This is a genomic window from Psychrobacillus insolitus (genome assembly GCF_003254155.1).
GTDB classification, from domain to species: Bacteria; Bacillota; Bacilli; order Bacillales_A; family Planococcaceae; genus Psychrobacillus; species Psychrobacillus insolitus.
The window spans coordinates 1,384,111-1,441,781 of sequence record NZ_QKZI01000001.1 but is presented as its reverse complement, the minus strand read 5'-3'; the positions used below and the strand labels follow the sequence as shown (position 1 = coordinate 1,441,781).

Sequence of the window (57,671 nt, the reverse complement as noted above, 5' to 3'; positions counted from 1 at the left end):
AAAAAAATGCACGAATCACAACGGAAGATATAGCGAAAATGATTGGGATAAGTGTAGAAGAAACAGAGCAGTCTATCAAAAAACTGGAGTATAATAAAATAATTGTGCGATATATTTCGCTTATAGATTGGACAAAGATTGAAGATCATCCAGGAGTTCGAGCTATGATTGATGTGAAAGTAACGCCAAAACGTGGTGTTGGATTTGATGACATTGCTGAAAGAATTTATCGTTTTGACGAAGTAAGTTCTGTTTATTTAATGTCAGGTACGTATGATTTATCGATTATTATAGAAGGTAAATCTATGAATGAAGTTGCAAATTTTGTATCGCGAAAGCTTTCTATCTTGGATTCAGTTATCTCAACAACCACTCATTTTATATTGAAGAAATATAAACATGACGGAATCATTTTTGAACCTGATAACAAAGACAAAAGAATAGTGGTGTCACCTTAATGCATTCAACAAAAAGTACATATGTATCAAAAATGGTTAGTGAATTAAAACCATCAGGAATTCGCAAGTTTTTTGATTTGGCAGCAGGAATGGATGGGGTTATTTCACTAGGTGTAGGTGAACCAGACTTTGTAACGTCATGGCATGTAAGAGAAGCGGCAATTGCTTCGCTTGAGCAAGGCTATACATCTTATACTGCAAATGCTGGTTTACTGGAATTGCGTGAGGAAATAGCTAATTACATGAAAACTCAGTTTAAAGTTGAGTATTCACCGGATACAGAGATCATTGTAACTGTTGGTGCAAGTTCGGCAATTGATATTGCGATGAGAACAATTTTAGATCCAGGTGATGAAGTAATCGTGATAGAACCATGCTTTGTTTCCTATACTCCAATGGTCACACTAGCAGGTGGAGTGGCTGTGACAGTTCAAGCATTGAAAGAGAATGATTTTAAAATCCAGCCTAATCAATTAAAAGCAGTTATTACAGGGAAAACAAAGGCAATTATGCTATGTTCACCTAATAATCCTACTGGCACTATGTTAAATACAGAGGAATTACAAGCAATTGCTGACCTAGCAATAGAGTATGATTTACTCATTATTGCCGATGAAATCTATGCCGAGCTTGTTTATGATGAAGAGTATACAAGCATGGCTGCTATTGAGGGCATGCAAGAAAGAACGATTTTAGTTTCTGGATTCTCCAAAAGTTTTGCTATGACAGGATGGCGTCTGGGGTTTGTTTGTGCACCTCCTGAAATTTCAGAGGCGATGCTAAAAATTCATCAATATGCATTAATGTGTGCGTCAACAACTGCTCAATATGGAGCTCTTGAAGCTCTCAGAAATGGTCGTCCAGATGTAGACGAGATGGTAAAAAGTTATCGTCGTCGTCGAAACTATATTGTCCAATCTTTAAATGAAATCGGATTGACATGCCATGCTCCTGGTGGTGCTTTCTACGCGTTTCCTTCTATTGAATCAACAGGATTAACTTCACAAGAGTTTGCAGAACAACTGTTGCTTAAAGAAGGAGTAGCCGTTGTGCCGGGTGATGTATTCGGTGAGAGCGGAGAAGGTCATATCCGCTGTTCTTATGCTTCATCGTTGGAGCAGTTGCAAGAAGCGGTTAAAAGAATGAAATATTTTATTGATTCTTTGTAAAAATAAAGCATGCCAGTCACCCGCACAGAGATGTGCGGGTGACTGGCATGCCGAAAATATACATAAAGTTTAATAACTAAATATAAGCCCATTCGCAGTTGAAGTGATACTGTGGATGGGCTTATTTTTATTAAATACAAGAAACTCAAAATTGTGATTTAAATATCTAAAGAAAATTTAATAACTCGACTAATTGCGACATTTATCTATATTGCAATGTATTACAATATAAAAACAATAGAACAGGAAGAAGCAATATATCATAAAGAAGATCAGCACTTATTAAATGCTAGAGAAGTTGCAAATCAACTAGATAGAGTCTATTCACAGTTGATCAAGGTAAATCCGACTAATTCAGAATATCGATATTCTCTTGCTAAATTGAAATTTGAAAAAGGAAAGCTTTTTAAAGGGACAAGAGACGATGATGCCTATTTTCTATTTAAAAAGGTATTAATGTATGATCCTAATCACTTAGAAGCTGTTTTAAAAATAGCTAATATACATGTATTGAAATTTGAGTGGTTACAAGCCTCAAAATTATTATCAAGTTTAGTAGGGAAAATTGATAATGGTAGTGGAAAAGACATAGAGATTGAATTCTGTTTAATTTATGCAACTACTAAATGCATATATGAAGAAATTGGAAGAAGCAGAACATTGGTTAGAAAAAGGACGTAAATTAGATGTTAAAAGAAAATATGAAAAAGAATTGTTTTCTGTAAGGTTTCATATAAATATGTTAAGTAATACTAAAAATTTTGTTATTCATCAAATTGGAAAAGAAAAAATAATTGTAACTTCATCAGAAGTAGAAAAACTAGTGATCGATTATGAGGATACAAGACTAACTAGCCGTGATTCTAAGGGATCAGCGGTTTTACTGCATATTGGAAGATTGAAGAAGCTTGCTAACGATTTAAATATTCCAGACCCAAGACACAATGATAACAGAGGTTTTAATAAATATTGAACAGAAAAAGATGTTTAGGACTTTCTAGAAAAGGAGGTGATAATTGATGATTTACGTGAATGAATGTAATAATTGTCATCGCGTTTGGGAATATGATACAACCGACTCCATAGGTTCTCATAATCCTCAATCCTGTCCACAATGTAATACGGCTAATTCAACCCTACTTAGAATTGAGGAATAGATAACAAGTCGAGGTTGGATTATTCCTTCCCTGGCTTTTTCCTAACTATTTTTTTATGGGAGTAGGGTAACATGGGAAGAAACATATTATTGGTACTTCTTTGTAAGTTTATCCCTTTAATCAATTGATAAATATGAAAAATGAACATGCCAAATTAGTACTTATTAATGGTTCGTCATTAGATGAATGGCTAGGGATTGATTTTGCTGCTTACAGTGATATTTCTAGCATTTGTTGGATGTTAAAAAATTGTTAGAAGAAAAGGGGTGTTGTTCATTTGTTAGATAAAATAAAAGGTGGACTTTTTGGTTTGGCTATTGGTGATGCTTTGGGTGGAACAACAGAATTTATGACAAAAGAAGAAATTAAAGAAAAGTATGGCAGTGTTAATGAGATTATTGGAGGTGGTTATTGGGGATTAAAACCGGGGGAGACTACGGATGATACCGCAATGACTGTTGCTGTTGCTTTGGGGATTATGGCAAACTCTAATCATCCTATTGAAGAAATAGGTAAGCGATTTTTAAGATGGCAAAATTCGGATCCTAAAGATATTGGAGTAACCATTCGTACCGTGTTTGAAAACTACAATGGTGATTGGTTTAAAGCTGCAGAGGAAGCCCATCATAATTTGAACGGTTTAAGTGCTGGGAATGGAAGTCTAATGAGATGTTTGCCAGTAGTGTTGGCATATTCGGATAAGAAAAAAATAAATGAAATGGCTACTCTACAATCAAAGATGACGCATTTTGATGATTTAGCAGCAGAAGCATGTGTCATTTATAGTAATATCGCTTTAAGACTTCTTGAAGGTGAAGAGCTACGCACTGTGATACTAAAAGAAACAAAGAATACGAGATATGCATCAAGTCTATATGAAGAACCAGATTGCCCACCGGACGGATATGTCGTTCATACAATGAAATGGGTATTACATTGGTTATTCACAAGCAACACATTTGAAGAAGTAGTTGTAGGCGCTACTAATATGGGGAATGATAGCGACACAATTGCAGCAATAGCAGGTAGTCTAAAAGGTCTTGAAGTAGGATTTAATAGTCTACCATTAATATTAAAAAATAAACTATTGGGCAGAAATGAACTTAGAGAACTAGCGAATGTATTTATTGAAATTAGAGATAAAGATACCCTGCTTATACAAGGAAATACTCAAACTTATATTTCGGATTTGGAGGATCAAACAAATAAGTTAATTAAATTAAATGATCAAAGAGTATCATACAAGGAACTAGTTATGGTTATTGAATCCATCAAGAAAAATGTTTATTTATTAAGGATTACTCTTCAAGTAGATGACGAAGAATACGAGAAGAAATTAGTGACATGGATGATGATTGAAAATCGTTATAGACGTTCAAGAAGACTTTTTGATCTAGGAGCACCTCTAATAATTATTAAACATGAGTTAGATTGGCTTTTGACTATGATAGATCATATGAATAAAAGACTTCAAGGAATAGAGCCTCAATTCACAGAGGATCAACTGGAAGAATTTGAGATGGAGGCATCGATACCGGAAATATATTAAAATATTAGTCTCGAGAGGTAAAAACCCTTAAATTCTTGTTTCATAGTAGACGGGCACTATTAAAGAATATATTTTTTGTGCGAAATCTATTTAGTTGTTAAAACTTAACCTAAAGAGGAGAATTATAAATGGCTAACTGGACTGCAGAAAAGAATGCTATTTGTTTTTATGAGTTAAAGGACTATATTAAATATTTAAGTACACTTGATGCAGGAACAGTAACGAATGAGAAGATATCATATATTAATAGGTTAATTAATAACTATCCATTACTAAAAGAACATGGAAATGCGAGTACAATAGTTCAACATATGGATTATTTATATGCTCTTTCATTAGGAGAGAAAGGCACTAGAACAGAAAAAGATAAATGTTATTTTGGAATTCTTAATAATCCAAATAAATACGTAAGTGATGGAACTCTGGAAGAAGTCGGGGAAGATCTAGAGGAAATGAATGAGCAGACAGAAATAGATATTGCAGAACAAGAAACAGAGGATATTAGTTTATCTGATAACCAAGTAGATTCCTTATTGTCATTTATTGGCTATGGTAATCTTAGTGAAGCCAACATAGCGTTTTTTGGTAATGAGGGAGGATTAGGTGGGAAAACTCCTAAAGAAAATATTGATCTCTTAACAAACTTGTATAAAAAATATCCTAATCAGTATCTGGATGGCAAGTGGGAAGATGGTTATTGGAACGTTGAAAAATGGAATTCGGAGGAAAGTCAAGAACCCGTACCTAATAGCCCATTTCTTTATTTAAGCTCACGCATCATTTTAGCACTTGAAAATCAAGAAAAGCCAATTGATACATGGTTTAAAACGGGAGATAGTTATACAAGGTCTATAGTCAGAAACTTTATCGCAACAGGTGGACTATATTCAAATAGGCCTGGTATTAAGACTGCGCTATTTGATTGGAGACCGCTACCAAGAAGTAATCAAAGAAGTCCTATACCTTATTCAAATGTGGATAAGAAAAAATATCTTGATGCTTTTGCATTTAAAAACACTCCGAATAATCCTTATTCGGAGTGGGTACAAAAAAGAATCAAGGTTATCAAAAATACATTTAATAAATTCGATATTGATATCTTACTATCTTTTGGTGAAGTAGATACAAAAAAGCAACTATTTAAAAATATTTGGGAAAACGTTGAATTTGAACATATTGTATTGGAACCGAGTAATAAGGAAATTCATATTTCCAAAAGTAAAGTTGGAAAAAACACAACAATTATATTAGCAAAGTTTTTAAGCTATGAACATTTTGGTTATGCAGGAGCAAGAGATTTAACTAAATATATTCAAAATCATTTAATTAGTAAAAAAAATACATCTGTGTAAGAAAGTGATCTACGCAATTATGACAATCAACTAAATGGTATTCATAATAATAGCTACCTCAGGATTTCTGAGGTAGCTAATTGTTTACTTGATATTTATAAAATATCTACTTAAAAATTGATGGAAATTAAAGTATGGAAAACCTACTAGATTGCTTCCACGGTCCCCTGATTTCTAACGATGAAAAGTGTTAGCAAAAAGTCTATTCAAAAGCGAACTGGAATGCATATATGTGTTGGTTCCGAAAAATCACCACTCCAAAAACTCCGGATATTCTTTCGTGTACCTTACATTATTTACATGTATGCCATCTTCCCGAGCAACTTCCTCAATCTGTCTTTTTTGTTTGAGATACTGTTGGTCTTGTTCCGCTAGTCTTTTAGCAAAGATACTGAGGTTTTTTTCTCGCTTTTCTCGATCCATTTCGATGAATTTGATATTGAGCATGTCCAAGTATTGTGTTGCGTACCCTTCGTATTTATCGATAACCCAAGTGGTAGCGGGGGTCATATATCTTTTTAGTTGCACGAATTTATTGACAGGCAGTGTTTCTTCTAAGCATGTGGCCACGGCTGCTTGGAGTTTGCGGACGGTAGCAATTGTTGCATCCCATGCATGTGTTTTATGATGCTTTTCATGAAGACGAATGAAGTCGTTGAGTGCATACCAGACGAAAATCATCTCTGGCCAATATGTTTCGAATGATAGGTAAATATTCATCTCTGAACCCGTGATGGAAAGTCTTTTCATTTGTTCCCGTTCGAGCCCGTTTGGAACATAGTGTGCTCCACGATTCCCCATCATCGCGTGACGTATGTCATAACAAACCCCAAGGACACGCAATCGAACAGCGTCGTAATAAATATACTCGCCTTCCTCACCAACGATGGTATGTAGTACTTCATATAATTCTTCGAAATCATGAATATCCCCAGTAGCAGTGACTCCTAATAGATTTGGTGTGTTTTGGATGTGGATCATTGAAATTCTCCTTTCTGTTAAGTATATAATAACTGTAGCCCCACTTGGGTACTAGAATGAAACAAATACGTATGGATCAAAGTTTCACTTTCTATGAAAGCGTCTATTTTTCAGTTCTTTCGGTAAGAATACAAACAAAAGTAATCCAAAGTGCTTCAGAAGTAGAAAACTAAAAAAAGGAGGTATATGAATGAATGTATTGATTGAGTGGACTTATAAATCTCCAAAAGGGTCGGGAACTGTTTTTCGCTCGGAGGAGATGCCAGCAGAAAAGGCTTTGCTGATTGTGGAAGACTTGGAGAAGACCGGGCGTGTGAAGGATGTTGTTTTTATTGATCAGTTCGATACTTCATGGATGGTCAAAGAGTTAAAGGGTTATTTGAAAGGAATTGAAACGGAACCGCATAATGTGAAGGTCTATTTCGACGGAGGTTTTGATATTGCTACGAGTAAGGCGGGACTCGGGTGTGTCATTTATTATGAGCAAAGTGGGAAATCATATAGACTGCGGCGGAATGCAGTTTTGACCAATCTTGTGTCAAATAATGAGGCAGAGTATGCTGCACTTCATCTGGCCCTGCTGGAGCTAGAATTATTAGAAGTACATCATTTGCCGGTCCAGTTCATCGGAGATTCGCAAGTGGTCATCAATCATATGAGCGAGGAATGGCCAGTAATCGAAAAGGATTTGTCGGTTTGGGCCAACAAGATCGATGAGAAGTTAAAAGTTCTTGGCATCCAGGCAGCGTATAAATTAGTGCCGCGAAAATCGAATACAGAAGCGGACAGGTTGGCAACCCAGGCGTTGAATGATATAGAGATTACGGCGAAGAGTGAACAGATGGGGTAGTTACGTGCCAGTCACTTTACGAGAGTGACTGGCACTCTAATATCGGGCTCCTCAAACCAACCCACCAAAAAAATTCTAACAAACTTCATAAATGCGCAAAACTCACATACGACATATTTTAAAATAAGTACAAAAACAGGAGAAAAGTCCCTTTTTGCACTTATTTTCGGATAAGTCGTATATGCAAATTGCTCTATTTTATGAATCGTGAGTAATAATTTAAATAGAAATATTAAACGTGTAGTAATGGTATGTGCCAATCTAGTCACAGTACTTGGTTTTTTCTGTGAGCGCGCCGAGGAGTTAGCCACAAATTGGAGGAGCATTTGTGTCGAACTCCTCGGCGCTGTGCGTGTTTTTCTCGCTTGGTTTAGTAACCTGTCCCGGTGTCAGACTCAAATATTCTCCAATTTTTGGATAAAAAAAGAAAGCGTTCCTCAAACGAACTCTATTCAACTTCATAAATGCGCAAAAATAAAATACAACATATTCTAAAAGAGCTACGTGACTGTCACGTAGCTCTTCTATGTCCATATAGAAGAAGGGCGCTTTTGCTTTTCTTAACTACTTACATTATGGTTTGTATTTTCTTGTTTTGCAGGGGATTCATTATTTGCCGCTTGTAAGGACTCATGTTTTTGTGGAATTTTCTTTTGTTGAGATTTTGGAAAAGCTTGTTTTGCTGCTGATTTGGACGCAGTATCTTGCACTTTTTCATTATAGTATTGAACGCTTGTCATCGAACCTTCTTCCACCATGCGATTGTCATCCGGGTCATTTGGATCCGAGAAACCGGCTTTTGTCATTTGTGTTGGTTTATGGTTTTGTGAATCCATATAAGATGCAACTTTGGTTTTCGTATTTTTCATCGCTGTTTTCGCCTTTTCTTTATTGTCCTTTTTGTTCAAATACATCACTGCGAAGGCAGCAATTCCTCCGATTAGTAGAGAACGTCTATTTCCATTAGCCATTTTCATCACTCCCATTTCTATTTTTATTATGTTACCCATTTTTATGATGAAAAAATCAAAAGGGAAGATTTGGGTAAAGACAGGTGTCGGAAGAATCTGGTATGATAATCAGAAAAGGTGGGTTTTATATGAATGTTGGGCGTAATGACCCGTGTCCTTGCGGGAGTGGAAAAAAATATAAGAAGTGCCACGGAGGAAAAGAAGTTGTTTCGATTAATGAAGTAATCGATGAACACATTTTCCAGATATTGGAACAATTTTATTTGGAGAATCCAGAACAAAGGGATATGTTTGAGTTAAATATGCATTTGACGAAATGGCAAAATGAGTTAAAGGGATTTTTGCCTATTGATCAAGTGGACCACTTAGCGGTTGATCATTTCTTGTTTGTAAAAAGGCAAGACATTTGGATCAAGTATATTGAACGTCGGCTGCAAAAAGCGGTAAGGCCTTCTATTATTAAATTGTTGGAGCAGTGGAAGCATCCGCTTGTGATCATCGGTGAAGTGATAAAAATGGAAGATGGTTTTATTAAACTGAAAGATGTTGTCGATGGACATATTTATAATTTAGTAAAACTAGATGAAGTGAATCCGAGGATAGGCGAATACGCGATGTCGATGTTCCTTCCTGACAGTAGACAAGATGCAGATGCTATTATGGTTATTTCTGGTATTACCTTCTTGCCAAATCGGCTAGAGGATGCGATGAAGGACATTAAGGCGTTTGCAAAGAAAACTAAATTGAGCACACAAGAGTTCTACAATGAGCACTGGTTAGAGTGCTGTGTGTTATTAAATAAAAAGAGTCAACCCATTATGACGCTTAAACAAGTGGAAATGCTCACTATATTGGAAGATTTCATAGAAGAATATGAAATTGAGGAAGAAAACCTTTTAAACTTTTTCAAAGTATATCTCATGAAAGTCTCTCCAAATCCTAGAAAAGCAGAGTCAGTTGTTGCAGGATTAATTCGTTTTGGGCAAGAATATTTATCTATTGTTGAATTTCCATGGACGAACAAAAAAATTGCAGAAATCTTCGAAGTATCTACTTCTACAATTCAAAAATACTTCGAAGAAATGGAAGAGTTTTTTATTTCAATTAATGAAGACTTTGAAGAAGAACAAATCCCACGAAACGTCATTTTCGAGCTGGGCACATACCCAAGACTTATGGAATTTAAAAACTGGGAACTAATGAAACATCTGGATAACGACGAATTGGAAAATGAAGCAGATCTAAAGGCACATTTAAGTAAAGTTATGAACAAGCCTTACAAACCGAAGAATAAAGAAGAAGATGCGCAGTTAAATGTATATGAAGGTTATTTTGCTGAAACGGAAAAAATTCGGGCAAACCACTGGAGGATAGCAGAACTACTGAATCCAACTAATCCTGATGTGCTCCTTCATCAAGCAGAATTGACGGAAGATGTGAATAAGGCAAAGGAATTGTACATGCTTGCAATTTCAGAAGCAAAGAAGCAATTTGATGATTCGTATGAAATCGCATGGGCGTTTGCAGAAAATCGTCCATATTTACGAGCGCTATTCACTTACGGGGTGTGGCAATTCGAACAAGGCAACTTCAAGGAAGCGAACAGTTATTTCAGTAAATTACTAAAACTGAATCCAAATGATAACCAAGGGGTTCGCTATATAGCAGTGAGTACATTACTGCATCTCCAAAAATACAAAGAAGCACAACAAATTTTACATGATTATAAAGACCAGAATGACCCAATATTCATATATTTATTTGTCTATTTGCAAAAATTACAAAACCTAATACACGAAGAGATGAGAGAATTGCTAGCAGTGAATTATTTCGCAATGAAACTACTAGATGACAAACCTGTTCCCCAAGCTTTCCCTAAATCAGCAGCAGTAGCAGCAGGTAGCGAAGAAGAAGCACAGATCATCTACACGCTTTTGAGTGGCTTAGTGTAGGAATTCGATAAAAGAATAGAATAAACAAAAAGCAGCCAGCTATAATTGGCTGCTTTTTGTTTGGGTTTTAATTTAAATGGAGGAAGCGGGCTCAACGACTGTTTTTGCTCGAATTTCCCTTGGGTTTGTGACTAACACATGTGCGTGGTTCCATAAAGCACCTCTCAACTGGAGGAAACTGGATAAGTGAGACAATCCACGCCACGAACGCGACAATCCCACAGATGAACATGACAAAAACCCACCCGAACGCAACAATCCACCATCTCAACGCGACAAACCCCCCCACCAAAAAGCACATTTTGTCACAAAAACAAGAATAACCATATAAAACTAAACATTCTGTATTTTCTAACATTAAGTGATGGTTAAATAGGTTTTTACAAACACTTAGTGTCATTGTTAGCGCTTTCAATACGGGATATAGTAATAACAAATGTAAGGCCTACATTATCAAACAACGAAATGGAGTGGTTTCATGCTTACAGGTAAAGAGTATTTGGAAAGCTTAAATGACGGTCGAGTTGTATTTCTAAACGGTGAAAAAATTGATGATGTCACACAACATCCGGCTTATCGTAATTCAGCTCAATCATATGCACGCATGTATGACGCTTTGCATGATCCAGAAAAACAAGATGTGCTTACAACGATAAATGAGTATGGAGATCGCACACATAAGTTTTTCAAAACTCCACGTTCTGTTGAAGATTTGTTAGGGGCACGAGATGCCATCGTAGAATGGTCAAAATTGAATTTTGGTTTTATGGGAAGAACACCAGATTATAAAGCTTCCTTTTTAGGTCACTTGGAAGGATATTCAGATTATTATGTAGGGTTTGAAGATAATGCAAAGGCATGGTATCGCAAGGCTGCAAGAGATTTACCATTTGTTAATCATACGGTTATTAATCCTCAAATGGATCGTTCAAAATCACTCCATGAAAACAAGGATGTTTTTGTACGAGCAGTGAAAGAACTTGATAACGGAATAATTGTAAGTGGTGCCAAAATGGTCGGTACAGCAGCTGCATTAACTAATTATAATTTTGTTGCAAATTATGGTCCAAAAGAACTGGGTAATGGAGATATAAGCCATGCATTAATATTCTTAGTTCCGATGAATGCGCCAGGTCTAAAAATGATTAGTAGACAATCGTATGAACTTCAAGCATATACAAATGGTTCTCCATTCGATTATCCACTTTCTAGCAGATTTGATGAAAATGATGCAGTAATTGTTTTGGATAATGTATTTATTCCTTGGGAAGATGTTCTTGCGTATAACAACGTCGAAGTGTCGAATAATTTCGTTGCAGAAACACATTTTGTCAATCGCTTTAGTTTTCATGGATGTGCCCGTTTAGGGGTGAAGCTGGACTTTATGACTGGTCTATTGATGAAAGCTACAGAAGCATCTGGTACTAATGGTTTCCGAGGTGTTCAAGCGAATATCGGAGAAGTTGTAGCACTTCGCAATATGATTTGGAGTTTGTCAACAGCGATGGCGACGAATCCAGATGTAGGACGTAATGGTGTTCTAGTTCCTGGTGGAGTTGCAGCGACTGCATATCGTGTTCTTGCCCCAGAGGTGTGGGTAAAAGTTAAAAAGATTTTTGAACAAGTCGTTGCTGGTGGTTTAATTCAATTGCCATCTAGTGCATCTGATTTCTTAAATCCAGAAATTCGTCCTTATTTAGATCAATACTATAAGGGAACTGGCGTAACGGCAGTAGAACGCGTCAAATTGTTGAAAATGGTTTGGGATTCAATTGGAACTGAGTTTGGTGGTCGCCATGAGTTATATGAAGTGAACTATGCAGGAAATCATGAAAATATCCGCTTAGAAGCGATGTATCATTCGATTGGTAGCGGAAACGCAGCTTCACATAAAGCTTTAGTTGATGAAGCGATGAGTGATTACGATTTGAACGGTTGGACAAATGCAACGTGGAAAGAAAAAATTACTACTACTTGAGGAGTGGGTTTTTAATGGATAGTCGTGAATTTCGCAATGCGATGGGCAAGTTTGCCACTGGTGTGACAGTGATTTCAACGGATGTTGATGGTGACTATCATGGTATGACCGCAAATGGTTTTATGTCGATATCATTAGACCCTGCTCTAGTTGCTATTTCCATTGGAGAACGTGCACAAACTCTTAAACTAATACAAGAAAGCAAGCGGTTCGGAGTAAGTATTTTAGCAAAAGAACAACTAGATATTTCCAAACGTTTTGCTGGACAAGTGAATGTAGAAGAGTCATTTCAATTTGATGTTTCAAATGGATTTCCTGTAGTTGCAGGTGCGTTAGTTCAAATCATCTGTCGAGTAGAGCAAGAAATCCAAGCTGGTGATCATACTATTTTTCTAGGACATCCAGAACAGGTGTATGTGAAAGATGGAGAACCATTATTATTTGCAAGTGGACAGTATGCTTCGTTGAACCCGCAATATGTAACATCATAAAACCAAAAAATTGGAGGAATATAAAATGACAAAATTGCATATAGAACCAATCTTTGATGTAGCACAAATCGCACACGTAGAGGTATTATCGGATAAGCCAAAAGAAACAATTAAATTTTTTACGGATATGTTAGGGATGCAAGTAATCGAGCAATTAGGCAATCAAACGTATTTAAGAGCATATGAGGATAATTATAAATATTCGCTAATTGTCACAGAGGCTGATGAACCAGGACTAGGCCATGTAGCATGGAGAACAACTTCTCCTCAAGCACTTGAACGTAGAGTAAAAGCGTTGGAAGCAAGTGGAAACGGGATTGGTTGGTCAACGGATCAGCATGGACATGGACCAGCATATCAATTTACTACACCAGATGGTCATTTAATGGAAGTTTTGTGGGAAGTAGACTATTTCGATTGTCCAGTTGAAAATCGTTCAAAATTACTTTCTAGAAGTCAAAAACGACCTCTACAAGGAGTTCCAGTTCGCAGATTAGATCATCTAAACTTAATGTCTTCCAATCCAGCGGCAGATGCAAACTTTTTAATTGAAAATTTAGGATTCAAGCTGCGTGAACAAATCGTGGATGATGGATATGTATTAGGTGCTTGGATTAGCGTATCTAATTTAGTGCACGAATTAGCTATTATGCAAGAACCGACAGGCCAAAAAGGTAAGTTGCATCATGTTTGCTATTGGTACGGGGTTCCTCAAAACTTATACGATGCAGCAGATATTTTGAAAGACCATGGTTATTTCATTGAAATTCCACCGAACAAACACGGGATTAGTCAAGCTTTCTGTATGTATGCTTATGAGCCAAGTGGAAATCGTGTAGAGCTTTTCGGAGATGCAGGATATCTTATTTTAGACCCTGATTTCCAGCCAATTACTTGGGAAATGAAAGATGTGCCAGGAAACGGCGATACATGGATTGGAGCAGTATTCCCAGATTCATTTTGGAATTATGGGACACCTGTCACAGCACCGGTAGCTTTGAAAGCAGTAGCAGAGTAAAAGAGGAGGTCCAGCATGGAGAAAATTAAAGTAGCGATACTGGGTTCTGGAAATATTGGAACAGATTTAATGTATAAATTGTTAAAAACAGAAGGATCTATGGAACTGGCTTTAATGGCTGGTATCGATCCTGAATCTGAAGGGCTAAAGCGTGCAAACGAACTTCAGATTCCGATCACTGCGGAAGGAATACACGGTATTTTAGAACATGATGATATCAAAATAGTGTTTGATGCAACAAGTGCTAAAGCCCATATTACACATGCCTTGCTGTTAAAAGAAGCAGGCATTGTGGCGATTGATTTGACTCCAGCAGCTGTTGGACCTTATGTCGTGCCAGCTATTAATCTGAAAGATCATTTAGAGCTTGATAATGTCAATATGATTTCTTGTAGTGGTCAAGCAACAACGCCACTTGTATATGCTGTGAACCGAGTTGCTCCAGTCAAATATAGCGAAATTATAGCGACGATTTCGAGCGTATCAGTCGGACCTGGAACGAGACAAAATCTAGATGAATTTACGCTTACAACTGCAAATGCCTGCCAAGAGATTGGTGGAGCAAAAAGTGCCCGTGCAATTCCTGTCATTAACTCAGCGGAGCCACCAATTATGATGAACAACACTGTTTATGCTGTATTGGAAGAAAATGCAGATGAAAAAGCAGTAATTGAATCGATCGAACAGATTGTGCAAGAAGTTCAAAAGTATGTGCCCGGTTATCGCTTAAAGAGAGCACCTTATATTGATATTCGCCATACACCATGGGGTGATTTGCCAACTGTTATTATTCTAAATGAAGTGGAAGGTGCGGGAGACTTCTTCCCGACTTACGCAGGTAATTTAGATATTATGACAGCAGCTGCAGTGCAAGTAGGCGAACAATTTGCAGCGCATATATTGAAAAAGAAAGGAGTGATTGTATGAGTAAATTATTAGTGACAGACACAACACTTCGAGATGGATCTCATGCAGTCAGCCACTCTTTTTCACCTGAATTTGTTGGGGAAATTGTGAGCAAACTGGTAGCTGCGAATGTACCAATTATAGAAGTAAGTCATGGAGCTGGCCTGAGTGGTTCGACGATTCAACAAGGATTTTCGACACATGATGAATGGAAACTAATTGAGAGTGCAGTAGCCAATAAAAAAGATTCTAAAATAGCATCTCTTTTTGTTCCAGGAATCGGCACAAGACCAGAAATCATCACAGCAGCTAATATTGGGATTGATGTTCTACGAATTGCTGTCCATTGTACAGAGGCAGACGTGACACAGCAATACTTTGAACAAGCAAAGAAAAGTGGATTAGAAACAGTAGGATTTCTGATGATGAGTCATACTCAACCTGCGTCGGTATTAGCTGAACAAGCAAAACTTATGGAAAGTTACGGAGCTGACTGTGTCTATATAGTGGATTCCGCAGGTGCTCTTGTACCAGAAGGTGTAAGAGAACGTGTAGCAAAACTAAAAGAATCACTATCTATTAATGTTGGTTTCCATGCCCATAATAATCTAGGACTTGCTATTGGTAATACAATAGCTGCTTTAGAAGCTGGAGCTAACCAAGTAGATGGGACACTTCGTGGATTAGGAGCAGGAGCTGGTAATGCTCCGACAGAAGTATTAGTTGCTGTGCTCAATAAAATGAAAATCGAAACAGGCATTAATTTAACTATTTTAATGGATACTGCGGAAGAAATCATTGCTCCTGTTTTCCAATATCCATTAGTGATTGATCGTGATAATCTCGCAGCAGGGTATGCAGGTGTTTATAATAGCTTTTTATTACATGTTAGAGAAGCAGCAGCTAAGTTTAACATAAATCCAGTTTCTATCATTGAAGAATTAGGTCGCAGGCATGCAGTAGCAGGCCAAGAAGACTGGATCTTAGATGTAGCGATTGAGTTAGCACAAAAACAATTAGTGAGATAAATAAAGGTTAGCCGTTAATATAGTTTATTAGCGGCTTTTTTCTACAAAAAGAGGGGTGCTCATATGGTTTCTATCCGACAATTAGCGAGTGAATTAATAGAAGCGGAACAATCAAAAATTCCTGTAATACCGTTAACACAACGTTTTCCAGACATAACTTTATCTGATGCATATCATATTCAATTGCAATATGTAGAACAAAAAATAGAAGGTGGAGCTCGTGTAGTAGGGAAAAAAATCGGTGCTACAAGTAAAGCGATTCAATCGATGTTCGGAGTGGAACAACCTGACTATGGTCATTTGTTTGACACGATGATGTATATGGATGGCGATAAGGTTCCTCTTCAAAAACTAGTACAACCAAAAGTAGAATGTGAGATTGCTTTCGTCTTAAAAAAAGATTTAGTTGGGCCTAATATCACTCCGCTTGATGTAATTGAAGCGACTGATTATATCGTTCCGGCAATTGAAATTATTGATAGTAGGATTGAAAACTGGAACATAAAATTTGAAGATACGGTATCAGATAATGGATCTTCTGCTTTAGTTGTAATGGGAAGTAAACCTACTAAACTTGCAGGCTTAGATTTAACTAGTCTTGGCATGAATGTTTTAAAAAATGGGGAATATGTCGATTCAGCAACTGGAGCAGCGGTACTTGGTAATCCCATTTATGCAATTGCATGGCTTGCTAATGCTTTGTCTTCTTATAATGTATCGCTATTAGCAGGAGAAATTGTTTTATCTGGTGCTTTTACAGCTGCTTTAGAAATTCAAGATGGAGATACATTTACAGCAGAATTTGCTCATCTCGGCACAGTTACAGCTTCGTTTGAAAATGGGAGGGAAAGTTGATGAAGACAATCACAACTGAAGGCATTGTACAAAATTTATTTGACGCAGAAAAGAATGTACAGACACTACCTCAATTTGCAAATGAGTATGCAGGACTGGATGAAGATAAAGCATATGATCTGCAAGAACTTCTTGTTGAAAAGAAAATTGCGGAAGAAAATACGACCCTCTCTGGTTGGAAATTAGGTCTTACAAGCAAAGCGAAACAACAAATGATGGGGGTCCATGAACCTTCTTATGGTGTTTTGTTAAAAAACATGAGCTTAAATGAAGGAGAAACGCATTCTCTAGCTCCTTTTATTCATGCAAAATTAGAACCAGAACTTGCCTTTGTTTTTAAGAAAGATGTAGTAGGAACGTATATTACTCCAGCTCAAATAATCGATGCAACGGATTATATCATTCCAGCTTTCGAAGTGATTGATAGCCGTTTTGAAGCATTTAAATTTACGTTGTTGGATGCAATTGCAGATAATTCCTCTTCTTCTCGGTATATTTTAGGCAATCAGTTTATTTCACCAGATTCAATAGATTTACGCTTGACTGGAATTGTCTTTAGACAAAATGGGGAAGTAGTTGCGACTAGTACACTAGCAGCTGTGATGGGAAATCCTGCGGTAGCTATTGCTTGGATGGCCAACAAAATTGCGAAGAGAAATCAAATCATTCGAAAAGGTGAAGTAGTTTTAAGTGGTGCCATCACTCAAGCGATGCACATATCACCAGGAGATACTTTCTCCGCAACATTTGACGGACTTGGAACAATCAATGCCAACTTTGAGACAGGAGTGTGAAGAAAACTTATGCCATTCATACAAGTTACAATAGCAGAGGGTAGAGAAGCTGAAAAGAAAGAACGATTAATATATGAACTAACTGAAACTGTGTCCACTGTATTAGGAGCACCTAAAGAAGCAATTCGTGTATTAATAACGGAAGTTCCAACAACGCATTGGGGAATCGCTGGACAATCTATTTCAAAAAGAAAAGAGGAATCTATATGACGTCTGTAGAAGTAAAGGTAAAAAGAGTTCTGCATTTTATAAACGGGAATTATGAACAATCATCAGATGAACAAACATTTGAAGTGAAAAATCCCGCAACACAAGAAGTAATTGCAGTTGTTTCAGAAGCCACGGAAGAAGATGTACAAAAAGTTAGTCAAGTAGCAAGGGATGCTTTTGATCATGGCCCATGGCGGACGATGTCTCTTGCAGATCGTTGTGATAAGATCCGTCGTATGGCTGAAATCATTTTGGAACGCAGAGAAGAGATTGCTCGTTTAGAAGCACTAGATGTTGGAAAACCATATAGTCATGCATTTGCTGGAGAGATTCCACGTGCTGCTCATAATTTGAAATTCTTTGCTGACTTCATGGAGCAACAAGGCGGGGAAGCTTATCCGATGGAAGATGCTTATTTAAATTACACTCGCTATGAGCCAGTAGGTGTAGCAGGTTTGATTACCCCATGGAATGCACCTTTCATGTTGACTACATGGAAATTAGGTCCTTGCTTAGCTGCGGGAAATACTGCGGTGATCAAGCCTGCAGAAATGACACCGCTTTCAGTTTCTCTATTGGGTGAAATTGCAAAACAAGCGGGAATTCCAGACGGAGTAGTTAATATCATCCATGGCCAAGGGAGAGTTGTAGGGACAGCGATTACAGAAAATGAAAACGTGGATATTATTTCATTCACAGGTTCGACTGCTACTGGAAAAGCTATTATGCGTAACGGAGCAGATACGTTGAAAAAGTTTGCTTTTGAATTAGGTGGAAAAGCTGCCAATATTATTTTTGAAGATGCAGATTTAGAGAAGGCAATTCCTGTATCTATTAATGCAGCATTCCTGAACTCTGGTCAGGTTTGTTTAGCAGGTTCACGTATCCTCGTTCAGCGTTCCATATTAGACTCGTTTATAGAGAAATTTAAACTTGCTGCTGAAGCGCTTGTTGTCGGAGATCCACAAGACCCGGCTACTAAAATGGGCCCACTAGTTAGTGAAGAACATTATAACAAGGTAAGATCCTATTTAGATGTAGCGAAGGAAGAAGGCGCGACATTAATAACTGGAGGCGGAACTCCAAAACTTGCTGCACATTTAAAAGACGGCTATTACATAGAGCCGACTGTCTATTATCATGAAGATCACAAAGCAAGAATTTGCCAAGAAGAGATTTTCGGGCCTTTTGTTACCATTATTCCATTTGACACAGAAGAAGAAGCACTAACGATTGCAAATGATACGGACTATGGACTAAACGGAGTCGTTTGGACGGAGAACCTAAAGCGTGCACATCGAATTGCACATGGAGTTCGTGCAGGTACAATTTGGGTCAACTGCTGGTTTGTGCGTGATTTACGGGTTCCATTTGGAGGTTTTAAAAAGAGTGGTATCGGACGAGAAGGAGGACATCATAGCTTAGAATTTTTCTCAGAAGCTAAGAATATTTGTATAGCCTTGGAATAAAGGGTGGAGGGAACAGCATGAAACAATTGGTGTCATCTATTATAGAAACTTGGCCTATCTCAGAAAAACAGGAATACTCAATTTCACCTACTAACGATACAGTTTTATTTCCAAAAAAGGCCTTTTCTGCTTGGCAACAAGAACTGCTTAAGCATATGGGTCTGGAACATATGAAAAAAGCTTCCTTTCAATTCGGTTGGTCGCAAGGGAAAGAAATAGCTCAATCTGTTATGGATAATACTAATTTGGGGATAATTTCTCAATTATTAGAAGGTACAGATATTCATCAATCATTAGGTCAGGCTAAAGTAACGATGGAAATCAAACAAATTGAGATGGAAGAGGATGAAATTATATCAATTCTTTTTTCTGGGAAATGGCAAGGATCTTATGAGGTAGATGACTATTTACAATCAAACATGCGTTCCAGGGAAACTGTTTGTAACACATTATGTGGTTTTGCAAGTGGGTATACATCCACAATTATTGGGAAAAAAGTCTTTTTCAAAGAACATGCATGTGAAGCAAGAGGAGATGCAGCATGCCAGTGGGAAGGTAGGCTGCTTGAACATTGGAATAAAAAAGAATACGAAGTGTTTTTTGAGGAAAATGACGGAGAATTAAAGCAGACACAGAAAGCCTATGAAAAGATAGAAGAAGAACGAAATCTGCTTCAACGAGTAATAGACATTCAAAATGCATTAACGGAAGAACTGATTCGTTCCAATCAAATGGAAAATATTATGAACATCATAAAAGAATATATTTCGGTGCCGATTATTATCGAAAATAAATTATGCAATATTACTTTTTGTGAAAATATTACCAAAGAAGGTGCAATTAAATTGCAGCCTTCTTTTCATAAAGAATTAAAAAAATGGCCTGTTAAAAAGGTCGGATTTTTAGAATTTGAAGACCATTGTCGACTCGTGGCACCCATCTATTTGAGAAATCAGATAATAGGATATTGTTCTTTTATTTATGATATGAATACGGTTCAAGCAGATGAAATTGATCGTATGGTTTTAGGAAGGTTGGCGAATATTAGTGCATTGGTTTATTTGAATGACAAAAATATTATGGAAGCCAACTCTAGAACAAAAGGAATTCTTTTTGAAAAAATGTTGGCAGATGAATTTGAATCGAAGGAACAAATTATACGGGAGCTTAATTTGCTGAATATCGATGTAAGTAGTAAATATCATATAGCTTTTTTAGCATTAAAGTATAACGGTAATTCGGATGAAGACAATTTATCTAATTTCACAAGTATTTATGAAGAGGTTATTCAATTATTCCAAGAGATGGATTATGAAGTCCTCCAAGTTCAACGTGCGAATGGAATATTGTGTTTCATACCAGCGGACGGAAATCTTGAAATGATGCGAAATGGGCCCGGAGTATTCCGTAAGAGAGTTATGCGAAATTTCTCTAAGATAAATTGTCATATAGGCATCAGTTCCACGACGAATGATTTGAAAAATGTGAATAGCTTAATGAATGAAGCGATGACAGCAGCAAGATTTACAACAGAACATGAAACCGTTATTTATTTTGAAGAGTTAGGGATACTCGGTATGTTAATCCACTCCCAAGAAGAAAGTGCGATTAAAAAGATAGCGGAAATGGAACTAGGTGCAATCTACGGTGAAACAGATCAGCAAAAAGAATATATGCTGACACTTTATGAATTTCTCATAAATGGTGGAAATCTAGAGCTCACCTCAGCAAAACTGAGATTATCGGTCAGTGGTCTCCGCTACCGTATAAACAAAATTCGTGAAATTACGAATGCAGATTTAAAAGATTCCCAAAAACAGTTTGATCTATTATTATCGTTAAAAGCATTAAAGGTTATAGGGTATTTTTAATCGACATAGCATGTGTGATTTTTTTAGATCGCTTTAGACAATATATGACGTTGGTGAAATAAAATCCCCCTTCTCTATCAAACAAGAGAAAGGGATGGGATTTTACTAATGTCATTTTTTATAAATACCTATGAAGTTAAAAAATCCTGATCCGCGCTGATTTTCGTTGCGAGTGGACGCTTTCCGTGGGGCGTGCGGTGAGCCTCCTCGTCGCGAAAACCGCGCTCCTGTGGGGTCTCACCTGTCACGCTAATCCCACTGGAGTCGCCACTCGTAACGAAAATCAGCTAAGTGAATATAGGAAAAAAGTGACATCCCCTGTAGAATAAAAGTCGACCAAAACCATCATCCAGAAGGAAACTCACTTGTTACATTCTCATAGTCTTAAATCTTTAATCTATATTCAAGACTCAAACATTACTTTTGAAGAAAACTACATAAAAAAGACTGCCTTAAAAAATCAGTTTTACTGACTTTCTGGACAGTCCCACGATAAATAAATAAATCAATTATAGCCCACTAAAATACTTCCCCAACGTCATTTGACAAAGAACTTTTTTAGTAATCGAGTAGCTTATCTCTGTCTTTCTCGTTTATCCTATTACAATAAGTTTTGTCCAAAGTGAACTGAAACACTCATATTGAAAAAGACCACTTTAGCGTTTTTAGTGCAGGAAATTTATACATTTTGTGCATTAAAATCACTTGGACTATCTAAACTAGTTTGAGGTATTTCTTTCATATTGAAATACACATTTTCAAAGTCTTCTTGCGTTAAATAAGTAAAACCTCGCTCTTGAAGAATAACCTTTATACTTTTAACAAGTGTATTTCTTTCATCATTCAGCCTATTAAATGGAATAACAATTGCTGTATTCACGTGATCTATCAATTTTTTATATAGATATCTGCTAATTATAATAGGCGTAATGATGCAATAAATGATTCCGAATAGGAGTAGTAAAAGAGAACTCACATCATATGCATTGGATAGGTATAGGGAGAAACCCAAATATACAAGATATGCACTAAAAACTAATAACCATGTTGTGGCATTCTTTTCCCTACATTTTCCTTGTAAGTTATATCTAGTAACGCTACTAGGCAATACTTTCGTAATAACTTTTTCCATATGAATGCTTTTTAACGGATTGATGATATGGAATAAATCTTCATCACTTAATTGATCAGCATTCGTAACCTGTTGTTTTAGCGTAGCGATATCTTTCTGGATTGTCTCTTTTTCTTCTAGGAAACGCTGGTAACATAACTGGAACAATTGTTTAGGGTCATTATTAAATAGAAACGCCATGACAATAGTAGATAACCAAGTAACCGCTAGGACCATGTCATATAAACTGAAGGTAGAAAAAATGCTCATATTGCTCGTAAAAACTGTCAGCAAGGAAGCAATACCTAAGGATGAAATGGTATTGCTAATAAGAATAGAAAATCCATCTTCTACTTTGCTGCTCAAGATTACATATAAACAGGATACGATGACCGGATAGATTAATAGAAGGATATCCAGTAATTCATGATTTTTCATCAGCAATAACATAGTAGTAGGTGCCGAGGCTGCAAGTAAACTGTCTGATATAGTAGATAAATAATCTTCGTCTGCAAATAATAATGGCAAAAACGATAATAACAAAAATAAAGAAATCGCAACTGCGCTTAAGGCTAATAATGGTTGTAGTTGCATAAAATTAGATAAAAGGAAGCTTAGTACGCTTGTCATTTGCAAAGCTATTGCTAAGTTAAGAACGATATTGACAATAGTAGATTTGCCAACATAACAACAGACACTAATAACGACTGCAGTTCCAATAAAAAGAGGAACTAGAGAAAACTCTTCAAAGAAATAGTGAATGATATTGCTAATGGCGTAAGTGGCAAATAGTATAATGAATACTTGGTGTAAACTACTACGTTCATCCTTCATGGATTTACCTCAATTCTAGTTAGATTTTATAGTTGTATTAATTATTTGTCCTAGGTCATTTACTTGATTTAATTTTTGGAATTTTATAAGTATTACAAATATACTATAAAGTGTCCTTTTTATAAACAAAAATCCTTCGACATTAACTGATAGTAATAGACATCAGGCATTTTAAACTCTTAACAGGCTTTTGTATCAGTTTCTTTAGAACTATTAGAGGATATATTCTTATGCTTGGAAATTTTGGATGTTTGCATAGCATTAATTTATGGCGTATTTTGTTGTTTTATTTCCTAGGAAATAAATTACTGTATTGGAATGTCCTTTTTCATTTCTGTAACAGAACTCTAATCTCAGTAAATGAGAACACTTGTATTTATTTTTCAATGTCCATTCAATCATTCATTAAATTAGTGTAAAGTAGAATAGGTCCGAGTAATGTAATGTATCACGGAGAAAAATTGGCAATAAGGAGAATAGATAAGCATGACAGGGAACACACACATCATTGGCGGCATCGCGGCAAGTCTTGCTTTTGCACAAGTTTCAAATTACGATCCGGTCATTTTAGTAGGAGCTGGTGTCGTAGGGGCATTGCTTCCTGACATTTGTCACGGGGGCAGTAAAATTGGTCGCACGTTTAAGATTACATCGAAAATTGTTAATACATTATTTGGCCATCGATCATTCACACATAGTTTACTGTTTTTATTCCTAATGGCAGTACTGATGAATACATATGTACCAAACGAATCCATCACTGCAGGAATTTTAGTAGGAATGGCGAGCCATTATGTACTTGATATGGCGACAAAAAATGGCATTAAATTGTTATTTCCGCTAAAAATAACTGTTCGTTTTCCGATTACAACTAGAACCGGTGGAAAAGTAGAAGATGTAGTGTTTGGAATATTATCGCTTCTAACTGTTTACTTTGGTTATGGCACGTTTATTGGCTAATTTTACTTACAGAAACAAAAATAAAAAGCTAAGTTTAGGCTACACACCATGATATTTAGCTGTATAGTTTTCTGCTGTTTTCAAATTAGGATATTAAGTTAATTTGACAATAGATTTTCTTTTAGCAAAAGGAGAAAGTAATGCTGATATTTTGATCAGTCTTTTACCGGGAAAATTCGATGGTAAGATGCCAATAGGAGATGTAAATAGGTAAAACAGAAGGAAAAGGTACTATTGGAGATACAGGATTTAAGGTAAGCGTAATAGTGAACGTCGTTGAACAAGACTATATTTCAAATGTTAGTATAGGATATTTTGAAATGTTAGACTCACACGTTATAATGGTAGGTGTTAGTCGTGATGTTCATATCGATACAGTCAATGATATAAACGCACATTATGAAGGAGATAATCAGTTTAGTTTGAATACATCAGAAAAAATTAGTGGATCTAATGTGAAAATTCAAATATATGATAAGTATGGTAAATTACTTGAAACTAAAATGAATAAATTAGTAGTATATTAATAAAGTGCACAACTCCTAATTAATTAGGGGTTGTGCACTTTTTATTAATCTATTTATATTCTAATTATTAAATATTAGTAAATTATATTAAGAATATCTCCATTTATGGAGATATTAACTAAATCTATGTTAATTTGTTCTATGAAAACAAAATAGTTTTAGGAGGCTAGGAAATGAGTATTAGTAAAAAAAAGCAAAGACAAAGATCATATAAGACTTTATTGGCAGCTGTTATTGTTACTGGATCAATTGTTGCAGTAGCTCCAGCAAATGAAAGTCTAGCGGAAGCAGCAAGTATTTCTTTTCCAGATGTAAAAACAACACATCATTTTTATAATGCTGTAGAAGATTTAACAGCTAGAGGTGTTATTACAGGACATGCTGATGGATTATTTAAGCCGGTAGATGCAAACATTAGTAATTTAAACATAGGTTCAGTGGATACAATTGTCACACTAGCATCTAACTCAAGAATTTCGAACAGTATCCTTCCAAATGGCAAAGATTTAAAAGATATTATCAAAAACTATGATCAAGTAAAAAACAATGTTGAAAATGTCGGTGGAAAACCAAATCCACCTGCCAAAAGGAATTTCAATCTATCTATCATGCATACTAATGATACACATGCTAGCCTAGACAATGTGGCGAAACGTGTAACAGCTGTGAAAGAAGTAAGAGCAGAAAAACCAGATGCATTGTTATTAGATGCTGGGGATGTAATGTCCGGAACATTATATTTTAATGAGTATAAAGGATTAGCAGATTTAGAATTCATGAACTTAATGAAATACGATGCAATGACATTTGGTAATCATGAGTTTGATCTTGGTTCTTCCCCTGAAGGCCTTCAAGCGCTAAAAGACTTTGTGGAAGCAGCTAATTTCCCATTTGTATCTGCTAACGTAGATTTCTCAAAAGACGATAAGTTTACAGGGTTATTTAGCGATGTAATATCAAGTAAACCAGAAGAAGGAAAAATCTATCAAGGAATTATAAAAAAAATTGATGGAGAAAAAGTTGGTATATTCGGACTAACAACTGCTGAGACTGCATCCCTTTCAAGTCCAGGAGAAATTATATTTGAAGACTATAAAGTAGAAGCTGAAAAAGCAGTAAAAGCATTTGAAGGCCAAAAAGTAGACAAGATTATCGCGATTACACATATTGGTTATGATGATAATGAAGCAATTGACAATGACTTAAAATTGGCTGCTGAGGTTGAAGGCATTGACGTAATCGTTGGTGGGCATAGTCATACAGCATTAAATGAACCTAAAGTAATAGATGCAGAGGGTACACCTACATTAATCGTACAAACTGGAAATGCTAATAGTAACTTAGGTTTACTAGATGTTGAGTTTGATAATAAAGGAAATATTGTAGGACATGCAGGAGAACTCATAAAGATTGACAAACAAGTTCCAGATCCGGAAGCTGTAACTTTATCAGCACCATATAAAGAAAAAGTAGAAGCTACTTCTTTAACAGAAATTGGAGTAGAAGCGGAAGTTGCATTAACAAACCCTCGTACTGGTGATGTAGGTAATACAACTGGTGAAAGTGTCCGTAAAAATGAAACAATTCTTGGGAACTTAATCACGGACGGTATGCTTGCAAAAGCGAAATCAGTATCTGAAAAAGAAGTAATCATGGCATTCCAAAACGGTGGAGGAATCCGTGCAGCAATTGATGCAGGTCCTATCACGGTAGGCGAAGTTATGACGGTACTACCATTTGCTAATACTTTAGCAACAATGGACGTTACAGGTTCAGAGTTAAAGGCAGCTTTTGAAATAAGCTTTAAATCTTTACCAGGTGAAAGCGGCGGGTTCCTACACGTAGCTGGTGCAAAAGTAGAATATGATTCATCTAAACCAGTTGGCGAACGCGTAGTATCGATTTCATATAAAAACGCAGACGGCACGTACACTGCAATCGAAGACACTAAAACATACACAGTAGCAACAAACGCATTCACTGCAAAAGGTGGAGATGGCTATACGGTATTAGCTAACGCTTATGTAGAAGGCCGCGTAACAGATCTTGGACTTTCCGATTGGGAAAACCTTGCAGAACATTTGAAAACTTTAACAGCAATTCCTACTGAAATAGAAGGACGTATCGTAGACGTTAACGCTCCAAAAGAACCAGTAATCGATCCTGGAACAACTCCAGCATCAGTAACAACAACAGAGCCACCACTCGTTAACTTGAACCCTGAGAATCTATCAGTTTCTCAAATTGGACGTTACGACAGTGGACAAGGTGAAACTGGAACTGAAATCTTGGCTTATGATACAGAACGTAAACTTGCATTTGTAACAAATGGAGCAGTTGGCGGTTATGATATCCTATCATTCGCTGGGTTAGAATCAGGTAAATTCACGGCAGTTGATTCTGAAAAACGCGTAGTTTTAGCGGATTATGGAATTACTGGAGTGAAGGATATTACAAGTATCGCATCACACCCAACAGAAGATTTAATCGCAATCACAGCAGTAAATGACCCGAAAACAGATAACGGACACATCGTATTTGCTACAAAAGACGGTAAATATGTGAAACATGTGGAAGTTGGAGCACTACCAGACATGGTGACATTCACTCCAGATGGAACAAAAGCAATTGTTGCAAATGAAGGCGAACCAAGTGACGATTATTCTGCAGATCCAGAAGGTTCTATTTCAATCATTGACCTAAAAACATTCGAAGTGAAAACACTAACTTTCACAGAGGAAATGTTAGATAGCAAAGTGCGTGTCGATTCTCAAGGTACTAAACTGGAGCAACTAGAACCAGAATACATCACAGTTTCTGCGGATAGCACAACAGCTTACGTTTCTCTTCAAGAAAATAACGCAATTGCGACAGTAAATCTAGTAACAGGAACAATCCTAGATGTGAAAGGTCTTGGCGTAAAAGATCATTCAGTCGTAGGAAATGAATTGGATGCAATCGAAGACGGTAAAATTTTGATCGAAAAACAACCAATCCTTTCATTCTTTATGCCGGATGCGATCGATACATTCTCTGTAGCAGACCAAACATACATCGTTACACCGAACGAAGGAGATGCTCGTGACTACGATGCATACAGCGAAGAGAAAAAATTATCTAAAATAGGAAAAGCAGTTAAATTAAAAGCAGAACATTATGTAGGTTATACACAAGATGAGTTGGATGCATTTGATCTAACTACTTTAGCAGACTACAAAGTAACAATTGAAAATGGATTATCTGCAGATGGTACTTCATACGAAGCCTTATATGGTTACGGTGGACGTAGTTTCTCTATCTTCAAAGCCGATACAATGGAATTGGTATATGACAGCGGCAACGATTTTGAAACAATCATTGCAGAAAACATGCCAGAACAATTCAATATTAGTAATGATAAATTAACTGTAGATGCTCGTAGTAAAGCAAAAGGTCCAGAGCCTGAAACAGTTGTTACAGGACAAATTGGTGAAAAAACTTACGCATTCATCGCCCTAGAACGTTTCAGCGGAATCATGGTGTATGACCTTTCAAACCCAACTGCTCCTGAATTCGTAACACTCGTTTCAAGCCGTGACTTCTCTGCAGATGTTGCAGGTGACGTAGCTCCAGAAGGATTACAATTTATCCCTGCTGATAAGAGCCCAACTGGTAAAGCATTACTAGCTGCTACAAACGAAATGTCAGGAACAGTTGCAGTATATGAATTTGGAGCAGGTGTCGTAACAAATGAGCCTATGACTGCTGAAGCATTCTCAGGAACAGTTGATACACCAAAAGTTCATGAAGGCGACGTGACTGTATCCATTACAGATGCTACAAAACTAGAAAATGCAACAGTTAATGGAAACCTAATCATCAAAGGTACTCCTACAGAAACATTCTCTATGACAAACATAACAGTTGAGGGCAACCTAGATCTAACAGGCCTTGATGGGGAAGTTCTAAACATGGACGGTATCACAGTAACCGGCGAAACTACACTTTAAATTTTATTTGGGTGCCAGTCACTCTTGCAAGTGACTGGCACTTTATCTATGTAAATTCATAAACTAAAAGGAGAATTACTTAAATGAGTAAAAGGAATTGGAAGAAGCCTTTAAATGCTTTTTTATCAGCTGGTTTAATCGTAAGTTTAGTTATCCCTGCCATGCCAACAAGTGTTGCAGCTGCTACAAATGCAACTGATTTAATTATTTCTGAGTATATTGAAGGTACTTCTTATAATAAGGCTATTGAACTTTATAATGGTACAGGAGCTGAAATTGATTTAACTCAATATACGCTTGAACATTATAATAATAGTGGTAGTGCAACAGTAGGGACAACAACAACTGATAAATCTTTACCTTTAGTAGGAACACTTGCAACTGGTGAAACTTATGTTGTATCGCGTGCAGATGCAGATCCAGCTATTCTTGCAGCAGTTGAAGTAAATGGTTTATTAGATACTACGAAAAATGTAATCAATTTCAATGGGAACGATCAAGTTGTACTTAAGAAAAATGGAGTAGTTGTTGATTCAATTGGACAAGTTGGGTCAGTAGAAAATGCTCTTGCAGATGTTAGCTTAGTTAGAAATGGTAATGTTCTAACAGGAGATAAAACAGTTGATGATGCATTTGTAAAAACATTGGAATGGACTGATCAAGGTAAAAATATTTTTTCAGACCTTGGCAAACACACATTCGGAGATTCAACTCCGGTAGATCCAACAGAGCCAACAACAGTTCAAACAGTTAGTGCTTCACCAAATGCAGGTGCAGTTGAATCTGGTACAGAAGTGACACTTTCATCAGCAACTGAAGGTGCAACAATTTACTATACAACAGATAATACAGAACCAACTACAGCTAGCGCTACATTTACAACACCAATTATCATTAATGCTAATACAACGATTAAAGCAATTGCAGTAAAAGATGGCAAAACAAGTGAAGTAAAAGAGATAACTTATTCCATCCTTACTGCACTAGAATCTAAAACAATCCTAGAAGCTCGTACTAATCTAAATGAAACAGTTCAAATTGAAGGAATTGTTACAACAGAAGCAGGACCATGGGGCACTCAAGCATTCTACATGCAAGATGACACTGCAGGAATGTACATTTACACAGGTTCAGCAAATGTGCAACCAGGAAACAAAATTCGTGTAACTGGACAAGTCATTACGTATTCTTCAGAAATAGAAATTGAACCTACTAAAATAGAAGTAATTTCTACTGGAAATCCAGTACCAACAGCACTAGTAGTAACTCCAACAGGTGTCAATGATGATACGCAAGGAGAACTAGTAGCTTTAGAAAATGTGACGATCACAGACTTAGCACAAAGTGGCACATATGGAACTTTTGAATTCCAAGCACTAGCAGAAAATGGAGAAACAGTACTCGTTCGCCATGACAACCGCACAGGTTTGGAATACAGTGAATTCATTAAACACTTCAGTGAAGGCGATAAAGTAAATCTTACAGGTATCTCTGCAATCTTTAATAATGTGTACCAACTTAAAACATTAGGCCTTGAAAGTTTTGACCTTGTGAACAAACCAGCAGTTTACGCTTCCAAATATGCAGGAACAGTGACAGTTAATACTAAAATTGAACTTGCATCAGGAGTAGAAAACGCGACAATCTATTACACACTTGACGGTTCAACACCAACTACATCAAGTACAAGATATGTAGAACCAATCAGCCTTACAGAAACAACTACTATTAAAGCAATTGCAGTAACAAGCGAAACGACTAGTGAAGCATTTAGCTTTACGTACACAATTGTGAAAGCTGAAGGCGTAACAATCCGTGATATTCAAGGAAATGATCATACTTCATCATATGTGGGAGCATCAGTGAAAGATATTACAGGTGTTGTAACGCATAAAATTGATGGAACAAACTTTGTTATGCAAGACATCGATAATGCCGATGCAGATAACACAACATCAGAAGCGATTCAAGTAAACAAATCAACTCACGGTGTTAATGTAGGCGATAAAGTAACGGTAGCAGGAACTGTAGAAGAAAATGGCTCTGGTACAAACTTAACAACTACACGTATTAAAGCAACAACAGTAGCAATAAATGGAACAGCAGCACTACCTGCACCATTAGTTGTTGGGGTAGATGTTATTCCGCCAAACAAAATAATCGACAATGATAAACTAACATCATTTGACCCGTTAGAAGATGGAATTGACTTCTGGGAATCAGTAGAATTTATGCGAGTTTCATTCCCAAATGCAAAAGTAATTGGAACACCATACAGTGGAGATATTCCAATCGTTGCTGAAAACACAACAAACAATGAATTCAATGAACTGGGTGGATTGAACATTGCCAAAGATGATTACAACCCAGAAAAAGTATTTTTAGATATTAATAACAACAACTACATTACAAACTCAGGTGATTATTTCACTGGTGATACTGTCGGAGTTATTTCTTACGGAAACAGCAACTTCAAATTACTAGCAGAAGAAAGCAGTTTACCATTAATTACTCGTTTAGACAGAACGCCAGATGTAACAACGATTCAACCACTAGAAGACAAACTAACAGTAGCTGCATATAACGTAGAAAATTTCTCGACAAATACAGCGAACACATCAGATGAAAAAGTAGAAAAAATCGCTAAATCATTTGTGACAAATATGAAATCACCTGACATCATTACTTTAGTAGAAGTACAAGATACAGATGGCGAAACGGATTCTGGTAGCAGTGATGCAACAGGAAGCTATGAACGCCTTATTGCAGCAATCATTGCAGCTGATGGCCCAACATATGCATGGACAGATGTTGCACCAGTAAATAACACAAACGGCGGAGCACCAGGCGCTAATATCCGCGTAGGATACTTATACAACCCAGAACGCGTTAGCCTAGTAGAAGGAACTAAAGGAGCAGCAACAGCAGCAAACACTTGGAACGAATCAGGTAACTTAGTACTTAACCCTGGAGTAATCGAGCCAGCTAACTTTACGGATACACGTAAACCTGTAGTAGCTGAATTCGAATTCAAAGGAGAAAGAGTTGTCGTTATCGGAGCTCACTTAAATTCAAAAGGTGGAGATGAACCATTATTCGGTAAAAACCAACCTCCATTCTTAGGATCAGAAGCAGAACGCCTTGGACTAGCTACAACGATTAACAAATTCATCCAAGATGGATTAGCAAAAAATCCTAACTTAAATGTTGTCGTAGCTGGTGATATGAATGACTTCGAATTCACACCTGTTATGGATACACTTAAAGGCGACCAATTAACGAATATGGTAGATTTAGTACCAGCAGCAGACCGTTTCTCTTACTTCTACCAAGGAAATAACCAAGTACTAGACCATATTCTAGTAACAAATAACTTGAGTGATCACACAAGTGTAGACATGATTCACATCAACGCAAACTACTTAGCATCTCAAGGCCGTGCATCTGACCACGACCCAGTACTAGTACAAATTGATCTATTAGCTGAAGATGAAGTGGTAACACCAATTGAAGCTGAAAAAACATACAACATTAAAAAGCTTACAACGAAAAAATTAACACTTAGCAAACCAAGTGTTTCGATTACTCTAGATGATCAATCAGTAATCACAGAAGGAATTGTCTTTACTGGAGCAAAATATGCTGAGTTCTTAGGAGCAGGCTTCGAAACAACTACAGTAACACTGAAACCTTCTGAAGCAGATGCAATCATCGACTTCAAAGGAACAAACGTACAAAAAGTAATCATCGACGGCACGAACGTAAAAGAAATTAAAGGTGCCGAAAACATTCAAGTAATTGAATACATCAACGGAGTAAGTGCAGAAACAATAACATTAACAGACACGAAAGGGGCCCCTTTAGAGGGTCCTTCTTTCTTAGATGAAAACAACGAAGAACTAACTACTTATTACAAAGATGTGGTTGGTAAAGAAGGACAATCACTAAAAAAAGCGCTACATGAAATCATCGATGACCATACAGAACTAACATACAGCACAGCATGGGAAGCACTTCGTGAAACAGACGAAGACCCAAATAACCCAAACAACGTCATCCTATTCTACTCAGGCATATCACGCTCTGAAACACTAAACGGCGGCGATGTAGGAGACTGGAACCGCGAACACACATGGGCAAAATCCCACGGGAATTTTGGTGACAGCACAGGAACAGGAACAGATATCCACAACCTACGCCCAACAGACGTACAAGTAAACAACTCTAGAGGAAACTTAGACTTCGATTACGGCGGAAGCACAGTAACAAACTGCTCTGAATGTAAAAAAGACGGAGACTCATTCGAACCACCAACAAACGTAAAAGGCGACGTAGCAAGAATCCTTTTCTACATGGCAACACGCTACGAACAAGGAGATAGCATCGACCTAGAACTAAACGACCAAGTAAACAACGGCAGCAACCCATACCACGGAAAACTATCGGTCCTATTAGAATGGAACGAACTAGACCCAGTAGATGAATTCGAACAAAACAGAAACAACGTAATCCAAGAATGGCAAGGCAACCGAAACCCATTCATCGACAACCCACAATGGGCAAACGCTATTTGGAACTAAAAATTGATAAAAGCCACTTCTGCTGTTAAACCAGAAGCGGCTTTTATCATGCTAATTACTGCGAATTCCACTGAAACAGCCATGAGTTCCACAAAAGAACATGTGAGTTCCACTAAAACCTCCCTGAGTTCCACCAAAAGTCATTTGGGTTCCACCGAAACACTTCTGAGTTCCACAAAACCCCCGGTCGAACAAAACAAAATCCAAAAAAAAAGATTTTTCCGAAAACTAAACATATAATTTTATAAATGAAAATTTCCTGGAGGAAAGAGGAATCATATGAAACCAATTATCGGTATTTCGTCCAATATTAAAGAGAATCATCTTTCTGTGCCTTTGGAAAATATTTATTCAGTCACTAAGTTTGGTGGAGTTCCTCTCATATTACCTAATGTGGAAGAAGATGCAGCAAGTACGATGGCGGAGCTACTAGATGGCTTGCTTTTAACTGGTGGCGGAGATATTGATCCGACTCTATTTGGCGAAGAGCCTCATCCGAAGTTGGGAAATGTTATTCCTGAACGAGATGTGTTTGAGCTTGCCCTTATTCAAAAAATGCTTGAAATAAACAAGCCGATTTTAGGTATTTGCAGAGGCGCGCAGATTGTGAATATCGCAGTTGGTGGGGATATGTATCAGGATATTTACGCTCAAATAAATCATGAACTTTTGCAGCATGATCAAAAAGCTCATCGCTCCCACTTATCTCATTTTGTGCAGGTTAAGAAAGGCAGTCTTTTAGAAAAAATTGCACAAACCGATAAGTTTAAAGTGAACAGTTTTCACCATCAAGCGAACCGAAATGTTCCAAATGGATTCAGTATTTCAGCTACTGCAAGTGATGGAATTATCGAAGCAATTGAAAGCAACACACATAAATTTGTACTATGTTTACAATGGCATCCAGAGAGTTTAATCGCGAAGAATGATCGGGTGTCGGAGAATATTTTTAAGGCATTTATCGGAGCATCAAAAAAGTAATGAAGTATTTATCGACTGTTCATTGAGCAGTCATTTTTTTATATTGTTGAATTAAGTAGATTGTTTTGGAATATTGTAAGAGAGGAGTGGCTGAAATTTATTAGTCACTTGAATTATGTTTTAAAAGGGGGACAGTTATTGTTCTGTATTAAATGTGGTTCTGATTTAGAAGAGGGTGACAACTTTTGCAAAGCATGTGGGAAGAAGGTTACTGTAAAGAGTGAGCCGTCAGTTGAAAACATTACTCAGGAAAAAAACGAAGAGCATTTACTCAGATTATTTATTGGAGAAAAAAAGCAGGATTATTACTTACAAAAATGGACTAAAGGCAAAAACTCCTGGAATTGGGCTGCATTTTTTCTGGCATTTCTTTGGTTAGGCTATCGAAAAATGTACAAATATATCTTTCTATTTTTGGGGATATTTTTAATAATAGATCTAGCTGTTTCAATTTTGGGAATAGATGATACGGTACTTAATAATGTAATTGGAATTGCAGTTGCAGTTACTCTTGGGATTTCAGGTAATAATCTTTACAGGCAACATGCGCTAAAGAAAATTCGTGAAAGTATGGAAATGAACAATAATGATAATGACATATTGCAAGAAGAAATTAAAATACGTGGCGGTGGAAGCTGGCTAGGGGTTTTGGTGGCTGTTGGGTTATTGGTTGGATATGTGCTAATAGCATTGGGTATTTTTACTTTTATTCCTACGTTTAATGATCACTCCGAAACAAAAAATGTAGATTCTGCGATTCAACAAATTGCAACAACAGAAAAAAACAAACTGATATTGAAGTTGAAATTATTGATCTTATCGAAAAGAACGTGCAGGCACTTGAAGATGAAAATTTAGATGATTATATGTTAATGGTATATATAGATGATGACCAATCATCGTATATCCAAACAGAACAAATGGTAAGAGATCTAATAAATAGTTATGATTTATCCTATGAAATTAGTGTTGATGAATTTCTATCGATATCAGACCAAGAAGTAAAAGTTCGTGTAACCCAAACTACTACACTTATTGAAGGAGAGGACTTCCGCGATAATAAAGCAAGTGTAGTACATACACTGAGATGGCAAAATGATGGTTGGAAGTTTTTTGGAAGTGAAATTGATGAAGTAACATACGTAGAGGAAGAACAAATGCAACAAGCTTTTACCACAAATATATATAATTACATTACCCTAGAGGCACCAGAAATGTTTGATTTTTTAGTATCAGAAGAAATAGATATAAACAATGATGGAACTTTAGAAACAGTCAATTTAATAGGTGGTCCAGAAGAAAGTAACAGCAATATGAATGAAAATGTCGAGATTACCATTGATTTTGAAGAATTAAGCATTCCTATTACATTATTAGCAGAGAGCGCACCTATTCTATACATTTATGATATTGATCAAGACGGTTGGATGGAGTTATTCTATGAAACAGGTAATAGAGTAAAAACAATTGAAATGTATCGATTCAGTGATGAAGGATTGAATCATCATTCAACTATTAATGGAAAGTTAGTGGAACTAACGCCATTTGAAGTTGTTACAGACAAGGAAATATACACATTCAATGAAATAGCTGAGTAACTAGCATGCAGAATTTAAATGCTATTCCACTTCGGAATAGCATTTTTTCATGTTTGAATGACTGGCACGCATACATAAAAAACAAAATTTACAATTCATGATTCATAAAAAAGTGGGAAATCTAATGTTAGACTCAAAAAAAGGTGGTAATTGGCTTGAAATTAAAGCTTCATTTAATGGTTTTCACAAGTGTATGTTTCTTTCTTTTTGCCTCCGTTGTTTCGGCAGCAGAAGAGCCAACGAGAGAACAAGTTTTAGAAGAGCGAATGGATTATTATATTAACTATTCGAGTCATATTTTGCCCTGGTATTACTTGGCTGCTGTGGATCAGTATGAACGTAATATTGCCCAAGCTCGAGATGATATTCCCGAACGAGAGGGAACTATAGCTATTCAATTTACGGATGATTTTTGGACGGGAGCTTTGAATCCGATGAAGGATGATACCGATTTCACTTCCATCCTATTTTTTGATGGGAATGGCTCCGATGGAAATCTAGATGGCAAGGCTGACAGGGCTAATGATGATGATGTCATGTTAACGATGTCGGAATATTTAACGCGGTTTGGATCGACTGAAAAAGATTTTGAACGTGCATTAAAGAGTTATTACGATCGAGATGCTTCTGTTAAACAGATAATGACGATTGCAAAAATTTATAAAGAATTTGAAACGCTTAATTTAGATGAAAATGCTTTTCCACTGGCGCTTCAAGCTGATTTTAGTTATCGCAGTACTTGGGGTGTTAGTCGTGGCTGGGGTGGACGTCGAATGCATGAGGGCACGGATTTATTTGCTTCATATGGCGTGCCGGTTAAGTCGACAACTTATGGTTTAGTGGAAACGATGGGCTGGAATGACTTTGGCGGTTGGCGAGTTGGTATCCGAGACATTCATAATACGTACCATTATTATGCACATCTTTCCGGGTTTAATAAGGAAATTAAAGAAGGGGATATTATTGAAATGGGGACCGTAATTGGTTATGTGGGCAGCTCTGGATATGGTAAAGAAGGAACGTCAGGTAAGTTTGCCCCGCATCTTCACTACGGTATGTATAAATACAACGGCAGAATTGAGTGGGCATATAATCCCTATCCTTCATTAGTAAGGTGGGAGCAGGAAGAAAGAAATGCGAAGAAAAAATAGGCTGGAGCGGCTATTTGGCCGTTCTTTTTTTTACAAAATAATTGTCATCCAAAAAATGTGTTGGAAAAGAATAAGTACATACAGAGCAACGGTTCCGCCAATTAAAAGATTTAAATATTTTTTTACTTCTATTTTCGTGAGAATTAATATTAATAAAAGAGGAAGAGCAATTTTTATTAAATAAAACGCAGGAACACTTGTCCCGTACAAATAACGCATTAAAGGATTTGCTTCTGATATATGATTGTTTCTTATGCCAAAATCGGTAAACAGGGAGTCAAATATGGCAAGTAATAAAAGAAGTGAAACCGCATGAAAACGGTTAAAATTCACAAAGTATTTCTCCCTTCTCTCGCTTTTACAAATAGCTTGTGCGTGCAAGGAGATTTTTAAACTGGGGAAGAATAGGATATAAATTATGACTTGTACTAGAGAGGATGTTTTTTACCTAAGTTTCTATATGTTCTTGACTCTCATAAGGAAGATAACTTATGCTAAGTAGTTATATAAAAGGAGTGTGGTAATAGATGAAAGATGCATCTTTCGTAATGTCTTGGAGTGGTGGGAAGGATTCGGCGATGGCTTATTATCGTGCGATGAAATTAGGAATGATTCCTAAAAAGATTTTGACGATGTTTGAAGAAGGTGGCGAGATTTCCAAGTCACATGCTCTACCACGCGAAGTTGTACAAGCACAAGCGGAGCACCTTGGGATACCTTTACTAATAAAAGATGCAAGTTGGAATTCGTACGAGGGAGAGTTTATCCAAGCGATGGATGAATGCCGAAATGAAGGAATCACACACGGTGTATTTGGTGATATTGATCTGGAAGGACATTTGGAATGGGTACAGAAAACTTGTGCAAAATCAGATATTATTGCTGTACATCCTCTGTGGCAAGAACCTCGCCGAGCGGTAGTTGCCGAGTTGTTGGACGCTGGTTTTGAGGCTTGGATTGTAGTAGTGAACACAACGATGTTATCAGAAAAGTATGTTGGGAAAAAGTTTACGAAAGAGTTAGTCGAGGAGCTTGAAGCAGCGGGAATTGATTCGTGTGGAGAAAACGGAGAGTTTCATACAATTATAGTAGATGGGCCAATTTTTTCTGAACGAATACCTATTGAAATTGGTGAGACAGTAACTAATGGAGATTATATTTTTTCTCCTGTTTTTTTGAATAAAAAAGTGAAGTAATTCCGATTAGTTTTTTCATAAAAGGGTAACTAATAGATAAGGGTACATAAAAATTATTCGATGTTTTGGAGGGGAAAATATGCAAAAGATGAATAGAGGTATTGTAACTGCACTTTCTGCCATCGGTATTGCGCAAGGATTAAAGATATTAACACACAAAAAGCTCACTGGTGAATGGGATATTAAACAGGCATTTACGACAGGTGGTATGCCAAGTTCGCATTCAGCGGGTGTTTCAGCGCTTGCATCGTATGTAGCTGCGAATAAAGGTGCACGCCATACGGAAACTGCACTTGCTACAATGTTTGGCATAATTGTTATGTATGATGCGCAGGGAATCAGACGTCATACGGGAGAAATTGCGCAGCTGGTAAATGATTTGGAAGATAATATTGCTACCCTTTCAGGAAATTTTCCGAGTTTTGAGTATGTACAGCGTGAGGGAGAACTAAAAGAACTACTTGGACATCAGCCAGTAGAAGTGATTGCGGGTTCTATTTTAGGTGTTGTGTTAGGACTTATTTCAGCTAAGATTGAGAATGATGAAAGAAAACAGCCTAAGTATAAACATACGCGTAAATAAGTAAAATTCTCGTGATCCTGTTCTGGGATTACGGGGGTTTTTGTTTGTTTTATAAATATTTACATAGAAACTTTCAATCTATGTACTGATTCTGATAAAATGTAACTAATAGCATAAAAGTTCATAAATATTAGATGATTTTAGAATCAGTTAGGAGAAGTAACATGGAATTGATTAACACACCTATCCATGTAGTTTTAGGATTTGATCAGTATACTGAATATATGATACGTCGACTACAGAAAGACGGAGCGGTTAATATTTGTGTCCTCGATTATCATCGAACAGTTGGCGGGATGCAACATGATTCTGTTTTTTATTTTGCACCTGGTGAACTGAAAGAGTATATAGCTGTTTTTGATCAAGCTATTTTTCATAAGTATATTCGTTGATAGAAAGTAGTCGTTCCAGTTCATGATACGTGCATAAACGTTCCAGTTTCTTCATAATAAAAGAAACAGCTTTGGAAGGATGATAGAAATGACAAATTATACAGAGATAACATCAATGGATCAATGGAAAGAAGTTTTAGCTAATACTGAGCAGTCTGCATTAGTGCTTAAACATAGCACAACATGTCCAATAAGTGCAAAAGCATATGCAGAGTATGATAGCTTCGATTCGAGTGTCAAAAAATATTTAGTAAAAGTAATTGAAAGTCGACCAATCTCACTAGAAATTGCAGATGACATAGGCATTCAACATCAGTCACCACAAGCATTTTTATTAAAAGATGGAAAAGCAGTGTGGAATACTTCTCATCATCAAATTACTGTGGATAGTTTAGGTAAAGCTGTAGCATCTGTTTGATCTTGGTAAGCATGAACAGATGAACGTTGGTTAAATAAAAAGGAAGCACAGAGAAAGTGGCAAAGCCCCTTTTCCCTGTGCTTCTTTTTTTATATGGATGAAATTATGTTCGGATTGTCGCTTTCGCGAGCAAGATTGTCTCGCTTATCCACATATTCCCAATAACGAATAGATACAGACTATAATATCTCCTCAACAAACGATCTTTATCCATACAATGAAGAACAAACAGATGACGGAAAAGATAAATAATCAGATAGAATAAAAGGAAGCTGCTTCATCCACAATATAGGTGGATGAAGCAGTTTTAAAATGAGTCTGCATATATACTGTGCAAATTTTGGAGATTTACGTTAAATAGTATATACTAGTGGAATAGAGAAGAACGGATTTACATGAGTGACAGTAAAAAAAGAATCGATCATCTCAAGATAAAAAGACATAGAAGGAGTTTGGAATGCTTGAAAAAAACTATTACTAATGAGTTACCAGAAAATTATGAGGAACTTAAAAAAGCAGCAAATCGTAGCGGAAACTGGAGAGCGAGACTAAAAGCAGTAGAAGAGTTAGGGCAATATAATACTAGCCAAGTGATTGATATTTTAAAAACACGTCTGCAAAATGATCCTGTTTTTACTATTCAAGAAGAAGCTTATCGATCTCTCCTTTCATTTGGTGAAGAAGTTGAGTTACCGAAGCGTTCTAAGTTTGAAATGATTAAAGGTACTTCTAAAATATTATTGCGTGTGAAAAAGAGTTTACCAAAAGATCATACCTATGAAGAATTCGCTGCGAAGCTTAAAAGAATGCGCATTGATGTGTATGATGCATACGAAGGCGACAAAGGTGCAGAATTCAATACTTGGTTAGAAAATGAATGGAAAAATTTAGAAACTAAATAAATATGGCTAAATCCTCTCAAGTATTTATGCTTGAGGGGATTTTTTTGCTGTCAAGTTTTGTGAGAATTACGTCTGTGCCTGGCACGCATCCAATTCCATATAGAAAGAGTGCATTTTTATGCTAGTATTTAGAATTATATATTTTTAGGTTCAAAAATTAAATTCTGTTTTGTGTTATTCAATAACTACTTGAAACATATATATCATTAGTTAACCATTTTATTTAATTTTTAAACTTAGTTCAAAAAAGTATTTACTTTTTAAAATGATTGAGTATAATTAAAATTAATAAACAACATTCAGAAAATTATATGTATTCAATAAACGGGGGTTTTAGGGTGAAAGCATCTTTTTTAACAGAGGAGCATGGGTTATTTCGTAAGTCTTTACGCAAGATGTTAGATAAGGAAGCGTATCCTTTTTATAATGAGTGGGAAGAGAAAAGAGAGATTCCAAGAGATTTCTGGTTGAAAATGGGCGAGAATGGATTCCTTTTACCATGGGTGGATGAAGCATATGGTGGGTTAGGCTTGGACTTTACATATTCGAAAATTTTAGCTGAGGAGCTTGAACGCGTAGGTCAAGGACTTTCTAGTGGGATGTGTTTGCATTCCGATATTGTAAGCCCTTACATTTCTGAACTTGGTACAGAGGAACAGAAGCAAAAATGGTTACCTCTTTGTATTAGCGGCGAAATAATTACTGCGATTGCTATGACGGAACCGGGTGCAGGATCTGATTTGGCAGGGGTAACAACGAATGCTAGACGTGAAGGTGATTTCTACATATTAAATGGAGAGAAGACGTTCATTACAAATGGTTTGAATGCCGATCTTGCAATTGTCGTATGTAAAACGGACCCAAATGCGCAACCGGCACATCGAGGAATCAGCTTACTAGTTGTGGAAAAAGGGATGGCAGGTTTTTCTCGTGGGAAGAAGCTCGATAAAATCGGTATGAATTGTGGAGATACCGGCGAGTTAATTTTTGAAGATGTAAAGGTTCCAGTAGCTAATTTACTGGGAGAAGAAGGGAAAGGGTTTTATTATCTAATGCAGAACTTGCAGCAAGAACGCCTAATTGTAGCAATTCAATGTCAGGTTGCAGCAGAGGAAATGCTTCGAATTACGATTGATTATGTAAAAAATAGAAAAGCTTTTGGACAATCTATTAGCAAATTTCAAAATACCCAGTTCAAAATTGCTGAAATGGCAACGGAAATTGATATAGGTCGCACGTATGTGGATCAATTAAGCGAACGGCATGTAACGCATGAAGACATTGTGAAAGAAGTGTCCATGGCAAAATGGTGGATTAGTGAAATGGCAAAACGGGTGGCTGCCGAGTGCTTACATTTACATGGTGGCTATGGATATATGAATGAATACGAGATTGCTAGAAGGTATCGTGATATTCCAGTTACGAGTATTTTCGCAGGTACTACGGAAATCATGAAGACAATTATTGCGAAAAAATTAGATCTATAAAAGAGGGGAGGGATTTCGTAATGAAGCTCTCAGAGAAAAAAATACAGAAGAAAAAAGAAGATATTATTTTATCAGCAGTCAAGATTGTGAATGAAAAAGGGTACCAAAAAGCAACGATGGAAGAAATTGCTGCAGAGCTTCTCATGACGAAAGGCTCACTCTATTACTATTTTAAGAATAAGGAAGATTTGATATTTCAATGTCATGAGATGGTTTTAGTGCAAGCAATTGAGGAACTGCAACAACATATAAATGTAAAGCAATCAAATGAAGAAAAATTACGAGAAATGATTAAGACACATATTCAATATGCCATAGAAAAAAAAGAGATGTTTAATATGATCATCAAACCGGACCAAACATTTTCGGAAGATCAATTAAATCCCATTTTACTAAAACGAAACGAATATGCTGGATTGTTTGATCAAGTTATTCTAGCTGGTATTAAAACTGCTGAATTTACAATTGATGAACCAAAGATAGCCAGGATGATTTTACTTGGTTCAATGAACTGGATTCAACAATGGTACAACCCTTTTGGAAGTAAGACAATTGAAGAATTACAACAAATATATGCAGATTATATGTTGAAGGTTTTAAAATAAATCAAAAAAGGGGATTTGAGACATGCTCGTTACTGAAAAATTAGCAGTTCATGCAAAACAGCAACCAGAGAAGATTATCACATCTTTTCAAGGGAAAAACACTAGTTATTCCGAATTCTACGAGCAAGTTAAACGATTAGCGGGCTACTTTCAAGTAAAGGGCTATCAAAAAGAGGATATCATTGCGGTATATTTGCATAACTCAGATCTATTCTTAGTATGTTACTATGCATGTCAGCTTGGAGGATTTACGGTATTACCTGTAAATACAAAGTTAACTGCTCCTGAAATAGATTATATCCTTACACATTCTGAAGCAAAAGCGCTTATCTATGATGTACGTTTTAACGATGTTTTGAATGAAATACCAAACACGTTTGCAAAATTTCAGGATACGTTACTAGTTGGTGAAGAGGATACTTTAACTACTATTGTAAATGATGAATCGATTGTATTTAAGGAAACGCAAGTGGATCAGAATGATACAACGGTCATTTTCTATACTTCTGGTACAACTGGAAAGCCAAAAGGGGTCATGTTGTCTGCAGGAAATGTAGAAGCGGCCGCAGAAATTTGGGGAGAGGCAGTTGGATATGAATCTACTGATCGTATTCATATTGTTACGCCTTTATTTCACTGTGCTGCCAGTCATGTATTCTGCATACCGGGTATATATGCTGGAGGTACAATCGTTATAGAAGAAGCGTTCTCTCCTGAAAAGGCACTTGAAACAATGGAAAAAGAAGATGTCACTATTTTCTTTGGAGTTCCGGCAATGTATATGATCTTATTGAACACACCTAAAATGGCTGAACTAAAACTAAATCATTTACGATTGTTTGCTTACGGAGCAGCACCAATGCCATTTGAACTGGTAAGAAAAGTAAAATCACTTTACCCGAGTGTGAAGGTTCAAAATTTATACGGCCAAACTGAAAATTCACCTGCGGCAACGACGTTGAAGGATCATCATGCACTTGAAAAAGTAGGGTCAGTTGGTGAAGCTTTACCACATACGGAAGTTCGAGTTGTCGATGAGTTCGGTGATTCCCTCCCAGTAGGACAAGTAGGTGAAATCGTCGTGAAGGGCCCACAAGTAATGAAAGGTTATTTGAAGAATGAAGAAGCAACCCATCAAGCCATTCAAAATGGTTGGCTATATAGTGGGGACTTAGGTCGATTTGATAAAGACGGACTGCTTTATATCGTAGATCGCAAAAAAGACATGATTATCCGCGGGGGTGAAAATGTCTATCCAGTGGAAGTGGAAGAAGTACTTTATGAGATCCCGGAAGTGCTAGAAGCTGCAGTCATTGGTGTACCACATCCAGTGTACGGCGAAGTCCCAAAAGCCTATGTTGTCATAAAAAAGGGGCAATCACTTTCAGAGGAAGACGTTTTAGCATTTAGTTCCAAGCGTTTAGCCAAATATAAATTGCCAGCTGAAGTGGAAATAATCGATACCTTACCTAGAAATGCAAGTGGAAAAGTATTGAAAAATGCGCTACGAGTTTAACTGCATACTAAAAATTGAGTAGGAGGAAATCCATATATGTTTGAAAATTTATCTATCCCAGTGATAGTAGCTCCGATGTTTTTGGTATCCAGTCCTGAATCAGTCATTGCATCTTGTAAAAGTGGGGTTGTTGGGTCGATTCCCCTTCTGAATGCTCGGTCGGCAGAAGCATGTGAAGTGTGGTTGCAACAATTGAAAGAGGCATTGCCTACTGAACCTTGGGCTGTAAATTTTATCGCACATAAAACAAATAAACGTCATGATGTAGATTTAGAGTTAATACGCAAATATGAGCCCCCAATTGTCATTGCGTCACTTGGTCATCCAGGAGCAGTAACGGAAGTCGTACATGCATACGGGGGGTTAGTATTTTCGGATGTTACCACGGTAAAACATGCGAAAAAAGCTGCTGAAGCTTGCGTCGATGGACTGATTTTAGTATGTACCGGAGCTGGTGGACATGCAGGAACGTTAAATCCATTTGCGTTTTTAGATGCTGTTCGAGAGTTTTGGAAAGGTTATACGGCATTAGCTGGAGGTATTTCTACCGGAAAAGATATACTAGCAGCACAAATTATGGGCGCTGATTTTGCTTATATGGGTACAAAATTTATCCCGGCGGAGGAAAGCGTGGCTTTTCCGGAATATAAAGAGATGCTTGTAGAGTCAACAATAGAAGACATCCTCTATACCGATTCTTTTAGTGGCGTACATGCAAATTATTTAGTGCCAAGTTTATTGAAAAATAATATAGACCCTACCAGTTTAAAACCTCGTGAAACGGTAGATTTGTCTCATATGGTAGATGTGAAGGCTTGGAAAGATATTTGGTCAGCAGGCCATGGTGTGACTACGATCAAGTCGATTGATAGTACGGCAGAAATCGTTGGAAAACTTGTAACAGAATACGAAAATGCGAAAAATGGAGTGGTGGTGAAAGTCTGAAAAAGGCTTTGAAATTAGCGGAGACAATCTTAGGAAAGCAAAATTTATCGGGAGGTGACACGGGTGAAAATCGGAGTTATAGGTTCTGGGACAATGGGAAATGGGATCGCGCAGGTGATGGCGGATGCAGGTTACGACGTTGTGTTATGTGACGTAAACAAAGAAGCGCTGGAAAGAGCAGCAAAAACAATCAATACGAATGTAGGTCGATTATATAAGAAGCAAGGAAAAGAATTAGCTGAAGCTACGAAGGTATTAGCAAGAATTGAGTTTACAACTGAACTAAGCCCGCTTAAAGATGCCGACGTAGTAATTGAGGCAATTATCGAAAAAATGGATGTGAAAAAGAAAGTTTTCCAAGAGCTAGATGGGTTATGTGAAGGCAAGACCATTTTTGCCTCGAATACTTCAGGACTTAGTATTACGGAGTTAGGAGCATCAACAGATAGAGCAGACCGAGTAGTAGGGATGCATTTCTTTAACCCAGTACCCGTGATGAAACTTGTTGAAGTGATTCGAGGTTCAGACACTTCAGATGACACATACGAAGTGATTATAGAACTAGTTCGTTCGATTGGAAAAGAAAGTATTTCCATCGTAGATGCTCCGTTGTTTGTCGTGAATCGAATACTTGTACCCTTTATAAATGAAGCGATATTTGTATTAGGAGAAGGAATTGCTTCAGTTGAAGATATCGACAAAGGAATGATGCTCGGTGCAAATCACCCAATAGGCCCACTAGCCTTAGCAGATATGGTTGGCTTAGATACGCTGCTATTTGTTGCAGAAACATTATTGGAGGAAACTGGAGATTCTAAATACCGAGTCCCACCACTTTTACGCAAGCATGTCCGAGCAGGTCATCTAGGTAGGAAAAGTGGACGAGGATTTTATCAATACTAAAAAGGTGTCCAATTGGGCACCTTTTTACATAATTAAGAAAGTACAAACCTTTTATCTACTTGGAACATAGTGGGTGTGATTTTTTCTAGATTGCTTTGGACAGTACTTTCGCTACCGCTTTCTCAGCTATTTCTATCTTTAGCATTTATCAGTCATTTCAATATAGTTCAATCAGAAGGATATGGTATACTTAAGCTCTTAGCATTTTTTTACAGTTAATTGATAAAAAAGTAAATTGAAAAATAAGGAATACCTAACGGAATCTGCTCGAATTGATTAATAATACACGCTTCTTTTTGAACAAATTATGAATATTCATAAGATAAAATTAATATTTATGAGTGAGAAGTAATATTAATGTTGAAAATAGAATGGATTTTTGTAATAATGTCAATAGCGATACGTAAAAAGGAACGTAAGAAAAATTTCTTGAATATATCTTACATGATAGGGGAATGGGTAAATTGAAAGTAATGAGCGAACTTGAAAATAATAATAAAACTAGAGCAAATGATTATGTACATAATGTATATGAACAGTTAAAAAAGAGAAATATGCATGAAACAGAATTCCTTCAAGCAGCAAGAGAAGTTTTAGACTCCCTTCGCCCTGTATTCTTTAAACATCCAGAATACTTGGATGAAGGTATTTTAGAAAGAATCACGGAACCAGATAGAGTATTTACTTTTCGTGTAACTTGGGAAGATGACGCAGGACGTGTCCGTGTAAACCGTGGTTTCCGTGTTCAGTTCAACAACTCAATCGGACCTTATAAAGGTGGAATTCGATTCCATCCATCGGTAAATATTAGTATTATGAAATTCCTTGGATTTGAACAGATTTTCAAAAATGCATTAACTGGCATGCCAATAGGTGGCGGTAAAGGTGGTTCCGATTTTGATCCAAAAGGGAAGTCTGATCGCGAAATTATGCGTTTTGTGCAAAGTTTTATAACTGAATTAAGTAAATATATTGGACCGGATACGGATGTGCCAGCTGGAGATATTGGTGTTGGTAAACGTGAAATCGGCTATATGTTTGGTCAATATAAGCGTCTAAAAAGTAAATTTGATGCTGGAGTATTGACAGGAAAAGATCCTGAGCAGGGTGGTAGTTTAGGTCGTAAAGAAGCTACTGGTTACGGATTAGTTTATTTCGTAGATGAAATGCTGAAGGGAAAAGGAGATTCATTTGCAGGGAAAAAAGTAGTCGTTTCTGGTTCTGGTAATGTTGCCATTTATGCGATGGAAAAAGCAATTCAATTAGGTGCAACCGTAATTGGATGTAGTGATTCTAGTGGCTATATCTATGACCCATCTGGTATTGATTTAGAAGTCGTGAAACAATTAAAAGAGTATAGTAATAAGCGTATTAAAGATTATACAATGGACCATCCAAGAGCAGTGTATAAAGAAGGCTGCATAGGTATTTGGACAATTCCATGTGATATTGCTTTGCCATGTGCAACGCAAAATGAATTGGATGAAGAAAGTGCAAAAATATTACTAGAAAATGGTGTAACTGCAGTTGCTGAAGGTGCAAACATGCCTTCAACGGAAGAAGCGGTTCATGTATTCCATACTGGTGGTGTACTATTCGGTCCTGGAAAGGCAGCAAATGCTGGTGGTGTGGCAGTTTCTGCAATGGAAATGTCACAAAATAGCATGCGTTTATCATGGACTGCAGAAGAAGTGGATGAAAAACTTAAACTTGTCATGAAAAATATTTATACAAGTGCAAATGAAGCTGCAATAAACTATGATTACCCAGGAAATCTAGTAGTTGGAGCAAATATTGCAGGTTTCCTAAAAGTAGCAGATGCAATGGTAGCACACGGAATCCATTAATATATTCGATTCTTAAGAACGAAAATATTGGAAATCACCCACTTTTCTTTATAAAGTGGGTGATTTTTTTGTAGAATCTCCAATAAAATGATAGTTTCTGTAATGTATCTGTAACATAATCGTAAAAAAAGTCATGTATATTTCATGGTATCATGAATATAGAGGAATTTTCAGAAAGTTTATGCCGGATTGCTCGAATGCTATGCCAATGGAGGAACTAATCTTGACTTCTTTGTTTAAAAAAATCATTACTATTTTTAGTTTAATCTTAGTTTTAACAGCAGGAACATTTGCAGGAAATACCGAAGCCGCAAGCAGAGTATCATCCGCAGAAATAGTAGCTGATGCAAAAAGCTTAATGGGAATTAAATATCGTTATGGTGGAACAACAAAAGCAGGATTCGATTGTTCAGGATTTCTAGGTTATATATACAAGCAAAATGGAGTTTCACTTTCGAGAACAGCAGCTGGTATGTACAGCACTGGAAAGTCCGTTAGTAAAGCAAATTTATCAGTGGGAGACTTAGTATTCTTCAACACAACAGGTAGAGGCGTATCCCATGTCGGTATGTACATAGGAAATGGTAGTTTCATACATTCTGCATCATCAAAAGGTGTAAGTATAGCTAAATTAAATGACCCATATTACTGGGGAAATAAATATGTTGGAGCTAAACGTGTTGCAACTGTATCAACTGTAGCTAGTAAATAATATACTAAATATAGCCGTTTTAGCTTAAATGCTGGAGCGGTTTTTTTGCGCAATTTTGATCTTGCGCAAAACGAAGTGGATCTTGCGACTAAAGAGAGCGACCTTGCGTTAAACGATTTCAATCTTGCGCAAACAGCCCTAGACCTTGCGCCAAACCGAAATCCGCGTGTGATCTTGCGCAAAACGGAGTGGATCTTGCGACTAAAGAGAGCGACCTTGCGAGAAACAAGTTTAATCTTGCGCAAACAGCCCCAGACCTTGCGTCAAACCGAAATCCGCCCGTGATCTTGCGCAAAACGAAGTGGATCTTGCGACTAAAGAGAGCGACCTTGCGAGAAACAAGTTTAATCTTGCGCAAACAGCCCCAGACCTTGCGCCAAACCGAAATCCGCGTGTGATCTTGCGCAAAACGGAGTGGATCTTGCGACTAAAGAGAGCGACCTTGCGTTAAACGATTTTAATCTTGCGCAAACAGCCCCAGACCTTGCGCCAAACCGAAATCCGCGTGTGATCTTGCGCAAAACGGAGTGGATCTTGCGACTAAAGAGAGCGACCTTGCGTTAAATGATTTCAATCTTGCGCAAACAGCCCCAGACCTTGCGTCAAACCGAAATCCGCCCGTGATCTTGCGCAAAACGGAGTGGATCTTGCGACTAAAGAGAGCGACCTTGCGAGAAACAAGTTTAAATTTGCGCAAAAAACTGCCACCTTATTAAAAGGCGTAACAAAGATTTTCGTTAACATAATTATTTGATTCATATTATTTTATTAAAAAGAGATAAAAAATGGGTATTTAACTAGACTTTGTACTTGTTTTGAAGCAAATAACTAATTCAACTAAATTTTTTGAAAATTATTTTTAAAAAGGTATTTCTAATTCTCTGAAAAGTAGTATAATTGCATATAATATATTGCAAGCTCAACACAGTTGCAATTACATAATATTAATTAGATTGGGGAAAACCTACGATATGAGTAATCTTAATATCCAAATAACATTAAGCGAGAAAAAGAAAGATAAATTACCAACAGATCAATTGGTATTTGGTACAACATTTACAGATCATATGTTTATTGCTGATTATATTGAAGGAAAGGGTTGGCATAATCATCGAGTAGTGCCATATGCTCCGATCACATTAGAACCATCTGCAACAATCTTCCATTATGGGCAAACTATTTTTGAAGGAATGAAAGCATATTTATCTGAAGATGGAGTAGTTCGCTTATTCCGTCCTGATCAAAATATGAAACGTATGAATCATTCGGCGGATCGCTTAAGCATGCCTCAAATTGATGAAAATCATGCATTAGAAGCGCTAGTTGAATTGATCAAAGTTGATAAAGAATGGATTCCGAAAGACCCGGGAACTTCTTTATACATTCGTCCATTCATGATTGCGACAGAACCTCATCTAGGTGTTTCCGCATCTAAATCGTATACGTATATGATTATCATGTCACCGGTCGGTTCTTATTATGAAGAAGGAATTCATCCAGTTAAGATTTTAGTAGAGAGCGAATATGTTCGCGCTGTTGCTGGTGGTACTGGTAATGCAAAAACTGCTGGAAACTATGCTTCAAGTTTAAAAGCGCAAGAAGTTGCTGACCGAGAAGGTTATTCACAAGTTCTTTGGTTAGACGGCATTGAACGTAAGTATATTGAAGAAGTAGGAAGCATGAATGTATTCTTCAAAATTGACGGAGAAGTAGTAACTCCAGCTTTAAACGGTAGTATTTTAGATGGGATTACACGTAAATCAATTATTGATCTCTTAAAACATTGGTCAGTTCCGGTTGTTGAGCGTCGCGTGTCCATTGATGAAATTCGTGAAGCGCACCGCACAGGTAAACTAGATGAAGCATTCGGAACTGGTACGGCAGCTGTTATTTCGCCAATCGGAGAATTCCGCTATCAAGGCGAGTTATTCTACGTAAATAATGGTGAAACTGGTGAACTATCAGCGAAATTATACGATGCTTTAACTGGCATTCAAAAAGGTACACAAGAAGATCCATTTGGTTGGGTTGTTGAGTTAAATAAAAAGTAATAAGTAAATTGTCGCCCTTTATTTGGGGCGACAGTTTTTTGTAATATAAGAATTTAATCGAATTCGAACACAGTAGGTACGATTTTTCTGGATCTCTATTCCTCGTTTATCCTAGTTCTGTCCGTAGTGAAGCAACTACGTTAATATACAAAAACTGGCCCCCTCATTCAAGGAAGCCAGTCGTATGAATGAATTATTTTGGTGTACGCTTTGACAAACGGCCAATTACAAAGGCAGTAACTGCTATACCAATCGCAGTATTCGTCTTCTTGTTAAACACTTGTTTTACAACTAGATTCATATTCGCCGGACGCTCTGCTAAACGACGCATGAAATAGCCATACCAGTCTTTACCAAACGGCACATATGTGCAGAAATTATAACCTTCATTAGCAAGTTGTTGCTGCATATCTGTGCGGAAACCATATAACATTTGGAATTCGAATTTATCATTCGGAATATTGTTGTCATTAATAAATTGTTTCATATGATTAATAACATGATGATCATGTGTAGCGATTGATGTGAACTTACCATTTAATAGATGATATTCAATCAATTCCATATAGTTTTGGTCGATTTCTTCTGTTGTTTGATATGCATATTCTTCAGGCTCTTTGTAAGCTCCTTTTACGATGCGAAGACGAAAGTTTTTATACTTCTGAATGTCTTCTGAAGCACGATAGAAGTATGCTTGAATTACTGTGCCAACATTATCAAATTCTTTCGAAAGCTCGTCCAATATGTCAAAGGAAGGTTGTAGATGTTTGGTAGATTCCATATCGATGTTGATGAACGTACCATACTTATGAGCGATTCCAACAATTTCTTTTAAGTTGTCTAAAGTGAAATCATAGTCAATATCTAATCCTAATTGCGTTGGTTTTAAAGAAATATGTGCGTCAACTTGATGCGTATCAATTGCTTCGATGACTTCAATAATTTGGTTTTTTGCTTCTACAGCTTCTGCTTTTTCGAAAACAAATTCACCTAAATTATCGACGGTACAGGAGATTCCTAAGGCATTAAGTTTTTTTATGCTTTCGATTGTTTCTTCAATAGTTGTTCCAGCTACTACATGTTGAGCACCCATTTTTAAACCATATCTTTTTGCTGCCACATTTAAAACGCGGTTCTCCGACAATTTCAAAAAAATATTCTTTAACATAGTATCACTCCTGTCCCTGTATAGTAGAAAAACATACCCACGTAAAAAGAGAAAAGCTTCTAAAATATTAGTCTAAGACTTAAAGTGGAATTGAGCTACTGTGTACCGCTCCACTGTTTCTTTGTAATACCAAGGTGATTTCATGGTCATACTCATTTTGCGTATTAAAACTTCTTTAATAATCATATGATTTCTCCTTTTCTTTTAGTCGACATGTTTACTTTATTTTTTTATAAGTTTCTATGATGGTACGAGCAAGAATTTCGATTCCGGTTAATAGACAATCATGATTAAATGTCATACTTGGATGATGTAAGCCGGGAGTTAAATCACAACCTAGACCGAGCATCGTAGCTTTAATAGTAGGTCTTTTTAAAGTATAAAAATGAAAATCTTCTCCTCCAGGTGTAATAATTGGAGGGGCGAAATAGGTTTCACCAACTGTATCGACAATGGCTTGTTTCATCATGTTAACGGCTGATGGGTCAACCTCTGCAGCGACGATTTCAGTTTCAATCTGATAATCAATAGAAATATTATTTAAAATGGCGATAGTTTCAATGGCTTGTTTCACTTTAAGCGTAAGTGCTTCAATAGCAGTATTCGTCTGTGCCCTCACATCGATACTAAATAATGCTTTACCAGGAATAACATTACTAGAATCTCCTCCAGCTTGAAATTTTGTAAGCTTAGCGGAATAAGACAGCATCGGATCCAGATGAATAGCTTGAATAGCTTGCACAATTTGGGCTCCAACTTCAATGGCATTAACTCCGAGATGAGGCCTTGCAGCATGGGCATCTTCACCGTGAATAACTCCGGTAATTAGTTTAGCAGCCCCGTGCATTATGGCAGGGGAAGCATAGCCATCTCTCAATTCTTGAATAGGACGGAGGTGCACCCCGTATAAATAATCGATGTCATCTACGAGGCCTTTGTTGATAAATGAAAGTGCTCCCGTTCCTTTTTCCTCTGCAGGTTGAAAAAATACTTTTAGTGTACCGTACTGTGGAAAACCGAGTTTCTTAAGCACGAGTAAAGCTCCCAACACCATCGTCATATGTGCATCATGACCACAAGAGTGTGTAGCTTTGAAAACGCCATTAATCTCTTGCCAAAGTGCATCCATGTCTGAACGAATGCCAACGCATGGTTTTCCACTTCCTATTGTAACAACTAGTCCTGTGGAATCATCAAAAGTAGTTACAGTAAATCCTTTTTTTGTTAAGAAATCTTTCAAAAAATGAGTTGTTTCTATTTCATGCCAGCTAGTCTCAGGGTGACTATGAAGATAGTTAAAAACTTCCTCTATAATTGGTTTTATTTCTGATATTGCGTGAATCATTTTGTTTCTCCTTCTTCCTCATTTAGAAAATTACCTGAATATTTTTGTTTATCTCTATAACATCGATTGCTGATGTGTTTGGAGAATAACCAAAAAATATAATATATTATGTATGAATTGGAACAGAGGCAGAATAGTAAATGCCTTTCCCTATTTTTGAAGTTTCAAAGTATTGCGTTTGTATAAGTTCTTGTAATACTAGTATATTCACTGCTTTTTGAAGGAGTTACTTAAAGGGGATTAAAAAAGTCTTGCTTAGCGTTACATATTTTTTTAGAAAACGAATGTGTTGGGAGTTGTGGAAGGGGATTCCCCCCATATGGAGTGGGGGGAAATAGGACTTAGTGGAAGTCTTTTGGTGATATTTTCTCGGAATCGGCTAGCTGTTCTTTCTCTTTATCAAGTGAGACAGGCACTGGACCACCTTCTCCAATCATGTTGAGAGAAGCGATTACATCCAAATCCTCGCGCATGGCCATTTCTTCCGGATTCACATTGTTCGGATACATGAAACTCCCTCCTTTCTCTATTTATATTATTATACTAATTATTCAGTTAATTGTATAATCATATGATGAAAATAATTATTTTGTCGAAAAAGGGGGTCAAAATAGTAAATTGGCTTCATTTTAGGCTTCAATTCTATATTATGTCAAAAAACACTATATTCTGACAATTGAAATAATTGAAAAGTTATTTATAATGAAAATTAAGATATAGAGGAGGCGTGTAAATGAATGTTGATCATTTAGTAGAAGTGATGGGGGAGAGTCTACAGAGAGTCGAGGAGTCAGTTGTGCTAATGGGGTATCATTCTAGTATTACTAAAGTCGAACAAGTGCAAATGATGCAAGCTGTTTTAGAATTAAGTGAGCGTGTGAAAAGAATTGAAGCTCTAGTAGAAATGTCTTTATAAAAAAATTGTTTCCTCACACCCTTCCCACCAAAGCAAACCGCAAAAATGCAGTATAAATAGATACTCGAGGCACCGTGCGCACATATGTCCTGATTCATTCCCGCTTTGATGTTTTGATTATGGTATAAATGAATACTTCTTTTTTTCGAACCATTAGGAGTAATTCTTTGACTTCATAATGTTTATGATGTAAATTATCCAATGGGCGAACAATTAAGTCCTTATTCATTATAAATATTCGTATTTGGGAGTGTAAACATGGAAAAAGTATTTGATTATGAAGATATTCAGTTGATTCCGGCAAAATGTGTTGTGAATAGCCGTTCAGAATGTGATACAACGATAAAATTAGGTAAACATGCTTTTAAGTTACCGGTCGTACCTGCAAATATGCAAACAATTATAGATGAAAAGATTTCCATCTATTTAGCGGAAAATAATTACTTCTATATAATGCATCGTTTTGAGCCGCAGAAAAGAGTGGCATTCATAAAAGATATGAATGCACGTGGATTAATCACTTCTATTAGTGTTGGTATTAAAGAGGAAGAATATAAATTTGTAGAAGAACTAGCGAGTGAAAAGTTGTCACCTGATTATATTACAATCGATATAGCTCATGGTCATTCAAATGCAGTAATCGAAATGATTCATCATATAAAAAAATTCTTACCAGAAAGCTTTGTGATCGCTGGTAATGTAGGGACTCCAGAAGCAGTGAGAGAATTAGAAAATGCAGGAGCAGATGCAACAAAAGTTGGAATTGGACCTGGTAAAGTTTGTATTACGAAGATTAAAACAGGCTTTGGAACAGGTGGTTGGCAATTATCAGCGGTAGCATGGTGTGCAAAAGCTGCAAGTAAACCAATTATTGCTGACGGTGGAATTCGTACACATGGAGACATAGCAAAATCGATTCGATTTGGTGCTTCTATGGTGATGATTGGTTCATTGTTTGCTGGTCATGAAGAATCTCCAGGTGAAACAATTGAGAAAGATGGTAAAAGCTACAAAGAATATTTCGGTTCAGCTTCTGAATTTCAAAAAGGTGAAAAGAAAAATGTAGAAGGCAAAAAAATGTTTGTTGATTACAAAGGTCCTTTGAAGGATACATTGGTCGAAATGGAGCAAGATCTTCAATCCTCTATTTCATATGCTGGCGGAAACAAGCTAGAAGCGATTCGTAAAGTAGATTATGTAGTAGTGAAAAACTCCATCTTTAATGGAGACAAAGTATACTAAAAACCATATGCGTGCCTGTCACCGAGCGATTCTAAAAAAGTGTCTGAATTGCTCGGCTGACGGGTACTTTTTTATGCTGTTTTTCGATAAGGAAAGTCATTGACTTGTTTCTTTTAAAAGGGCTATTATGGGGTTAGACGCACACCATGGAGCAGTCACCTTAAATCATAATACAAAGCTGAAGGGCGGAACTTGTTAATGTTTAAGAACGAATTTTATTTGCAGGACAATGAAGGGTCTTTCGAGACTTATAATTTAGGTGATTTTGAATTGGAAGATGGCGGGGTCATTTCTGATTTAAAAATAACCTTTTCCACGTATGGAGAGTTAAATAACTCTAAAAATAACGTGATTGTTGTTCCAGCGTGGTTTTCAGGTACAAGAGAAGATTATGAGTCGTATATTGCTAAAGAAAGAGCCCTAAATCCAAGTGAATACTTTTTTATCGTGATTAATCAATTTGGGACGGGACTTTTAAGTTCATCTCATAATAGCCCAGAACCAGCTACAATGGAGAATTCGCCTAAGGTACGTATGATTGACTATGTACGAGCACAACACCAATTTATTTCCAAGAAACTTGGAATTGGAGAAATTGCTTTAACAGTCGGAAAATTTAAGCGCGTTCTGCAGACAGTTTAATTACAAGTGCCAGTACTAGTGACTGGCACTTTTTTTATTGTCTAGCGTAAGCCGCCTTGCCCCGACAGGCAAATGGGTAATCACTGCGGTGGCTGAGGAGCTGCCTCCTCGCGATTCCCCATTTGCCTGTCGGGGCAGAGATAGACGCTTGCGCATTTCTTATTTCCTCTAATCCTTACTAAATGATAAAATGAGCTTGTCTTTCGTTAATGAATGACAATTCGAATAAGAGGAGTGTGTCAAATGGCTGTTGATGTATATCTTAATTTTAATGGAAATTGTCGAGAAGCTGCAGAGTTTTACGCAGAAGTATTTAACACAGAAAAACCTGACATTATGACTTTCGGGGAATCTCCACAGAGCCCGGAGTACAAACTACCTGAGGAAGCAAAAGACTTAGTAATGCATACTCGACTAAATATCAGTGGTAGCAATGTAATGTTTTCTGATACTTTCCCTGGATCTCCTTTTATTCAAGGAAATAATATTAGTTTAGCATTCGTAGGAAAAAATGAAGAAGAGATTAGATCAGCTTTTGATAAGTTAAAAGAAGGCGGCAGTGTTGGCATGGAGCTTCAAGAAACATTTTGGAGTAAATGCTACGGATCTTTAAAAGATAAATTCGGTATCGAATGGCAATTTAGCCACGAAAGCGCAGAATTACAATAATAGAAAAAAAGGCCGAGAAAGTGATCTAGTCACTTTCTCGGCTTTTTTTCTTTTCGGTAATATATGTTGTTCTTTCGAAAAACCGGATCCCTCGACCCTGAGTTTGACTCAAAAGCTCCAAATAGCACACCGCAACTGGAAGAAACTGGTCAATCGAGACAATCCAGCTCCAGAACGCGACAAAATTCCACCCGAAAGCGACCAAACCCAAAAAAGCGATGGGCTACAGTTACGCAGCTCATCGCTAAACTTTCTCAATAAAACATTTTCTCAGGATTCAAAATACCCTTCGGATCAAACAATACTTTCATCGATTTCATCCACTCTACAGCTTTCCCATGTTCAGCCACTTGATATTTCATTTTTCCTAAACCAACACCATGTTCACCCGTACAAGTTCCACCAAGTGCAATTGCTTTCAAGGCAAGTTTTCCATTGATTTCTTCTGTTTTTTCGTATTCTAGTTGATTCGTTGGATCATACATGATTAGTGTGTGGAAATTGCCATCTCCGACATGACCAAAGACGCCTCCAATTAACCCGCATTCCTCGACTAATTCGCGGCCAAATACGACCATTTCCGCTAACTTTGAGATTGGTACACAAACGTCTGAACCTGAAGAAACTTTCCCTTTTATATGTTTATATGCATATGCTAATTCATGTCGAGCTTTCCATAAGTCCGAACGCTCTTTAGAAGAATTCGCGCGTTCCCAGTTTTGGCAACCTAACTCATGCATTAGCTCTTCGACAACAGATGCTTCTTCTTCTACGATATTTGGAGATCCAGCAAACTCAAAGAATAGGGAGTGTGCTTCTGGAAATGAATAATTTCCGTATTCATTGACTTGTTTAATACTTTCCGCATCGACTAATTCCATCCGCATTAATTGGATTCCACTAGCTAAAACAACATGTGCAGCTTCTGCGCATTCTCCAGGAGTCGGAAATGTGCAACGTGCTGCTAACACTTTTTCCGGAATTCCGTGTAATTTGACAGTCACTTTCGTAATAACACCCAGTGTTCCTTCAGAGCCAGTGAATATACCGTTTAAATGATAGCCCGATGAAGATTTCTTCGCTTTAGATCCTGTATGGATGACATCTCCATTTGCAAGTACTACTTCTAAGTCTAATACTTGATCTCTCATGGAACCGTAACGAACGGCAGTAGTTCCACTCGCATTTGTTGCAACCATCCCGCCAATCGATGCATCTGCACCAGGATCGATTGGGAAATACAAACCATGTCGATTCACGAAATCATTTAATTGAAGTCTAGTCATTCCTGGTTCTACTGTAATCATCAAATCTTCTGGAGCAAATTCAACCACATTATTCA

The 57,671-nt window shown here is 37.0% G+C and carries 52 protein-coding genes (2 of these 52 only partly in view); 44 read left to right on the top strand and 8 right to left on the bottom strand.

The genetic code is table 11. From position 1 onward, the window contains the following. From C7437_RS07140 to C7437_RS07115, 6 genes are all read left to right on the top strand, one after another. On the top strand, positions 1-458 hold the 3' portion of the coding sequence (locus tag C7437_RS07140) for an Lrp/AsnC family transcriptional regulator (RefSeq protein ID WP_111438925.1). The gene continues 43 nt to the left of window position 1, outside the view; only the last 458 of its 501 coding nucleotides appear in the window; the start codon falls outside the window, past its left edge; its stop codon occupies positions 456-458. After that, complete coding sequence (locus C7437_RS07135; RefSeq protein WP_111438924.1) at positions 458-1,627, top strand: aminotransferase; 1,170 nt, start codon at positions 458-460, stop codon at positions 1,625-1,627. The genes C7437_RS07140 and C7437_RS07135 overlap by 1 nt, the downstream gene beginning before the upstream one ends. Before the next feature lie 216 nt (positions 1,628-1,843). Then, the gene (locus C7437_RS07130; RefSeq protein ID WP_111438923.1) at positions 1,844-2,308 is read left to right on the top strand and encodes a tetratricopeptide repeat protein; all 465 of its coding nucleotides are present in this window, start codon (positions 1,844-1,846) and stop codon (positions 2,306-2,308) included. Next, entirely contained in the window at positions 2,271-2,600 is a 330-nt protein-coding gene (locus C7437_RS07125; protein WP_111438922.1) for a hypothetical protein, read from the top strand. Before C7437_RS07130 ends, C7437_RS07125 begins: the two co-directional genes overlap by 38 nt. Positions 2,601-3,061: 461 nt before the next feature. After that, a complete protein-coding gene (locus tag C7437_RS07120; RefSeq protein ID WP_111438921.1) occupies positions 3,062-4,333 on the top strand; it encodes an ADP-ribosylglycohydrolase family protein in 1,272 nt (423 codons plus the stop codon). A gap of 128 nt (positions 4,334-4,461) precedes the next feature. Next, entirely contained in the window at positions 4,462-5,685 is a 1,224-nt protein-coding gene (locus C7437_RS07115) for a hypothetical protein (RefSeq protein WP_111438920.1), read from the top strand. A gap of 249 nt (positions 5,686-5,934) precedes the next feature. On the opposite strand, the gene C7437_RS07110 is transcribed toward C7437_RS07115, so the two are convergent. Then, positions 5,935-6,666, bottom strand: coding sequence for a DUF6904 family protein (locus C7437_RS07110; protein WP_111438919.1), 732 nt, complete (start codon positions 6,664-6,666; stop codon positions 5,935-5,937). Between the two features lie 190 nt (positions 6,667-6,856). Between C7437_RS07110 and C7437_RS07105 the strand changes: the two genes are divergently transcribed. Next, positions 6,857-7,516 carry a reverse transcriptase-like protein gene (locus tag C7437_RS07105; RefSeq protein WP_111438918.1) on the top strand — a complete coding sequence of 220 codons (660 nt, stop codon included), beginning with the start codon at positions 6,857-6,859 and terminating at the stop codon, positions 7,514-7,516. A 560-nt stretch (positions 7,517-8,076) separates the two neighbouring features. On the opposite strand, the gene C7437_RS07095 is transcribed toward C7437_RS07105, so the two are convergent. Then, positions 8,077-8,487 carry a hypothetical protein gene (locus C7437_RS07095; RefSeq protein WP_111438916.1) on the bottom strand — a complete coding sequence of 137 codons (411 nt, stop codon included), beginning with the start codon at positions 8,485-8,487 and terminating at the stop codon, positions 8,077-8,079. Positions 8,488-8,615: 128 nt separating this feature from the next. Here C7437_RS07095 and C7437_RS07090 point away from each other — a divergent pair, with 128 nt between their 5' ends. From C7437_RS07090 to C7437_RS07040, 11 genes are all read left to right on the top strand, one after another. Then, on the top strand, positions 8,616-10,439 hold the full coding sequence (locus C7437_RS07090; protein WP_170122333.1) for an SEC-C domain-containing protein: 1,824 nt from the start codon (positions 8,616-8,618) through the stop codon (positions 10,437-10,439). A gap of 478 nt (positions 10,440-10,917) precedes the next feature. Continuing rightward, positions 10,918-12,417, top strand: coding sequence for a 4-hydroxyphenylacetate 3-hydroxylase family protein (locus C7437_RS07085; RefSeq protein ID WP_111438914.1), 1,500 nt, complete (start codon positions 10,918-10,920; stop codon positions 12,415-12,417). Positions 12,418-12,431: 14 nt separating this feature from the next. Further along, the gene (locus C7437_RS07080) at positions 12,432-12,908 is read left to right on the top strand and encodes a flavin reductase family protein (protein ID WP_111438913.1); all 477 of its coding nucleotides are present in this window, start codon (positions 12,432-12,434) and stop codon (positions 12,906-12,908) included. Positions 12,909-12,933: 25 nt separating this feature from the next. Beyond that, the gene (locus C7437_RS07075; RefSeq protein WP_111438912.1) at positions 12,934-13,926 is read left to right on the top strand and encodes a catechol 2,3-dioxygenase; all 993 of its coding nucleotides are present in this window, start codon (positions 12,934-12,936) and stop codon (positions 13,924-13,926) included. 15 nt (positions 13,927-13,941) lie between these two features. After that, positions 13,942-14,853, top strand: a complete 912-nt coding sequence (locus C7437_RS07070) for an acetaldehyde dehydrogenase (acetylating) (RefSeq protein ID WP_111438911.1) — start codon at positions 13,942-13,944, stop codon at positions 14,851-14,853. Continuing rightward, complete coding sequence (gene dmpG, locus C7437_RS07065) at positions 14,850-15,860, top strand: 4-hydroxy-2-oxovalerate aldolase (RefSeq protein WP_111438910.1); 1,011 nt, start codon at positions 14,850-14,852, stop codon at positions 15,858-15,860. Before C7437_RS07070 ends, dmpG begins: the two co-directional genes overlap by 4 nt. A 63-nt stretch (positions 15,861-15,923) precedes the next feature. After that, a complete protein-coding gene (locus C7437_RS07060; protein WP_111438909.1) occupies positions 15,924-16,715 on the top strand; it encodes a 2-keto-4-pentenoate hydratase in 792 nt (263 codons plus the stop codon). Further along, positions 16,715-17,509, top strand: coding sequence for a 2-keto-4-pentenoate hydratase (locus C7437_RS07055; protein ID WP_245909218.1), 795 nt, complete (start codon positions 16,715-16,717; stop codon positions 17,507-17,509). The genes C7437_RS07060 and C7437_RS07055 overlap by 1 nt, the downstream gene beginning before the upstream one ends. 9 nt (positions 17,510-17,518) lie before the next feature. Further along, positions 17,519-17,719, top strand: a complete 201-nt coding sequence (locus tag C7437_RS07050; RefSeq protein WP_111438907.1) for a 4-oxalocrotonate tautomerase — start codon at positions 17,519-17,521, stop codon at positions 17,717-17,719. Beyond that, positions 17,716-19,188, top strand: coding sequence for an aldehyde dehydrogenase (locus C7437_RS07045; RefSeq protein ID WP_111438906.1), 1,473 nt, complete (start codon positions 17,716-17,718; stop codon positions 19,186-19,188). The genes C7437_RS07050 and C7437_RS07045 overlap by 4 nt, the downstream gene beginning before the upstream one ends. Before the next feature lie 17 nt (positions 19,189-19,205). After that, on the top strand, positions 19,206-21,059 hold the full coding sequence (locus C7437_RS07040; RefSeq protein ID WP_111438905.1) for a helix-turn-helix domain-containing protein: 1,854 nt from the start codon (positions 19,206-19,208) through the stop codon (positions 21,057-21,059). 679 nt (positions 21,060-21,738) lie between these two features. On the opposite strand, the gene C7437_RS07035 is transcribed toward C7437_RS07040, so the two are convergent. Further along, positions 21,739-23,004 carry a hypothetical protein gene (locus tag C7437_RS07035; RefSeq protein ID WP_111438904.1) on the bottom strand — a complete coding sequence of 422 codons (1,266 nt, stop codon included), beginning with the start codon at positions 23,002-23,004 and terminating at the stop codon, positions 21,739-21,741. 486 nt (positions 23,005-23,490) lie between these two features. Between C7437_RS07035 and C7437_RS07030 the strand changes: the two genes are divergently transcribed. The 8 genes from C7437_RS07030 to C7437_RS06995 all read left to right on the top strand — a co-directional run bounded on the left by C7437_RS07030 (position 23,491) and on the right by C7437_RS06995 (position 36,790). Next, the gene (locus C7437_RS07030) at positions 23,491-23,964 is read left to right on the top strand and encodes a metal-dependent hydrolase (RefSeq protein WP_111438903.1); all 474 of its coding nucleotides are present in this window, start codon (positions 23,491-23,493) and stop codon (positions 23,962-23,964) included. Positions 23,965-24,230: 266 nt separating this feature from the next. Beyond that, a complete protein-coding gene (locus tag C7437_RS07025; RefSeq protein WP_111438902.1) occupies positions 24,231-24,491 on the top strand; it encodes a hypothetical protein in 261 nt (86 codons plus the stop codon). 173 nt (positions 24,492-24,664) lie between these two features. Further along, positions 24,665-28,480 carry a choice-of-anchor I family protein gene (locus tag C7437_RS07020; protein WP_111438901.1) on the top strand — a complete coding sequence of 1,272 codons (3,816 nt, stop codon included), beginning with the start codon at positions 24,665-24,667 and terminating at the stop codon, positions 28,478-28,480. Between the two features lie 83 nt (positions 28,481-28,563). Beyond that, on the top strand, positions 28,564-33,060 hold the full coding sequence (locus C7437_RS07015; protein ID WP_111438900.1) for an endonuclease: 4,497 nt from the start codon (positions 28,564-28,566) through the stop codon (positions 33,058-33,060). 279 nt (positions 33,061-33,339) lie between these two features. Next, a complete protein-coding gene (locus C7437_RS07010; RefSeq protein ID WP_111438899.1) occupies positions 33,340-34,041 on the top strand; it encodes a gamma-glutamyl-gamma-aminobutyrate hydrolase family protein in 702 nt (233 codons plus the stop codon). Between the two features lie 138 nt (positions 34,042-34,179). After that, positions 34,180-34,899 carry a DUF2628 domain-containing protein gene (locus C7437_RS07005; RefSeq protein ID WP_170122332.1) on the top strand — a complete coding sequence of 240 codons (720 nt, stop codon included), beginning with the start codon at positions 34,180-34,182 and terminating at the stop codon, positions 34,897-34,899. A gap of 14 nt (positions 34,900-34,913) precedes the next feature. Beyond that, positions 34,914-35,639: a hypothetical protein gene (locus tag C7437_RS07000; protein ID WP_146249617.1), complete on the top strand. Its 726-nt coding sequence runs from the start codon at positions 34,914-34,916 to the stop codon at positions 35,637-35,639. Between the two features lie 155 nt (positions 35,640-35,794). Further along, positions 35,795-36,790, top strand: a complete 996-nt coding sequence (locus C7437_RS06995) for a M23 family metallopeptidase (protein WP_425450558.1) — start codon at positions 35,795-35,797, stop codon at positions 36,788-36,790. A 30-nt stretch (positions 36,791-36,820) separates the two neighbouring features. On the opposite strand, the gene C7437_RS06990 is transcribed toward C7437_RS06995, so the two are convergent. Further along, positions 36,821-37,123, bottom strand: a complete 303-nt coding sequence (locus C7437_RS06990; protein ID WP_111438896.1) for a DUF5658 family protein — start codon at positions 37,121-37,123, stop codon at positions 36,821-36,823. A gap of 194 nt (positions 37,124-37,317) precedes the next feature. Between C7437_RS06990 and C7437_RS06985 the strand changes: the two genes are divergently transcribed. The 14 genes from C7437_RS06985 to C7437_RS06915 all read left to right on the top strand — a co-directional run bounded on the left by C7437_RS06985 (position 37,318) and on the right by C7437_RS06915 (position 50,347). After that, the gene (locus C7437_RS06985; RefSeq protein WP_111438895.1) at positions 37,318-37,986 is read left to right on the top strand and encodes a Dph6-related ATP pyrophosphatase; all 669 of its coding nucleotides are present in this window, start codon (positions 37,318-37,320) and stop codon (positions 37,984-37,986) included. A 79-nt stretch (positions 37,987-38,065) separates the two neighbouring features. Further along, positions 38,066-38,569, top strand: a complete 504-nt coding sequence (locus C7437_RS06980; protein ID WP_111438894.1) for a divergent PAP2 family protein — start codon at positions 38,066-38,068, stop codon at positions 38,567-38,569. Positions 38,570-38,733: 164 nt separating this feature from the next. After that, entirely contained in the window at positions 38,734-38,961 is a 228-nt protein-coding gene (locus C7437_RS06975) for a hypothetical protein (protein WP_111438893.1), read from the top strand. 88 nt (positions 38,962-39,049) lie between these two features. Continuing rightward, on the top strand, positions 39,050-39,379 hold the full coding sequence (gene ytxJ, locus C7437_RS06970; protein WP_111438892.1) for a bacillithiol system redox-active protein YtxJ: 330 nt from the start codon (positions 39,050-39,052) through the stop codon (positions 39,377-39,379). A 461-nt stretch (positions 39,380-39,840) separates the two neighbouring features. Next, entirely contained in the window at positions 39,841-40,281 is a 441-nt protein-coding gene (locus tag C7437_RS06965; RefSeq protein WP_111438891.1) for a HEAT repeat domain-containing protein, read from the top strand. Between the two features lie 338 nt (positions 40,282-40,619). After that, positions 40,620-41,768 carry an acyl-CoA dehydrogenase family protein gene (locus C7437_RS06960; RefSeq protein ID WP_111438890.1) on the top strand — a complete coding sequence of 383 codons (1,149 nt, stop codon included), beginning with the start codon at positions 40,620-40,622 and terminating at the stop codon, positions 41,766-41,768. A 20-nt stretch (positions 41,769-41,788) separates the two neighbouring features. Further along, a complete protein-coding gene (locus C7437_RS06955) occupies positions 41,789-42,373 on the top strand; it encodes a TetR/AcrR family transcriptional regulator (protein WP_111438889.1) in 585 nt (194 codons plus the stop codon). Positions 42,374-42,395: 22 nt separating this feature from the next. Continuing rightward, positions 42,396-43,889, top strand: a complete 1,494-nt coding sequence (locus C7437_RS06950) for a class I adenylate-forming enzyme family protein (protein WP_111438888.1) — start codon at positions 42,396-42,398, stop codon at positions 43,887-43,889. Between the two features lie 36 nt (positions 43,890-43,925). Continuing rightward, a complete protein-coding gene (locus C7437_RS06945) occupies positions 43,926-44,834 on the top strand; it encodes an NAD(P)H-dependent flavin oxidoreductase (RefSeq protein ID WP_111438887.1) in 909 nt (302 codons plus the stop codon). A gap of 54 nt (positions 44,835-44,888) precedes the next feature. Continuing rightward, a complete protein-coding gene (locus C7437_RS06940) occupies positions 44,889-45,737 on the top strand; it encodes a 3-hydroxybutyryl-CoA dehydrogenase (RefSeq protein ID WP_211309977.1) in 849 nt (282 codons plus the stop codon). Between the two features lie 473 nt (positions 45,738-46,210). Then, complete coding sequence (gene gdhA, locus C7437_RS06935; protein WP_111439017.1) at positions 46,211-47,584, top strand: NADP-specific glutamate dehydrogenase; 1,374 nt, start codon at positions 46,211-46,213, stop codon at positions 47,582-47,584. Positions 47,585-47,807: 223 nt separating this feature from the next. Continuing rightward, positions 47,808-48,296 (top strand): C40 family peptidase, encoded by a 489-nt coding sequence (locus C7437_RS06930; protein ID WP_342767769.1) that lies wholly within the window; start codon positions 47,808-47,810, stop codon positions 48,294-48,296. A 45-nt stretch (positions 48,297-48,341) separates the two neighbouring features. Then, positions 48,342-48,581 (top strand): hypothetical protein, encoded by a 240-nt coding sequence (locus tag C7437_RS06925; protein ID WP_111438885.1) that lies wholly within the window; start codon positions 48,342-48,344, stop codon positions 48,579-48,581. A 686-nt stretch (positions 48,582-49,267) separates the two neighbouring features. Then, positions 49,268-50,347 carry a branched-chain amino acid aminotransferase gene (locus C7437_RS06915; RefSeq protein ID WP_111438883.1) on the top strand — a complete coding sequence of 360 codons (1,080 nt, stop codon included), beginning with the start codon at positions 49,268-49,270 and terminating at the stop codon, positions 50,345-50,347. A gap of 193 nt (positions 50,348-50,540) precedes the next feature. Here the strand turns inward: C7437_RS06915 and C7437_RS06910 are convergent, their stop codons facing one another. The 3 genes from C7437_RS06910 to C7437_RS16940 form a co-directional block, all read right to left on the bottom strand. After that, entirely contained in the window at positions 50,541-51,515 is a 975-nt protein-coding gene (locus C7437_RS06910) for a proline dehydrogenase family protein (protein WP_111438882.1), read from the bottom strand. Positions 51,516-51,732: 217 nt separating this feature from the next. Next, on the bottom strand, positions 51,733-52,860 hold the full coding sequence (locus C7437_RS06905; RefSeq protein WP_111438881.1) for a M20 peptidase aminoacylase family protein: 1,128 nt from the start codon (positions 52,858-52,860) through the stop codon (positions 51,733-51,735). 341 nt (positions 52,861-53,201) lie between these two features. Further along, positions 53,202-53,369: a hypothetical protein gene (locus C7437_RS16940; RefSeq protein WP_170122331.1), complete on the bottom strand. Its 168-nt coding sequence runs from the start codon at positions 53,367-53,369 to the stop codon at positions 53,202-53,204. A 224-nt stretch (positions 53,370-53,593) separates the two neighbouring features. On the opposite strand from C7437_RS16940, the gene C7437_RS06900 reads away from it, so the two are divergent. The 4 genes from C7437_RS06900 to C7437_RS06885 all read left to right on the top strand — a co-directional run bounded on the left by C7437_RS06900 (position 53,594) and on the right by C7437_RS06885 (position 56,329). Then, positions 53,594-53,776, top strand: coding sequence for a hypothetical protein (locus C7437_RS06900; RefSeq protein ID WP_111438880.1), 183 nt, complete (start codon positions 53,594-53,596; stop codon positions 53,774-53,776). Between the two features lie 258 nt (positions 53,777-54,034). After that, on the top strand, positions 54,035-55,018 hold the full coding sequence (guaC, locus tag C7437_RS06895; RefSeq protein WP_111438879.1) for a GMP reductase: 984 nt from the start codon (positions 54,035-54,037) through the stop codon (positions 55,016-55,018). 198 nt (positions 55,019-55,216) lie between these two features. After that, positions 55,217-55,660: an alpha/beta hydrolase family protein gene (locus C7437_RS06890; protein WP_146249616.1), complete on the top strand. Its 444-nt coding sequence runs from the start codon at positions 55,217-55,219 to the stop codon at positions 55,658-55,660. 243 nt (positions 55,661-55,903) lie between these two features. Further along, a complete protein-coding gene (locus C7437_RS06885; protein WP_111438877.1) occupies positions 55,904-56,329 on the top strand; it encodes a VOC family protein in 426 nt (141 codons plus the stop codon). Between the two features lie 254 nt (positions 56,330-56,583). Here C7437_RS06885 and C7437_RS06880 read toward each other — a convergent pair whose 3' ends face one another. Next, a protein-coding gene (locus tag C7437_RS06880) for an FAD-binding oxidoreductase (protein WP_111438876.1) crosses the window boundary here: on the bottom strand, positions 56,584-57,671 show its 3' portion. Its footprint extends 277 nt past the window's final position; 1,088 of the gene's 1,365 nt are visible here — the last part of the coding sequence; its start codon lies beyond the right edge, outside the window; it ends in the stop codon at positions 56,584-56,586.

Bases quoted from the DNA above. Each gene is read 5' to 3' on its own strand.
- C7437_RS06980 (WP_111438894.1), top strand. From the start codon at position 38,066: ATGCAAAAGATGAATAGAGGTATTGTAACTGCACTTTCTGCCATCGGT.
- C7437_RS07110 (WP_111438919.1), bottom strand. From the start codon at position 6,666: ATGATCCACATCCAAAACACACCAAATCTATTAGGAGTCACTGCTACT.
- C7437_RS07060 (WP_111438909.1), top strand. From the start codon at position 15,924: ATGGTTTCTATCCGACAATTAGCGAGTGAATTAATAGAAGCGGAACAA.
- C7437_RS07015 (WP_111438900.1), top strand. From the start codon at position 28,564: ATGAGTAAAAGGAATTGGAAGAAGCCTTTAAATGCTTTTTTATCAGCT.
- C7437_RS07135 (WP_111438924.1), top strand. From the start codon at position 458: ATGCATTCAACAAAAAGTACATATGTATCAAAAATGGTTAGTGAATTA.
- ytxJ (WP_111438892.1), top strand. From the start codon at position 39,050: ATGACAAATTATACAGAGATAACATCAATGGATCAATGGAAAGAAGTT.
- C7437_RS06985 (WP_111438895.1), top strand. From the start codon at position 37,318: ATGAAAGATGCATCTTTCGTAATGTCTTGGAGTGGTGGGAAGGATTCG.
- C7437_RS07070 (WP_111438911.1), top strand. From the start codon at position 13,942: ATGGAGAAAATTAAAGTAGCGATACTGGGTTCTGGAAATATTGGAACA.
- C7437_RS07045 (WP_111438906.1), top strand. From the start codon at position 17,716: ATGACGTCTGTAGAAGTAAAGGTAAAAAGAGTTCTGCATTTTATAAAC.
- C7437_RS06885 (WP_111438877.1), top strand. From the start codon at position 55,904: ATGGCTGTTGATGTATATCTTAATTTTAATGGAAATTGTCGAGAAGCT.
- C7437_RS06900 (WP_111438880.1), top strand. From the start codon at position 53,594: ATGAATGTTGATCATTTAGTAGAAGTGATGGGGGAGAGTCTACAGAGA.
- C7437_RS06945 (WP_111438887.1), top strand. From the start codon at position 43,926: ATGTTTGAAAATTTATCTATCCCAGTGATAGTAGCTCCGATGTTTTTG.
- C7437_RS07085 (WP_111438914.1), top strand. From the start codon at position 10,918: ATGCTTACAGGTAAAGAGTATTTGGAAAGCTTAAATGACGGTCGAGTT.
- C7437_RS06890 (WP_146249616.1), top strand. From the start codon at position 55,217: ATGTTTAAGAACGAATTTTATTTGCAGGACAATGAAGGGTCTTTCGAG.
- dmpG (WP_111438910.1), top strand. From the start codon at position 14,850: ATGAGTAAATTATTAGTGACAGACACAACACTTCGAGATGGATCTCAT.
- C7437_RS07030 (WP_111438903.1), top strand. From the start codon at position 23,491: ATGACAGGGAACACACACATCATTGGCGGCATCGCGGCAAGTCTTGCT.
- C7437_RS06955 (WP_111438889.1), top strand. From the start codon at position 41,789: ATGAAGCTCTCAGAGAAAAAAATACAGAAGAAAAAAGAAGATATTATT.
- C7437_RS07090 (WP_170122333.1), top strand. From the start codon at position 8,616: ATGAATGTTGGGCGTAATGACCCGTGTCCTTGCGGGAGTGGAAAAAAA.
- C7437_RS07105 (WP_111438918.1), top strand. From the start codon at position 6,857: ATGAATGTATTGATTGAGTGGACTTATAAATCTCCAAAAGGGTCGGGA.
- C7437_RS16940 (WP_170122331.1), bottom strand. From the start codon at position 53,369: ATGTATCCGAACAATGTGAATCCGGAAGAAATGGCCATGCGCGAGGAT.
- C7437_RS07020 (WP_111438901.1), top strand. From the start codon at position 24,665: ATGAGTATTAGTAAAAAAAAGCAAAGACAAAGATCATATAAGACTTTA.
- C7437_RS07000 (WP_146249617.1), top strand. From the start codon at position 34,914: ATGGTATATATAGATGATGACCAATCATCGTATATCCAAACAGAACAA.
- C7437_RS07050 (WP_111438907.1), top strand. From the start codon at position 17,519: ATGCCATTCATACAAGTTACAATAGCAGAGGGTAGAGAAGCTGAAAAG.
- C7437_RS06905 (WP_111438881.1), bottom strand. From the start codon at position 52,860: ATGATTCACGCAATATCAGAAATAAAACCAATTATAGAGGAAGTTTTT.
- C7437_RS07080 (WP_111438913.1), top strand. From the start codon at position 12,432: ATGGATAGTCGTGAATTTCGCAATGCGATGGGCAAGTTTGCCACTGGT.
- C7437_RS07115 (WP_111438920.1), top strand. From the start codon at position 4,462: ATGGCTAACTGGACTGCAGAAAAGAATGCTATTTGTTTTTATGAGTTA.
- C7437_RS06975 (WP_111438893.1), top strand. From the start codon at position 38,734: ATGGAATTGATTAACACACCTATCCATGTAGTTTTAGGATTTGATCAG.
- C7437_RS07130 (WP_111438923.1), top strand. From the start codon at position 1,844: ATGTATTACAATATAAAAACAATAGAACAGGAAGAAGCAATATATCAT.
- C7437_RS06950 (WP_111438888.1), top strand. From the start codon at position 42,396: ATGCTCGTTACTGAAAAATTAGCAGTTCATGCAAAACAGCAACCAGAG.
- C7437_RS07075 (WP_111438912.1), top strand. From the start codon at position 12,934: ATGACAAAATTGCATATAGAACCAATCTTTGATGTAGCACAAATCGCA.
- C7437_RS06910 (WP_111438882.1), bottom strand. From the start codon at position 51,515: ATGTTAAAGAATATTTTTTTGAAATTGTCGGAGAACCGCGTTTTAAAT.
- gdhA (WP_111439017.1), top strand. From the start codon at position 46,211: ATGAGCGAACTTGAAAATAATAATAAAACTAGAGCAAATGATTATGTA.
- C7437_RS07040 (WP_111438905.1), top strand. From the start codon at position 19,206: ATGAAACAATTGGTGTCATCTATTATAGAAACTTGGCCTATCTCAGAA.
- guaC (WP_111438879.1), top strand. From the start codon at position 54,035: ATGGAAAAAGTATTTGATTATGAAGATATTCAGTTGATTCCGGCAAAA.
- C7437_RS07035 (WP_111438904.1), bottom strand. From the start codon at position 23,004: ATGAAGGATGAACGTAGTAGTTTACACCAAGTATTCATTATACTATTT.
- C7437_RS07095 (WP_111438916.1), bottom strand. From the start codon at position 8,487: ATGGCTAATGGAAATAGACGTTCTCTACTAATCGGAGGAATTGCTGCC.
- C7437_RS07010 (WP_111438899.1), top strand. From the start codon at position 33,340: ATGAAACCAATTATCGGTATTTCGTCCAATATTAAAGAGAATCATCTT.
- C7437_RS07055 (WP_245909218.1), top strand. From the start codon at position 16,715: ATGAAGACAATCACAACTGAAGGCATTGTACAAAATTTATTTGACGCA.
- C7437_RS06915 (WP_111438883.1), top strand. From the start codon at position 49,268: ATGAGTAATCTTAATATCCAAATAACATTAAGCGAGAAAAAGAAAGAT.